The 55,938-nt window shown below is 72.3% G+C and carries 53 protein-coding genes and 1 tRNA gene (1 of these 54 only partly in view); 31 read left to right on the forward strand and 23 right to left on the reverse strand.

Translation table 11 applies throughout. From position 1 onward, the window contains the following. Positions 1-202: 202 nt before the first annotated feature. From ACZ44S_RS28785 to ACZ44S_RS28805, 5 genes are all read right to left on the reverse strand, one after another. Positions 203-1,678: a peptidoglycan D,D-transpeptidase FtsI family protein gene (locus ACZ44S_RS28785; protein ID WP_466933988.1), complete on the reverse strand. Its 1,476-nt coding sequence runs from the start codon at positions 1,676-1,678 to the stop codon at positions 203-205. Further along, on the reverse strand, positions 1,675-3,123 hold the full coding sequence (locus ACZ44S_RS28790; RefSeq protein ID WP_190164626.1) for an FtsW/RodA/SpoVE family cell cycle protein: 1,449 nt from the start codon (positions 3,121-3,123) through the stop codon (positions 1,675-1,677). Before ACZ44S_RS28790 ends, ACZ44S_RS28785 begins: the two co-directional genes overlap by 4 nt. Positions 3,124-3,150: 27 nt before the next feature. Continuing rightward, the gene (locus ACZ44S_RS28795) at positions 3,151-4,686 is read right to left on the reverse strand and encodes a Stp1/IreP family PP2C-type Ser/Thr phosphatase (RefSeq protein ID WP_466934223.1); all 1,536 of its coding nucleotides are present in this window, start codon (positions 4,684-4,686) and stop codon (positions 3,151-3,153) included. A gap of 132 nt (positions 4,687-4,818) precedes the next feature. Further along, on the reverse strand, positions 4,819-5,328 hold the full coding sequence (locus ACZ44S_RS28800; RefSeq protein ID WP_466933990.1) for an FHA domain-containing protein FhaB/FipA: 510 nt from the start codon (positions 5,326-5,328) through the stop codon (positions 4,819-4,821). Positions 5,329-5,338: 10 nt separating this feature from the next. Beyond that, on the reverse strand, positions 5,339-6,193 hold the full coding sequence (locus ACZ44S_RS28805; RefSeq protein WP_466933992.1) for an FhaA domain-containing protein: 855 nt from the start codon (positions 6,191-6,193) through the stop codon (positions 5,339-5,341). A 508-nt stretch (positions 6,194-6,701) separates the two neighbouring features. On the opposite strand from ACZ44S_RS28805, the gene ACZ44S_RS28810 reads away from it, so the two are divergent. Beyond that, positions 6,702-6,785: transfer RNA gene (locus tag ACZ44S_RS28810), tRNA-Leu, on the forward strand. A 169-nt stretch (positions 6,786-6,954) separates the two neighbouring features. Here the strand turns inward: ACZ44S_RS28810 and ACZ44S_RS28815 are convergent. After that, entirely contained in the window at positions 6,955-9,411 is a 2,457-nt protein-coding gene (locus tag ACZ44S_RS28815) for an ABC transporter permease (protein ID WP_466933994.1), read from the reverse strand. Next, the gene (locus ACZ44S_RS28820; RefSeq protein WP_466933996.1) at positions 9,405-10,151 is read right to left on the reverse strand and encodes an ABC transporter ATP-binding protein; all 747 of its coding nucleotides are present in this window, start codon (positions 10,149-10,151) and stop codon (positions 9,405-9,407) included. The genes ACZ44S_RS28815 and ACZ44S_RS28820 overlap by 7 nt, the downstream gene beginning before the upstream one ends. A gap of 207 nt (positions 10,152-10,358) precedes the next feature. Here ACZ44S_RS28820 and ACZ44S_RS28825 point away from each other — a divergent pair, with 207 nt between their 5' ends. Together ACZ44S_RS28825 and ACZ44S_RS28830 are read left to right on the forward strand one after the other, a co-directional pair. Then, positions 10,359-11,615, forward strand: coding sequence for a sensor histidine kinase (locus ACZ44S_RS28825; RefSeq protein WP_466934225.1), 1,257 nt, complete (start codon positions 10,359-10,361; stop codon positions 11,613-11,615). Between the two features lie 23 nt (positions 11,616-11,638). Beyond that, positions 11,639-12,271 carry a response regulator transcription factor gene (locus tag ACZ44S_RS28830; RefSeq protein WP_466934227.1) on the forward strand — a complete coding sequence of 211 codons (633 nt, stop codon included), beginning with the start codon at positions 11,639-11,641 and terminating at the stop codon, positions 12,269-12,271. A gap of 39 nt (positions 12,272-12,310) precedes the next feature. On the opposite strand, the gene ACZ44S_RS28835 is transcribed toward ACZ44S_RS28830, so the two are convergent. Then, positions 12,311-13,237, reverse strand: coding sequence for an NAD-dependent epimerase/dehydratase family protein (locus tag ACZ44S_RS28835; protein ID WP_466933998.1), 927 nt, complete (start codon positions 13,235-13,237; stop codon positions 12,311-12,313). After that, on the reverse strand, positions 13,234-14,193 hold the full coding sequence (locus tag ACZ44S_RS28840) for a ScbA/BarX family gamma-butyrolactone biosynthesis protein (RefSeq protein WP_466934000.1): 960 nt from the start codon (positions 14,191-14,193) through the stop codon (positions 13,234-13,236). Before ACZ44S_RS28840 ends, ACZ44S_RS28835 begins: the two co-directional genes overlap by 4 nt. A gap of 245 nt (positions 14,194-14,438) precedes the next feature. On the opposite strand from ACZ44S_RS28840, the gene ACZ44S_RS28845 reads away from it, so the two are divergent. From ACZ44S_RS28845 to ACZ44S_RS28860, 4 genes are all read left to right on the forward strand, one after another. After that, positions 14,439-15,104, forward strand: coding sequence for a ScbR family autoregulator-binding transcription factor (locus tag ACZ44S_RS28845; RefSeq protein ID WP_466934002.1), 666 nt, complete (start codon positions 14,439-14,441; stop codon positions 15,102-15,104). Positions 15,105-15,242: 138 nt separating this feature from the next. Next, positions 15,243-16,712, forward strand: coding sequence for a DUF2252 domain-containing protein (locus ACZ44S_RS28850; RefSeq protein ID WP_466934004.1), 1,470 nt, complete (start codon positions 15,243-15,245; stop codon positions 16,710-16,712). A 90-nt stretch (positions 16,713-16,802) separates the two neighbouring features. Next, complete coding sequence (locus ACZ44S_RS28855; protein WP_466934006.1) at positions 16,803-17,642, forward strand: J domain-containing protein; 840 nt, start codon at positions 16,803-16,805, stop codon at positions 17,640-17,642. Positions 17,643-17,694: 52 nt separating this feature from the next. Further along, positions 17,695-18,024: a rhodanese-like domain-containing protein gene (locus ACZ44S_RS28860; protein ID WP_190164825.1), complete on the forward strand. Its 330-nt coding sequence runs from the start codon at positions 17,695-17,697 to the stop codon at positions 18,022-18,024. 41 nt (positions 18,025-18,065) lie between these two features. Here ACZ44S_RS28860 and paaE read toward each other — a convergent pair whose 3' ends face one another. The 5 genes from paaE to paaA are packed head-to-tail and all read right to left on the reverse strand — an operon-like array spanning position 18,066 to position 21,685. Beyond that, the gene (gene paaE, locus ACZ44S_RS28865) at positions 18,066-19,124 is read right to left on the reverse strand and encodes a 1,2-phenylacetyl-CoA epoxidase subunit PaaE (RefSeq protein ID WP_466934008.1); all 1,059 of its coding nucleotides are present in this window, start codon (positions 19,122-19,124) and stop codon (positions 18,066-18,068) included. Continuing rightward, entirely contained in the window at positions 19,124-19,666 is a 543-nt protein-coding gene (paaD, locus tag ACZ44S_RS28870; RefSeq protein WP_466934010.1) for a 1,2-phenylacetyl-CoA epoxidase subunit PaaD, read from the reverse strand. Before paaD ends, paaE begins: the two co-directional genes overlap by 1 nt. Further along, entirely contained in the window at positions 19,660-20,394 is a 735-nt protein-coding gene (gene paaC / locus ACZ44S_RS28875) for a 1,2-phenylacetyl-CoA epoxidase subunit PaaC (RefSeq protein ID WP_466934012.1), read from the reverse strand. The genes paaD and paaC overlap by 7 nt, the downstream gene beginning before the upstream one ends. Next, positions 20,391-20,678, reverse strand: a complete 288-nt coding sequence (paaB, locus tag ACZ44S_RS28880; protein WP_466176794.1) for a 1,2-phenylacetyl-CoA epoxidase subunit PaaB — start codon at positions 20,676-20,678, stop codon at positions 20,391-20,393. The genes paaC and paaB overlap by 4 nt, the downstream gene beginning before the upstream one ends. Next, complete coding sequence (gene paaA, locus ACZ44S_RS28885; RefSeq protein ID WP_190164640.1) at positions 20,675-21,685, reverse strand: 1,2-phenylacetyl-CoA epoxidase subunit PaaA; 1,011 nt, start codon at positions 21,683-21,685, stop codon at positions 20,675-20,677. The genes paaB and paaA overlap by 4 nt, the downstream gene beginning before the upstream one ends. Before the next feature lie 290 nt (positions 21,686-21,975). Here paaA and ACZ44S_RS28890 point away from each other — a divergent pair, with 290 nt between their 5' ends. The 3 genes from ACZ44S_RS28890 to ACZ44S_RS28900 are packed head-to-tail and all read left to right on the forward strand — an operon-like array spanning position 21,976 to position 24,903. After that, complete coding sequence (locus ACZ44S_RS28890) at positions 21,976-22,857, forward strand: DUF5819 family protein (protein ID WP_466934014.1); 882 nt, start codon at positions 21,976-21,978, stop codon at positions 22,855-22,857. Then, complete coding sequence (locus ACZ44S_RS28895; RefSeq protein ID WP_466934016.1) at positions 22,854-24,107, forward strand: HTTM domain-containing protein; 1,254 nt, start codon at positions 22,854-22,856, stop codon at positions 24,105-24,107. Before ACZ44S_RS28890 ends, ACZ44S_RS28895 begins: the two co-directional genes overlap by 4 nt. Before the next feature lie 10 nt (positions 24,108-24,117). Continuing rightward, positions 24,118-24,903 (forward strand): TrmH family RNA methyltransferase, encoded by a 786-nt coding sequence (locus ACZ44S_RS28900; protein ID WP_466934017.1) that lies wholly within the window; start codon positions 24,118-24,120, stop codon positions 24,901-24,903. 6 nt (positions 24,904-24,909) lie between these two features. On the opposite strand, the gene paaN is transcribed toward ACZ44S_RS28900, so the two are convergent. Next, positions 24,910-26,601, reverse strand: coding sequence for a phenylacetic acid degradation protein PaaN (gene paaN, locus ACZ44S_RS28905; RefSeq protein ID WP_466934019.1), 1,692 nt, complete (start codon positions 26,599-26,601; stop codon positions 24,910-24,912). A 161-nt stretch (positions 26,602-26,762) separates the two neighbouring features. On the opposite strand from paaN, the gene ACZ44S_RS28910 reads away from it, so the two are divergent. Further along, on the forward strand, positions 26,763-28,283 hold the full coding sequence (locus ACZ44S_RS28910) for a 3-hydroxyacyl-CoA dehydrogenase (protein WP_466934021.1): 1,521 nt from the start codon (positions 26,763-26,765) through the stop codon (positions 28,281-28,283). Next, entirely contained in the window at positions 28,280-28,870 is a 591-nt protein-coding gene (locus ACZ44S_RS28915; protein WP_190164646.1) for a TetR/AcrR family transcriptional regulator, read from the forward strand. The genes ACZ44S_RS28910 and ACZ44S_RS28915 overlap by 4 nt, the downstream gene beginning before the upstream one ends. Positions 28,871-28,921: 51 nt before the next feature. On the opposite strand, the gene ACZ44S_RS28920 is transcribed toward ACZ44S_RS28915, so the two are convergent. Then, positions 28,922-29,407: an Lrp/AsnC family transcriptional regulator gene (locus ACZ44S_RS28920; RefSeq protein WP_466934229.1), complete on the reverse strand. Its 486-nt coding sequence runs from the start codon at positions 29,405-29,407 to the stop codon at positions 28,922-28,924. A gap of 185 nt (positions 29,408-29,592) precedes the next feature. Between ACZ44S_RS28920 and pdhA (ACZ44S_RS28925) the strand changes: the two genes are divergently transcribed. From pdhA (ACZ44S_RS28925) to ACZ44S_RS28950, 6 genes are all read left to right on the forward strand, one after another. Further along, positions 29,593-30,735: a pyruvate dehydrogenase (acetyl-transferring) E1 component subunit alpha gene (gene pdhA / locus ACZ44S_RS28925; protein ID WP_466934022.1), complete on the forward strand. Its 1,143-nt coding sequence runs from the start codon at positions 29,593-29,595 to the stop codon at positions 30,733-30,735. Then, on the forward strand, positions 30,732-31,736 hold the full coding sequence (locus ACZ44S_RS28930) for an alpha-ketoacid dehydrogenase subunit beta (protein WP_466934024.1): 1,005 nt from the start codon (positions 30,732-30,734) through the stop codon (positions 31,734-31,736). Before pdhA (ACZ44S_RS28925) ends, ACZ44S_RS28930 begins: the two co-directional genes overlap by 4 nt. Continuing rightward, positions 31,736-33,199, forward strand: coding sequence for a dihydrolipoamide acetyltransferase family protein (locus tag ACZ44S_RS28935; protein ID WP_466934026.1), 1,464 nt, complete (start codon positions 31,736-31,738; stop codon positions 33,197-33,199). Before ACZ44S_RS28930 ends, ACZ44S_RS28935 begins: the two co-directional genes overlap by 1 nt. Positions 33,200-33,283: 84 nt before the next feature. Beyond that, positions 33,284-34,246: an NTP transferase domain-containing protein gene (locus tag ACZ44S_RS28940; RefSeq protein WP_466934028.1), complete on the forward strand. Its 963-nt coding sequence runs from the start codon at positions 33,284-33,286 to the stop codon at positions 34,244-34,246. Continuing rightward, the gene (locus ACZ44S_RS28945) at positions 34,243-35,610 is read left to right on the forward strand and encodes a molybdopterin molybdotransferase MoeA (protein WP_466934030.1); all 1,368 of its coding nucleotides are present in this window, start codon (positions 34,243-34,245) and stop codon (positions 35,608-35,610) included. Before ACZ44S_RS28940 ends, ACZ44S_RS28945 begins: the two co-directional genes overlap by 4 nt. After that, positions 35,607-36,704 carry a potassium channel family protein gene (locus tag ACZ44S_RS28950; RefSeq protein WP_466934031.1) on the forward strand — a complete coding sequence of 366 codons (1,098 nt, stop codon included), beginning with the start codon at positions 35,607-35,609 and terminating at the stop codon, positions 36,702-36,704. The genes ACZ44S_RS28945 and ACZ44S_RS28950 overlap by 4 nt, the downstream gene beginning before the upstream one ends. Before the next feature lie 29 nt (positions 36,705-36,733). On the opposite strand, the gene ACZ44S_RS28955 is transcribed toward ACZ44S_RS28950, so the two are convergent. Continuing rightward, a complete protein-coding gene (locus tag ACZ44S_RS28955; RefSeq protein WP_466934032.1) occupies positions 36,734-37,582 on the reverse strand; it encodes an ABC transporter permease in 849 nt (282 codons plus the stop codon). Next, a complete protein-coding gene (locus ACZ44S_RS28960; RefSeq protein ID WP_466934034.1) occupies positions 37,579-38,607 on the reverse strand; it encodes an ATP-binding cassette domain-containing protein in 1,029 nt (342 codons plus the stop codon). Before ACZ44S_RS28960 ends, ACZ44S_RS28955 begins: the two co-directional genes overlap by 4 nt. Positions 38,608-38,739: 132 nt before the next feature. Between ACZ44S_RS28960 and ACZ44S_RS28965 the strand changes: the two genes are divergently transcribed. After that, positions 38,740-39,723 carry an NAD(P)H-quinone oxidoreductase gene (locus tag ACZ44S_RS28965; RefSeq protein ID WP_466934035.1) on the forward strand — a complete coding sequence of 328 codons (984 nt, stop codon included), beginning with the start codon at positions 38,740-38,742 and terminating at the stop codon, positions 39,721-39,723. Between the two features lie 33 nt (positions 39,724-39,756). Here ACZ44S_RS28965 and ACZ44S_RS28970 read toward each other — a convergent pair whose 3' ends face one another. After that, positions 39,757-40,401, reverse strand: a complete 645-nt coding sequence (locus ACZ44S_RS28970; RefSeq protein ID WP_466934036.1) for a hypothetical protein — start codon at positions 40,399-40,401, stop codon at positions 39,757-39,759. 153 nt (positions 40,402-40,554) lie between these two features. Between ACZ44S_RS28970 and ACZ44S_RS28975 the strand changes: the two genes are divergently transcribed. Beyond that, the gene (locus tag ACZ44S_RS28975) at positions 40,555-41,097 is read left to right on the forward strand and encodes a bacterial proteasome activator family protein (RefSeq protein WP_466934038.1); all 543 of its coding nucleotides are present in this window, start codon (positions 40,555-40,557) and stop codon (positions 41,095-41,097) included. 84 nt (positions 41,098-41,181) lie between these two features. Here the strand turns inward: ACZ44S_RS28975 and ACZ44S_RS28980 are convergent, their stop codons facing one another. Next, entirely contained in the window at positions 41,182-42,834 is a 1,653-nt protein-coding gene (locus ACZ44S_RS28980; protein ID WP_466934040.1) for a protein kinase domain-containing protein, read from the reverse strand. Positions 42,835-43,192: 358 nt separating this feature from the next. On the opposite strand from ACZ44S_RS28980, the gene ACZ44S_RS28985 reads away from it, so the two are divergent. The 4 genes from ACZ44S_RS28985 to ACZ44S_RS29000 all read left to right on the forward strand — a co-directional run bounded on the left by ACZ44S_RS28985 (position 43,193) and on the right by ACZ44S_RS29000 (position 48,891). Beyond that, the gene (locus tag ACZ44S_RS28985; protein WP_466934042.1) at positions 43,193-44,833 is read left to right on the forward strand and encodes a protein kinase domain-containing protein; all 1,641 of its coding nucleotides are present in this window, start codon (positions 43,193-43,195) and stop codon (positions 44,831-44,833) included. 408 nt (positions 44,834-45,241) lie between these two features. Continuing rightward, positions 45,242-46,447, forward strand: a complete 1,206-nt coding sequence (gene pdhA, locus ACZ44S_RS28990; RefSeq protein WP_466934044.1) for a pyruvate dehydrogenase (acetyl-transferring) E1 component subunit alpha — start codon at positions 45,242-45,244, stop codon at positions 46,445-46,447. A 1-nt stretch (position 46,448) separates the two neighbouring features. Continuing rightward, entirely contained in the window at positions 46,449-47,441 is a 993-nt protein-coding gene (locus tag ACZ44S_RS28995; protein WP_466934046.1) for an alpha-ketoacid dehydrogenase subunit beta, read from the forward strand. A gap of 10 nt (positions 47,442-47,451) precedes the next feature. Then, on the forward strand, positions 47,452-48,891 hold the full coding sequence (locus ACZ44S_RS29000) for a dihydrolipoamide acetyltransferase family protein (RefSeq protein ID WP_466934048.1): 1,440 nt from the start codon (positions 47,452-47,454) through the stop codon (positions 48,889-48,891). 63 nt (positions 48,892-48,954) lie between these two features. On the opposite strand, the gene ACZ44S_RS29005 is transcribed toward ACZ44S_RS29000, so the two are convergent. From ACZ44S_RS29005 to ACZ44S_RS29015, 3 genes are read right to left on the reverse strand one after another with little or no spacing between them, the layout of a single operon-like run. Continuing rightward, the gene (locus ACZ44S_RS29005) at positions 48,955-50,079 is read right to left on the reverse strand and encodes an MAB_1171c family putative transporter (protein ID WP_466934050.1); all 1,125 of its coding nucleotides are present in this window, start codon (positions 50,077-50,079) and stop codon (positions 48,955-48,957) included. After that, positions 50,076-50,597 carry a hypothetical protein gene (locus tag ACZ44S_RS29010; RefSeq protein WP_466934052.1) on the reverse strand — a complete coding sequence of 174 codons (522 nt, stop codon included), beginning with the start codon at positions 50,595-50,597 and terminating at the stop codon, positions 50,076-50,078. The genes ACZ44S_RS29005 and ACZ44S_RS29010 overlap by 4 nt, the downstream gene beginning before the upstream one ends. A gap of 35 nt (positions 50,598-50,632) precedes the next feature. Next, complete coding sequence (locus tag ACZ44S_RS29015) at positions 50,633-51,085, reverse strand: helix-turn-helix domain-containing protein (RefSeq protein WP_466934054.1); 453 nt, start codon at positions 51,083-51,085, stop codon at positions 50,633-50,635. A 293-nt stretch (positions 51,086-51,378) separates the two neighbouring features. Between ACZ44S_RS29015 and ACZ44S_RS29020 the strand changes: the two genes are divergently transcribed. The 7 genes from ACZ44S_RS29020 to ACZ44S_RS29050 form a co-directional block, all read left to right on the forward strand. Next, positions 51,379-52,002 (forward strand): hypothetical protein, encoded by a 624-nt coding sequence (locus ACZ44S_RS29020; protein ID WP_466934056.1) that lies wholly within the window; start codon positions 51,379-51,381, stop codon positions 52,000-52,002. Positions 52,003-52,052: 50 nt separating this feature from the next. Continuing rightward, a complete protein-coding gene (locus ACZ44S_RS29025) occupies positions 52,053-52,424 on the forward strand; it encodes a nuclear transport factor 2 family protein (RefSeq protein ID WP_466934058.1) in 372 nt (123 codons plus the stop codon). Further along, a complete protein-coding gene (locus ACZ44S_RS29030; RefSeq protein ID WP_466934060.1) occupies positions 52,421-53,410 on the forward strand; it encodes an LLM class flavin-dependent oxidoreductase in 990 nt (329 codons plus the stop codon). The genes ACZ44S_RS29025 and ACZ44S_RS29030 overlap by 4 nt, the downstream gene beginning before the upstream one ends. Beyond that, positions 53,407-54,033 carry a flavoprotein gene (locus tag ACZ44S_RS29035; RefSeq protein WP_466934062.1) on the forward strand — a complete coding sequence of 209 codons (627 nt, stop codon included), beginning with the start codon at positions 53,407-53,409 and terminating at the stop codon, positions 54,031-54,033. The genes ACZ44S_RS29030 and ACZ44S_RS29035 overlap by 4 nt, the downstream gene beginning before the upstream one ends. Continuing rightward, positions 54,030-54,983, forward strand: a complete 954-nt coding sequence (locus tag ACZ44S_RS29040) for a hypothetical protein (RefSeq protein WP_466934064.1) — start codon at positions 54,030-54,032, stop codon at positions 54,981-54,983. Before ACZ44S_RS29035 ends, ACZ44S_RS29040 begins: the two co-directional genes overlap by 4 nt. 214 nt (positions 54,984-55,197) lie before the next feature. Further along, positions 55,198-55,341, forward strand: a complete 144-nt coding sequence (locus ACZ44S_RS29045) for an LxmA leader domain family RiPP (RefSeq protein ID WP_190164669.1) — start codon at positions 55,198-55,200, stop codon at positions 55,339-55,341. Positions 55,342-55,502: 161 nt separating this feature from the next. Beyond that, positions 55,503-55,938, forward strand: partial view of a M16 family metallopeptidase gene (locus ACZ44S_RS29050; protein ID WP_466934066.1) — the beginning only. Its footprint extends 878 nt past the window's final position; only the first 436 of its 1,314 coding nucleotides appear in the window; its start codon is at positions 55,503-55,505; the stop codon falls past the right edge of the window.

Below are 55,938 nucleotides of genomic sequence, written 5' to 3' on the forward strand. Positions count from 1 at the left end.
GTACCGGCCGCCGAGGCGACGCGGCTCTTCCATAGCTACCTACCAGCCCTCTCCGTCGGTCCCGGGCGGCACATGCGTGCCGCCGGAGGCTGCCGTCCGGGCCTACCGTACCCGGCTCGCTTTGTGTGACCTGGCCAAGTGCGTCAGCCGATACAGGACCGGTACCGCAACGTGCACCGATGTGAAGCAGACGTGATCGGGGTCACTGCTTGCTCTTGATGACCGCCTCCATCACGCTCTTGGCGATCGGTGCCGCGAGGCCGCCACCGGAGATGTCGCCCCGCACGGCGTCCTCGTCCTCGATCACGACCGCGACCGCCACGGGCGAGCTGCCGTCGTCGCTCTTGGCGTAGGAGATGAACCACGCGTAGGGGTTCTTGCTGTTGTTCTCGCCGTGCTGGGCGGTGCCGGTCTTGCCGCCGACCGTGACGCCGGGGATCTGCGCGTTGCGGCCGGTGCCGTCGTTGACGACGGTCTCCATCATCGACTGGAGGATCTGGGCGTTCTTCGCCGACATCGGTTCGCTGAGCTCCTCCGGGTCTGTCTTCTCGATGGTGTCGAGGCCCGGGGACTGGAGTTCGTCGACCATGTAGGGCTTCATCAGCGTGCCGTTGTTGGCGACGGCGGCGGAGACCATGGCCATCTGCAGGGGGGTGGCGGCGGTGTTGAACTGGCCGATGGAGGAGAGCGCGACCTGCGAGGGCTCCATGTTGTCGGAGAACACGGAGGCGCTGGAGCGGACCGGGGTGAACTGCTCCTCGGTGAAGCCGAACTTCTTGGCCGTCTCCAGCATCTTGTCGTTGCCGAGGTCGGCGCCGGCCTTGCCGAAGACGGTGTTGCAGGACACCCGCAGCGCCTCGCGCAGGGTGGCGTCCTCGCAGGGCAGGTTGCCGTCGTTCTTCAGTTCGGTCCTGGTGCCGGTCATGATCCACGGCAGCGGGGTCTCGGTCTTCTGGTCCGCGTCGTCGACCAGCCCGTGCTCCAGCGCGGCGGCCGCGGTGACGACCTTGAAGGTCGAGCCGGGCGGGTAGACCTCGCGCAGCGCCCGGTTGAGCATCGGGTCGTCCGGGTTGTTCTTCTTCTGGAGCTTCTGCCAGTTCTTGGTGTCCGTGTCGAGGCTGTTGCCGGCGATCGTGGACGGGTCGTACGACGGGAAGGAGGCCAGCGCGAGGATCTTGCCGGTGGACGGTTCCAGAGCGACGACGGAGCCCTTGCCGCCCTGCTTCTTCAGGCCCTCGTAGGCGGCCTTCTGGGCGGCGCCGTTGAGGGTGGTGACGACGTTGCCGCCCTCCTTGTTCTTGCCCGTCAGCATGTCGAGCGTGTTGCGGAAGAACAGGCGGTCGTCGTTGCCGGTGAGGATGCCGTCCTCGATGGACTCCAGCTGGTTGGCGCCGAAGGCCTGGGAGACGTAGCCGGTGACCGGCGCCCACATGGCGCCGTCCTTGTAGGTGCGCTTGTACGCGAAGTCGCCCTTGGTGGCCTTGTGCCCGGTGATGGGCTCGCCGTCGACGATGATGTCGCCGCGCGGCGAGGAGTACCGCTCGATGGCGACACGGCGGTTCTTCTCGTCGGTCCGCAGCTTGTCGGCCTGGGCGTACTGGATCCAGTTGTTGCGGACGAGCAGAGCGAGCATGAGCAGGCCGCAGAAGATCGCGACCCGGCGCAGGGGCTTGTTCACGGGCGGACCACCTGGGTCATCTCGGCGTCGGGGTTGGCGGCGGGGGCGGGCGCCGGGCGGCGGGCGGTGTCGCTGATTCTGAGCAGGATGCCGATCAGCGCCCAGTTGGCGATGACGGAGGACCCTCCGTACGCCAGGAAGGGCATCGTCATACCGGTCAGCGGGATGAGGCCCATGACGCCGCCGGCGACGACGAAGACCTGGAGCGCGAAGGCGCCGGACAGGCCGATGGCGAGCAGCTTGCCGAACGGGTCACGGGCGGCGAGGGCGGTGCGCACACCGCGCTCCACGATCAGCGCGTAGAGCAGGATCAGCGCCATCACGCCGGCCAGACCGATCTCCTCGCCGAAGGTGGCGAGGATGAAGTCGGAGTTGGCGGCGAAGCCGATGAGGTCGGAGTTGCCCTGGCCCCAGCCGGTGCCGAGGGTGCCGCCGGAGCCGAAGGCCCACAGCGCCTGCATGGCCTGCTCGGAGTGGACGATGCCGTCCTGGACCCCGGCGCGGCTGAGCTCGAACTCGCGCATCGGGTCGAGCCAGGCCTGCACACGTGTCTGGATGTGCGGCTCGAAGCTCGCCACGCCGACGGCGCCGGCCGCGGACATCAGCAGACCGAACACGATCCAGCTGGTCCGCTCGGTGGCGACGTACAGCATGATCACGAACATGCCGAAGAACAGCAGCGAGGTACCGAGGTCGGTCTCGAAGACCAGGATCAGGATGGAGATGATCCAGACGACGATGATCGGACCGAGGTCACGGCCGCGGGGGAGGTAGAGCCCCATGAAGCGGCGGCTGGCGAGCGCCAGCGCGTCGCGTTTGACCATCAGGTAGCCCGCGAAGAAGACCGCGAGGACGATCTTGGCGAACTCGCCGGGCTGCAGGGTGCCGAGACCGGGGATCTTGATCCAGATCCTGGCGCCGAAGACGTTGTGGCCGAGGCCAGGGACCAGCGGCAGGAGCAGCAGCACCAGGGCGCCGGCCATGGAGATGTAGGTGTAGCGCTGCAGGACGCGGTGGTCCTTGAGGAAGAACAGCACGGCCACGAACAGGGCGACGCCGAGCGCCGAGTACATCAGCTGGCGCGGTGCCGCCTCGACGAACGTCCGGCTCGCCTGGAGGCGCTCCGACTGGTCCAGGCGCCAGATGGCGACCAGTCCGATGCCGTTCAGCAGCGTCGCGATGGGCAGCAGCAGGGGATCCGCGTACGGGGCGAACTTCCGTACGGCGAGATGGCCCACGCCCGCCATCAGGCCGAGACCGATTCCGTAGCTCAGCAGCCCGGCGGGCACCTGGTCGTCGAGGGCCAGGCCCACGTTGGCGTAGGCGAAGACCGGGATGACGACGGCGAACACCAGGAGTGCCAGCTCGGTGTTGCGGCGGCTGGGTGCGCCGATCGCGCCGATCGTGGACGTGTGCTGCGTCGACGGGTTCGTAGTACTGCTCATCGTGTGACAGGGCCTCTCACGGCTTGCCTACTGCTTACCGCACAGCGAGACGACCTTCTGCTCTTCCTCCGAGAGGCTGGGGCCGGGGCTGGGAGTGGGTGCGGTCGTGGACGGGGGCGTGGACTCCGGGGCCTTCGACGAGCCCGAGGGGTTCGGCGTCGGCGAAGCCTTGGACGTGAAGGAGACGGGCGTGGTTCCCGTGGTGCCTCCGGCCTCGCCCTCACCGGTCTTCGCGTTCTTCTCGCTCTCGGCGGCGCGCCGCTCGGCCTGCTTCCTGCACGCCGAGGCCTGCACCGACAGTTCCTCGATCTTCTCCCGAGCGCCGTACAGGTCGCCTTCGACGATGGTCGCCTCGACCAGCTTCTGCTGGTAGGGCGGCAGGTACTTGAGTTCGATCTCGGGGTGGTCCTTCTCGACCTTCGAGAGCGAGACCCAGGCGAGGTCCTGGTTGATGCCCCGGTACAGCGCGACGTGTTCGCCCTTGGTGCCGACGTAGTACTGCGTCTGCGTCCAGCGCCAGCCGCCGTACAGGCCGCCGCCGAGGACGGCGAGTGCGAGCAGGCTGTACACGGACCGCTTGAGCCACCTGCGGTTCTTGGCGGGTTTGACGAAGTCGTCGTCGCCGTAGGAGAAGCCGTCCGTGGGGATGAAGCCGGTGACGTCGCCGCTGCCGGGCGGGCCGAACTCGCCGCCGCCCTGGGAGCGCCGGCGGCCGAGGCCGGAGGCGCGGCCGGCCGGGGTCTGCATGATGCCGTTGTCGTGCAGCTGGTTCTGGTTCTCGGCGACGGCGCCCACCACGACCGGGGTGTCGGACAGCTGCCCGGCGAGGGTGTCACCGGTGTCGAGGTCCAGGACGTCGGCGACGATCACGGTGATGTTGTCGGGGCCGCCGCCGCGCAGCGCCAGTTCGATCAGGTTCTGGACGGTCTCCTCGGGGCCCTGGTAGCTGGCCAGGGCGTCCTCGAGGGTCTGGTGGGAGACGACGCCGGACAGACCGTCGGAGCAGATCAGGTACCGGTCGCCGGCCCGCACCTCGCGGATCGACAGATCGGGTTCGACGTGCTCACCGCTGCCGAGGGCCCGCATGAGCAGGGACCGCTGCGGGTGGGTGGTGGCCTCCTCCTCGGTGATCCGGCCCTCGTCGACCAGACGCTGCACCCAGGTGTGGTCCTGGGTGATCTGGGTGAGGACGCCGTCGCGCAGGAGGTAGGCGCGGGAGTCGCCGACGTGCACCATGCCGAGGCGCTGGCCGGTCCACAGCAGGGCGGTCAGGGTGGTGCCCATGCCCTCGAGCTGGGGGTCCTCCTCGACCATCATGCGCAGCTGGTCGTTGGCCCGTTGGACGGCGGTGCCGAGCGAGGTGAGCAGGTCGGAACCGGGGACGTCGTCGTCGAGCGCGACGATGGTGGAGATCGCCTCGGAGGAGGCGACCTCGCCGGCCGCGGCGCCGCCCATGCCGTCGGCGATCGCGAGCAGGCGGGGACCGGCGTAACCGGAGTCCTCGTTGCCCTCCCGGATCATGCCCTTGTGCGATCCGGCGGCGAAGCGCAGGGACAGACTCATGCGCACCTCGCCCGTCGGCTCCGGGTACAGCCGGTCGTGTCGAGCCACACTGCCCACCCTCCGGTCGGGAGCGCGCCGGGATCCTGGGTGGGGACCCCCACTGCGTGCTCGCTCCGCTCGCTCATTGTCGTACTACTTCCGCAGCTCGATGACGGTCTTGCCGATGCGGATCGGGGCGCCCAGCGAAATCGGTGTGGGGGTCGTCAGCCGGGTCCGGTCCAGGTAGGTGCCGTTGGTGGAGCCCAGGTCCTCGACGATCCACTGACCGTCGCGGTCCGGGTAGATCCTGGCATGACGGCTGGAGGCGTAGTCGTCGTCCAGCACGATCGTGCTGTCGTGTGCCCGGCCCAGGGTGATGGTCTGGCCCTGGAGGGCGACGGTGGTGCCGGTGAGGGTGCCCTCGGTCACGACCAGCTTGGTGGGGGTGTTGCGGCCGCGGCGGCCGCCGCTGGTCTGCTGGCGCTGGGGGGGCGGTGCCTGGCGGGCGGCCTGCTGCGCCCGGCCGGACTCCCGCCGGGATCCGCGCTGGGTGACGCGGGTTCCGAACAGGTCACTCCGGATGACCTGCACGGCCACGATCACGAACAGCCACAGTACGGCCAGGAACCCCAGCCGCATGACCGTGAGGGTCAGCTCTGACATTGCCCCCGCTTCACCCTTCGGCTTGCCTATAGATAACGGTGGTGCTGCCCACGACGATCCGCGAGCCGTCGCGGAGCGTAGCGTGAGTGGTGTGCTGTCCGTCCACCACGATGCCGTTGGTGGATCCGAGATCCTGGATCGTCGAGGGCGTTCCGGTCCGGATCTCGCAGTGCCGGCGGGAGACGCCGGGGTCGTCGATCCGCACGTCGGCGTCGGTGCTGCGGCCCATCACCAGGGTGGCGCGGGAGATCTGGTGGCGGGTGCCGTTGATCTCGATCCAGTAGCGGGTGCGCCCGCCGGGCGCGGGTGCGGCGGGAGGTCGGCCGCCCGCGGGCTGCGGGTAGCCGTAACCGCCGGGCCTGCCGCCGGGGGGCGGCGCGGCGGGCATGGGCGGGGCGCCCGCGGGGGCGGCCGGCGGGTAGCCGTAGCCGCCGGGACGGCCGGCCGGCGGGGCGCCGCCGGGGCCCGCCCCGGGCGCCGCCTGGCCGACGGAGGAGGCGAGGGTGCGGCTGCGTACCCGGTACAGGCCGGTGTCGAGGTCGTCCGCCTTCTCCAGGTGCACCTTGATGGGACCCATGAAGGTGTAGCGCTGCTGCTTGGCGTAGTCGCGCACCATGCCGGCGAGCTCGTCGCCGAGCTGGCCGGAGTACGGGCTGAGGCGCTCGAAGTCGGGGGTGCTCAGTTCGACGATGAAGTCGTTGGGCACGACGGTGCGGTCGCGGTTCCAGATGGTGGCGTTGTTGTCACACTCCCGCTGGAGCGCTCCCGCGATCTCCACGGGCTGCACCTCGGACTTGAACACCTTGGCGAAGGTGCCGTTGACCAGACCTTCGAGACGCTGCTCGAACTTCTTCAGGACTCCCATGGGGCACCTCCTCCGTCGCTGCTGTCCTGTGTACTGCCCCGTGCACGGTTTTGTGCACCGCTTACCTGGTACTGCTTACTGATCGTATCCACGCGCCGCTCGATCGGCTGGTTCCCCCTGTCCGCCCGGTCGACGGTGTCGACGCCCTGACGAGGTTCCCTCCGGTGCTTTCCTTCGAACTCCTCGGGCCGTGCTCGTGCGCGTCGTTCCGCCATGGATCGTAGAGGGGGCCGCAGACCAGTGTCCCGCACCCGGCTGTGGTCTCCGTCCGGCTCCTGGGGAGACGGGGACGACCGGTACGAGGTTGATACGTGGAGCGGTCGCGGTCGTTGCACGGCGCGCTCCGGGGGCGTCGGGAGTGTGTTCCGTGGCCGGTCGCGGGACGTCATGGCCGGTCGGACCGGTGGCGGGGAAAGGGATGTGAATCCATCCCGACCAGCGTGCTAATGTTCTGGGTGTCGGAAGGCGCAAGGCCCCAGCGGGGCAAGGGCACGAAGACACACCCAATGCGCGGGTGGCGGAATAGGCAGACGCGCTGGATTCAGGTTCCAGTGCCCGCAAGGGCGTGGGGGTTCAACTCCCCCCTCGCGCACACCGTCGAACGGGCGGCATCCATCGGATGCCGCCCGTTTCGCATGCTCGGGGCAGATGCGGGGCGGGTCTCGTGTGAGGAACATCTCATGATCCTTTACGCCGCGGGGCGGTGTGCGGGAGGGCCCGAAACGGGGCGGAAGGCGCGGGGGACAGCGGCCGGGGTCCGGCTACTCCCGCGTGGTGGCCGACCGCAGGGCCGGGCGGCGCAGGGCGACCGCCGCCTGGACGACCGCGGAGACCGTGGCGAGGGCGGCGCAGGCGGCCGTGACCGCGGCGACGGCCCGCCAGGGGAGGGCGAACGGTGCGGGCGCCGACTGCAGGGTCAGGGCCGCCCACATCCCGGCCAGCTCGACCGCGGCGACGGTCACGCCCAGGACCGCGCCGACCGCGACCACCGTCAGCGCCTCGGCGGCCACCAGCCGCAGCACCTGCCCCCGCGTGGCACCGGTCAGCCGCAGCACGGCGAGATCACGCACCCGGTCGGATGTCGCCATGACCATGGTGTTGACCAAGGCGATGCCCGTGTACAGCAGGGCGATGCCGAGGACGAGCAGGAGGCCGTAGCGGGTGGTCCGTGACGTCCCGGGCTCCCCGGCGGCGAGCCACTGCTCCGCCGTGAGGACCCGGCCGGCGCCGGGCGGCACCGCCCGCTCCAGGCCGGCGGCCACCACGCGCGCGTCGGCACCGTCCGCGAGAGCGACGTCGACCCGGTCCACTCGCGCGCCGGGCGCGTTGGCGCGGGTCACGTAGACGCCGTTGCCGCCGGTGCCGGTGGCCGTCACCGCGGCGATCCGCAGCGTCCGCTCCGTGCCGTCCCCGAGCCACACCCGTACGCGCTGCCCCACGGTGTGCCGCTCCCACTCCTCGTTGACGACGAGCGAGCCGTCGTCGAGGTCGGTGGCCTTCCCCGCGGTGAGCGGCAGCCGCGCGGTGGCCGCCGGTGCCCCGGGTTCGACGGCACGGGCCTCGGACCTGATCAGTGCCGTGCCTTCCTCGAGGACGTACACCGCGCTGGGCGCGCTCGCCGACACCCGCGCGCCGGGCACCGCGCGGAGCCGGTCCAGCGTCCGTGAGCCGATCGCCCCGTCGCGGGCGGCCGTGACGACGAACGCCGCGGTGGTCCGCTCCCGCCTCTCGGCGGCCCCGGCGCGGTCCAGCGTCCCGGTGGCGCCGAGCAGCGAGCCCGCCAGCGCGACCGTGACCAGAACGGGCGCGGCGACCGCGGCCGTGCGCCGTACGCCCGCGGACGCGTGCTCGCGCACCAGCATGCCGCCCGCCCCCGGGAGCCGGGCGGGCAGCCAGGCCAGCAGCCGTACGGCCGGGCGCACCACCAGGGGCGCGAGCATCGCGGCGGCGGTGATCAGCAGCATGGGCCGGCTGACGTAGGTCTTGCGGTGCAGCAGATCCCCGGGATCGCTCAGCAGGGCGACGACGAGCGTCACCACGGCCGTCAGCAGCAGACCCGCACCGCAGAGCCACCGCCCCCCGGTCATCGCGCCGGAGGCGGCGGACGCCTCGCGCAGCGCCTGGAGGGGCCCCGTGCGCCCCGCCCGCCAGGAGGCGGTGACGACGCCGCACAGGGCGACGAGGAGGCCCGTCCAGAACGCCGCGTGGTACGGCCAGGACGCGTCACCGATCGCGAACCAGACCGGCGCCAGCTCCACGTCGACCACCCACGCGGCCAGCCGGGGCGCCGCCCGCGCGCCGAGCGCACAGCCGACGGCCGAGGCGACCACCCCGACCAGCAGGGCCTCGAGGACCACCATGCGCCGTAGCTGTCCCGGAGTGGCCCCGGCGGTGCGCAGCAACCCGAACTCCCGGCTCCGCTGTTCGACGGCGAACGCGAAGGTGGACGCCACCACGAACACCGAGACGAACGCGGAAACGCCGCCGGCCGTGCCGAACAGGGCGTGCAACGCGGTCAGCGCCTCGCCGTCGCGCCCGGGATCCGCGTCGGCCGACCGACGGTCGTCCCCCGTGAGGACCCGGACGCCTTCGGCGCCGCGCACCGCTTCCCGTACGGCCGCCGGGCGGGCGTCGACGATCAACCGGTGCAGGGGCGGGGACAGCTCGGCGGCGCGCGCGTCGGTGTGGAAGACGGCGTGCTCGAAGCCCCGAGCGGCCACGGTGCCCACCACCCGCACGCTGCCGCGGTCCGTGCGCAGCCGGATGCCGGGCCGCGCCCAGTCACCGCTGACGACGACCTCGTCGTCCGCGCGGGGCGCGCGGCCCGACTCGATCGCGTACGAGGCGTACCGGGCGGTGGACCAGGGGTGGCCGGTCAGCTCGCCGGGGCCGCCCTCCGCGCGGACGGGGTAGGAGCGGTCGGCGACGACGGTGCCGAGCCGGCGCAGCTTCGCCACGGTCGCGTCGGGCACCGTGCGGGGGTGCGCCAGCTTCTCGGTCCGGTCGCCGTTCGGCGTCGGTACGCGCAGGGTGTCCGCCCCCTGGACCACGACCGGGGCGGAGGCGAACCGTTCCGGCTTCCGGGCGGGAGCGTCCAGGGAGGAGGCGAGGGCGAGCCCCATGACGGTCAGCAGGGCCACGCCCAGCGACAGGGCGGTGAAGGTGCCGGCGAAGGTGATCCACCGGGCGCGCAGGGTGCGCAGGGCGAGGCTCAGCACGGCACGGTCTCCAGCCCGGTCATCCGCGCGGCGACGGCGTCGGCGCCCGCCCCGGCCAGCTCGCCGTGGACGCGGCCGTCGACCAGGAACACCACACGGTCCGCGCGGGCGGCGGCCACCGGGTCGTGGGTCACCATGACGACCGTCCCTCCCTCGCGGTCGGCGATCCCGCGCAGCAGGGTGAGCACCTCGTGTCCGGTCCGGGAGTCGAGCGCGCCGGTCGGCTCGTCGGCGAACAGCACCTCGGGGCGGGTGATCAGGGCACGGGCCAGCGCGATCCGCTGCTGCTGGCCGCCGGACAGCTGGGCGGGCCGGTGCCGGGCGCGGTCACCGAGGCCGACCTGGGCCAGCGCCTCACGGACCCGGGCGCGCGGTACGCGCCGGCCGGCCAGTCGCAGCGGCAGGGCGACGTTCTGCTCGGCGGTCAGCGCCGGCAGCAGGTTGAACGCCTGGAAGACGAACCCGATCCGCTCGCGGCGCAGCAACGTCAGCCGCCGCTCACTCAGCTCGGTCAGTTCCGTGCCGCCGACGGTGACCGAACCCGAGGTGGGCCGGTCGAGCCCCGCGGCACACTGCAGCAGCGTGGACTTGCCGGAGCCGGAGGGCCCCGTCACGGCGGTGAAGCTCCCGCGCGGGAACGCGAGAGAGACCTCGTCCAGCGCGTTCACCGCGCTGTCGCACGATCCGTACCGCCTGCTCACCCGACGCAGGGCGACCGCGTCGCCGTTCCTCTGGCCCATGTGTCCACTCCCCCTGTCCGTCCCGGCCGTTCCGGGATGACCGCGTGGGGAAACGAAACCGTCCGGGCGCCTGCCGGCGCAGTGCGGCAGGGGCGAGAAAGGGGGTAGGGCCAGGCATACCCCGAGACCTCGGCCAGGGCCCATGGCCACGGAACCACGCCGGCTCCTACGGTGATCCGCGTGCAGCCTCGAAACCCCTGGCAGGCCATGTCCCGCCCCCGCTACGCACTGTCGGTGTGGCCGTGGCGCTCGGCCGGGTATCTGCTCACCGGCGCGGTGGCCGGCGCGGCCGTGCTCGTGGCCCTCGTGGTGGCGGTGGTGGCCGGCGGTGTACTGGCGCTCGCCCTTGTGGGGCTGCCGCTGCTGCTCGGCACCGCCCTCGCGGGCCTGCCGGTGGCCGGGCTGGAACGGCGGCGGCTGCGGCTGGTCGACGGCGATCCCGCGCACGACCCGCATCGGCCGCCCCCGGCCCCCGGGCTGCGTGCGTGGCTGACCACCCGGCTGCGGGAGCGGGCCACCTGGCGGGAGCTCGGTCACACCCTGCTGTTCGCGGGTCTGCTGTGGCCGGTCGACGCCCTGGTGCTCACGGCTGGCCTGCTTCTCCCGGCGGCCGTGACCGCCACCCCGCTGCTGATGGCGACGACGGGGGACGGCAGGGAGGCGAAGGTCGTCAAGCTGTGGACGGTCACCAGCTGGCCGGCGGCGTTCGGTGCCGCCCTGCTCGGGATCGTCCTGCTCGCCCTGGGCGCCTATGTGCTGGGCGTCGCGGCGGGCGCCCGCGCGGGGCTGACCCGGCTGCTGATCGCCCCGCGCGAGGACGAACTCGACGCCCGGGTCACCGAACTGACGCGGTCACGGGTGCGTCTGCTGGACGCGTTCGAGGCGGAGCGGCGCCGCATCGAACGGGATCTGCACGACGGTGCCCAGCAGCGCCTGGTCGCCTTGACGATGACGCTGGGCCTGGCCCGCCTGGACGCGCCGCCCGGCCCGCTCGCCGATCAGCTTGCCCAGGCACACGAGGAGTCGGGGCGGGCGCTTCAGGAGTTGCGGGAGCTCATCCACGGCATCCACCCCCAGGTGCTCGCCGACTACGGCCTGGAGGCCGCCGTCGCCGACGCCGCCGACCGGTCCGCCGTACCCGTGGACGTGGACCTGTGCCTGCCCGCGCGGCTGCCCGCCTCCGTGGAGGCCGCCGGATACTTCGTGGTGTGCGAGGCGCTCGCCAACGTCGCCCGGCACAGCGGGGCGAACCGCGCGCGCGTGGACGGCGGGCACCGCGACGGACGGCTGCTGCTGGAGATCCGCGACGACGGGCGGGGCGGGGCGCGGGCCGGCGCGGGCAGTGGGCTGACGGGCCTGGCCGACCGGGTGTCGGTGCTCGATGGCAGACTCACCCTGTCCAGCCCGGTGGGCGGACCGACCCTGCTGCGTGTGGAGATCCCTTGCGCCCCCTGCTCCCCCTGACGGACGGCCGGGCGCTGCGCGTGGTGCTGGCCGAGGACGGCGTGCTGCTGAGGGAGGGCCTGATCGGTCTGCTCCAGCGGTGCGGGCACGAGGTCGTGGCGGCGGTCGGTGACGCGGAGGCGCTGGTGTCCGCGGTCGGGGAGCACGACCCGGACATCGTGGTGACCGACGTCCGGATGCCCCCGGACTTCCGGGACGAGGGCCTGCACGCGGCCGTGCGGCTGCGCGCCGAGCGGCCAACTCTGCCCGTGCTGGTCCTCAGCCAGTACGTCCAGCGCCGGTACGCCGCCGATCTGCTGGACTCGGGCGACGGATCGGGCGTCGGTTATCTGCTGAAGGACCGGGTCGGCCAGGTCGAGGAGTTCGTGGCCGCGCTGTGCGACGTCGCGGCCGGCGGCACGGTGGTGGATCCCGAGGTCGTACGGCAGTTGCTGCGCCGGCGGCGTGATCCGCTGGAGCGGCTGTCCCCGCGGGAGCGGGAGGTGCTGGCGCTGATCGCCGAGGGCAGGTCCAACGGCGCGATCGCGCGTGCGCTGGTGGTGTCGGAGGCGGCCGTCGGCAAGCACATCGGCAGCATCTTCGCCAAGCTGGACCTGCCCCCTACGGACGAGACGCACCGGCGGGCGCTGGCGGTGCTGGCATATCTGCGGGCGTGAGCCGCCCGCCGCATGGGCCGACAAACCGACCAGTTGGTTCTACCTGTGGGAGGTCAGGTGCGTCCGGTACCACGGCGCCGACCGCGCGAAGGCGGCCGCGAAGCCCTCACCCGGTGAGCAGTCCAGGTCCTTCCAGAAGGCGTCGTCCACGAACCAGTGGTCCACGGTGAGCATGTCGAGGTGATGCAGCGCGCGCGGGGATCCGGCGGCCCGCGCGCGGGCGGTGGCCACGTCGACCGAGGTGCCGTCGCCGGGCCGCTCCACCTGCTCGTACACGGCCGTGAGCAGCTCCGCAGCGGGTACGGGGGCCGGATGGCCCACGTAGTGCGCGCCGGGTCCGTGGTGCGGGGACAGGGCGGCGGCCAGGACCGCCCGGCCCAGGGTCTCCACGTCGATCATCGAGTGGAGCGCCGTGCAGTCGGCCAGGGTCGCGGACAGCTCCCGCAGCAGCCCCACCAGCCCGGGAACCACCCAGCGGTCGCCCTCACCGTGGACCAGATGCGGGCGCAGCACCAGTCCGCCCGCGTCGAGCACATGCCGTTCCGCCGCCGCGCGGGAGCGGCTGGTGGCGGAGACGGGAGCGATCGGCGCCTCGCCCGGCCGTACGCCGCGGAAGGGCCCCCGGCCGTGGACGGCGGCGGTGCTCACGTACACGATCCGGCGCACCCTGCTCCGTGCGGCCTCCTCCACCAGGGCCTTGGTGCCGAGGTCGTTGACCGCCGCGACGGCCTCCGGGTCGCCGCCGACGCGGGAGGCGCAGTGGACGAGGACGTCGACGCCGTCGCAACTGCCGTGCAGCGTGCGGGGGTCGGCGAGATCACCGGGCACCGTCGCGGCGCCCGGCTGTCCCCCCGGCGGGCGGCGCGACAGGGCGCGGACGCGGACACCGGGGCGCCCGTGGGCCGCTGCGGCGACCCGGCTGCCGACGAAGCCCGTCGCGCCGGTGAGCAGCAGGTCGACGGTCACGGGAGCGACCGTACCGGGGCGGTGGGGGCGCAGGTGAGGGTGGCGGCGAAGACGGGTTCGTCGTCCTGTCGTCCCGCCACCCGGACTGTCACCTCGTCCTCGTCCTTCTCCAGGACCTCCGTGTCGATCCAGCAGGGGCTGTCCAGTTCGGCGTAGCGGCTGAAGGAGACGGACAGCTCGGACGGCAGGAAGGGCAGCCGGTCCGATGCCGCGGTCGCGGCCTGGCGGGCGGCCTCGAACAGGACCATGCCGGGGACGTGGTCGTTGGGGCGGGGGAAGAGCACCGGGTGACCGGTGTCGACGCGCAGGAGCCAGGTGCCGGGCCGGTCGGCGGGGGCCAGGACGACGTCCTCCGCGCGGTGGCGGCCCACCCGTTCGGGCGGAACCGGTGCGGGCGGCGGTATTCGCACGCCCAGGGTGGCCAATTGGCGTGCCCTCAGGCGGCGGTAGGCGGCCGGTGAGGTGCAGCCCGTGCTGCCGGTGCCGCGGGCGACGAGTCTGCCCGCGCGGTGGAACTCCATGGTCGTGCGCATACTGTTCAGGCCGCGACCCCGGCGCCGCACCTCGGAACACACGACGTCGACGGTGACCGGCTCGGCCGCTTCGGCGAGGAGCAACGCGGCGGGGTCGGTGGAGACCTCCAGGTCACGCATGACGAAATGCGTGTCGGAGGGGGCGCCGAACTCGGCGTGGGCGAGGGCCATCGAGATCTGGCGCAACGTTTCACCGACGATCATCGGATCGTGGTGGCGCGCGTCGACGGGGCCGAAGAAACTGTGGTCGGCGGGCCAGCGTGCGGTGACGCGGAACCGGTCGTCCGAGAACCGGACCCATTCCACCGGGAAGACGTCCGCCGCGCGGGGGCGGTGGGCGAGTTCGGGTGTGACGCGGGTGCGGAAGGGGGCGGCGCCCGCGGCGTTTGCGGGCAGGCCCTGCTCTCCGGTCTGATCCTCCATGGGTGCGCTCAACGAATCCGATTGCGGCATGAGAACCCCCGGGATCGGCAATCTGGTTCCGGTCGGTTCGCACTAAGATACGGACGAGACGGTTTTTTTCCAAGGGTGATCCACATCGCCGGATTCGAGACCGAGCGCACCGCACGGCGCGACGGACCGCACGGCGCTGCACGCCGACGGCACGGTGACCGCACGGTGCGACCCACGAGACCCACGAGGATCCACGCAGATCAGGGAGGCACCCGATGGCGCGACAGGAGCGCGCGATCCGCACCCGGCGGACCATTCTGGAGGCGGCGGCGGCCGTCTTCGACGAACGCGGCTACACCTCGGCGACCATTGGGGAAATCCTCGACCGGGCCGGAGTCACCAAGGGCGCGCTCTACTTCCACTTCGGCTCCAAGGAGGAGCTGGCCCTCGGCGTGTTCGAGGAGCAGCTGGCGATCTCCCTCCCGTCCCAGGCAGGCAAGCTGCAGGAACTGGTCGACTCCGGCCTGGTGCTGGCGCTGCGGCTGCGGACCGAGCCGCTGGTGCGGGCGAGTGTCGGACTGGCCCTTGACCAGGGGGCGCTGGGCCTGGACCGGACACCGGCGTTCGGCATGTGGATCGACCAGACCACCCGGACGCTGGCCGAGGCCAAGGCCGGGGGCGAACTGCTGCCCCACGTCGACGCGGCGGAGACGGCGGAACTGCTGGTCGCGAGCTTCTCGGGGGTGCAGCTCCTGTCCCAGCTGCGCTGTCAGCGGCAGGATCTGGAGCACCGGGTCGTCGTGCTGTTCCACCACATGCTCCCGGGCATCGCCGTTCCCGCGGTGCTGGCCCGCCTGGACATCTCGCCCGGCCGCGCGGGACGCCTGCTCGCCGAGGGGCGGGCGCTGCCGGTGGCGGGGGACGTCGCGGAGGCGGGATAGGGGCCGTCCGCACGACCCCGTTGTCCACAGGCCGGGAGTTGTCCACAGGGACCTGACGAGTTTCGGCCACCGGCGGTACGGTCGGCACGATCGATGTCACTTGTACAGCACACATGTGGACGGGGGAGGCGGTCGGACATGACCGAGTTCCATGCCGGGACGGCGGGGACCCGAGGCGTCGCCGAGACGCCGGAGGCCACAGGCACGGGCGCCACGGGCTGGGTACGACGGCTGCCGCGGGTTCCCGGGTTCGCCGAGTGGCCGGCCGCGGGCACGCCCAAGGCCGAGGGCAAGGCCCTGCGCGGACAGGTGCCGCGCGACGCGCACGCCGCCCTCCACCTGGACGCCTCCCGCCCCGACGCCGTGAGCGCCGTCGAGGAGTCCAGCCGCGGCCGGCTGCCCGAGCTCACCCCGATCCGGATCGGCAGGATGGCGGCCACACCGTTCGCCTTCCTGCGCGGCTCGGCCGGCCTGATGGCGTACGACCTGGCCCGCACCCCCGTGACGGGGATCGGTGCCCAGATCTGCGGCGACGCCCACGCGGCGAACTTCGGCCTGTACGGGGACGCGCGCGGCGGCCTCGTCATCGACCTGAACGACTTCGACGAGACCGTCCACGGCCCCTGGGAGTGGGACCTCAAGCGGCTCGCCGCCTCGCTGGTGCTCGCCGGGCGGGAGGCCGGCGCGGACGAGGACACCTGCCGCGCGGCGGCCCACGACGCCGTCGGCGCCTACCGGCGCACCATGCGGCTGCTGTCCAAGCTGCCTGCCCTGGACGCCTGGAACGCCATCGCGGACGAGGAACTGGTCTCCCACACCGACGCGCACGATCTGCTGGGCACACTGCAGCGGGTCTCCGAGAAGGCCCGCGCGAACACCAGCGGCCGCTTCGCGGCCAAGTCGACCGAGGCGACCGACGACGGCGGGCGCCGCTTCGTCGACGCGCCGCCGGTGCTGCGCCGCATACCGGACGCCGAAGCCGCGCAGGTGGCGGCCTCCCTGGAGGAGTACCTCGGCACGCTCCCGCCGGACCGCCATCCGCTGCTCGCCCGGCACGCGGTGCACGACGTGGCGTTCCGCGTCGTCGGCACCGGCAGTGTGGGCACCCGCTCGTACGTGGTGCTGCTTCTCGACCACCGGGGCGAGCCCCTGGTGCTCCAGGTGAAGGAGGCCCGCCCCTCGGCGCTGGTGCCGCATCTGCCGGCGGCCGGCTTCGAGACCCCCGAGGCCGGGCACGAGGGCAGGCGCGTGGTGCAGGGACAGAAGCGCATGCAGGTCATAAGCGACAGCCTGCTCGGCTGGACGACGGTCGACGGCCGCCCCTTCCAGGTGCGCCAGTTCCGCAACCGCAAGGGCAGTGTGGACCCGGCGGCGCTGGCCGCCGACCAGGTCGACGACTACGCCCGGATGACCGGTGCCCTGCTGGCCCGCGCCCACTCCCACAGCGCCGACCCCCGCCTGATCGCCGGCTACTGCGGCAAGAACGACGAGCTGGACGAGGCGGTGGCCGCGTTCGCCGTCGCCTATGCCGACCGCACCGAGGCCGACCACACGGACCTGGTCACCGCCGTGCGCTCGGGGCGGATAGCGGCGGAGACGGGAGTCTGAGCGGCTCTCCGGGGAAGGCACGGCTCCCGGGGCGGGCCCCGCTCCACGGGGGCGGGGCGCGGGCCCCGGCGGGTGGCCTACGCTGTCCGGGTGACGACCTCGGAAGGTGAGCAGGGTGGCGGCGGCACCGGCGCGGAGCGGACGCCCGGCGGTGGTGCGGCGCGGCCCGAAGACCGGCTGGAACAGGCCGTACGGGCGGCCGAGCAGGCGCTGATCGAGTTCGAGATCGCCGTGGAGACCTTCCGCGTCGAGGTCGAGAACTTCTCCCGGCTGCACGAACAGAAGCTCGGCCCGATGTACGCCCGTCTCGAGGAGCTCGACGCCCGGATCCTGGAGGCCAAGGCCGCTCGCAGTGACGATCCCGAGGACCGGCGGCGGGCCGACGAGGCGCGGGCCCGGCTCATGCCGATTCCCGGTGTCGAGGAGCTGATGAACGGCTGGATGGACGGGGACGGCCTGTTCCCCGAGGCCACCGCCATGCTCACGGACCAACCGGTCCGGCCCCCGCAGCGGGTGCGGCCCAGCGAGGAGGCCCGCAAGCTCTACCGCGAGCTCGCCCGCAAGGCTCACCCGGATCTGGCACAGGAGGACAAGGAGCGCGCCCGCCGCGAGGAGTTCATCACCCGGGTCAACGCCGCCTACGCCCGGGGCAGCGAGGCCGAGCTGCGGGAACTCGCCGAGGAGTGGGCCGCGGGACCGGAGCTGAAGCGTCTGCCCAGCGCCGGCGAGGAGCTCTACGCCCGCCTCGAATGGCTCTCGCGGCGCAAGGAACTGCTCACACTCGTCGCCAAGGATCTCGAGGAGAGCGCCATCGGCTCGATGCTCCGCCTCGCGCCCGACGACCCCGACGGGTTGCTCGAGGAGATCGCCGGACAGCTGAAGGACCAGGTGGCCGAACGCGAGGCCGAGCTGGGGGCCCTGCTGAGCTGAGGCGGCGCCCGCCCGGTCGGGTAGCGTCGGGGGCATGAGTTTTGGAGCTGGTGTGCCCACGGTCCAGGTCGCGGACCTCAAGGACGGCGACTTCCTGCTGGACGTCCGTGAGGACGACGAGTGGAAGGCCGGCCACGCCGAAGGGGCGCTGCACATCCCCATCAGCGAGTTCGTGGCCCGCTACGGCGAGCTGACCGAGGCCGCCCCGCAGGACGGCCGGATCCATGTGATCTGCCGGTCCGGCGGACGGTCGGCCCAGGTCACGATGTACCTGGCCCAGCAGGGCATCGACGCCGTCAATGTGCACGGCGGCATGCAGCTGTGGGAATCCGCCGGCCGTCCCGTCGTCACCGACGACGGACAGCCGGGGCACGTCCTGTAGCGTCCGCGCGCGCCCGCCCGGCGTCCGCCCGGCCTCCGCTGCTACCGGTCGAAGTCCAGCTCCACCGTCTCCGTCACCGGGTGCGACTGGCAGGCCAGGACATAGCCCGCCTCGGTCTCCTCCGACTCCAGCGCGAAGTTGCGGTCCATCCGCACCTCGCCCGAGACGAGGAAGGCGCGGCAGGTACCGCACACCCCGCCCTTGCAGGCGTAGGGCGCGTCGGCCCGGTTGCGCAGCACCGTGTCCAGCAGGGACTCCCCTGAGCGGACGGGCCAGGTGCCGCCGCGTCCGTCGAGCCGGGCGGTGACCGTGCTGTGCGCCGGCGCGGGCGCCGTGACGACGGGTGCCGTACCGGCGTCCACGTGAAAGATCTCCTCGTGGATGCGGGCGCGGGCGACGCCCAGGCCGCGCAGTGCTCGCTCGGCACCCTCGACCAGGCCGTAGGGACCGCACAGGAACCAGCCGTCCACCTGTTCCACGGGCAGAAGCACCGGAAGCAGCGCTGCCAGCCGCTCCTGGTCCAGCCGCCCGGACGGCAGCCCGGCCTGCTGCTCCTCGCGGGAGAGCACCGTCACCAGCTGGAACCGCTCGGGGTAGCGGTCCTTCAGGTCGGCGACCTCCTCCAGGAACATCGTCGAGGCCGTCGTGCGGTCGCTGCGGATCAGGCAGAACCGGGCTCCGGGCTCACGGGCCAGGAGCGTCGAGACGATCGACAGCACCGGGGTGATGCCGCTGCCGCCGACGATCGCCGCGTACCGGCCGGGGGCGGGAGGGAGCGTGAAGCGGCCGGCCGGGGTCATCACCTCCAGCTCGTCGCCGAGATCGATCTCCTTGAGCGCGTAGGTGGAGAAGGCGCCGCCCTCGACCAGCCGCACTCCGACCCGCAGGGTGCTCGGCGCCTCGCCGCCGGGCGCGGGGGAGCAGATGGAGTAGGTGCGCCGTATCTCCTGGCCGTCGGCGGTGCGCCGCAGGGCCAGATGCTGACCGGGCAGGTGGCGGTACTCCTCGCGAAGGTGCGGGGGGACGTCGAGGGTGAGGGCGACGGAGTCGTCGGTGAGCCGGTCGACCGCGGCCACCCGGAGCCGGTGGAAGCGGGCCATCACAACTCCTTGAAGTGGTCGAACGGTTCACGGCAGGCCAGGCAGCGTCGCAGCGCCTTGCACGCGGTGGACGAGAAGCGGCTGAGCAGCTCGGTCTCGGCGGACCCGCAGTGCGGGCAGCGGACGGGCGCCGGACCGTCCTCGGGCAGCCGGGGCTCGCGGGTGCGGGTCGTTCCGAGCTCCACAACGACCGGCCCGGAGTCCGCCCGGGCGCGCGGTGGGGCGATGCCGAACTCCTGGAGCTTGCGGCGCCCTTCGTCCGTGATGTCGTCGGTCGACCAGGCGGGTGCGAGCACCGTGCGCACGGTGACCTCGCGCACTCCGTGCTCGCGCAGCACCCGCTCTATGTCGAGGCTCATCGCCTCGATGGCCGGGCAGCCGGTGTACGTCGGGGTCAGTTCGACCTCGACGGTGTCCTCCCCGCGGGCGTGCACCGCGCGCACGACGCCCAGCTCGCGCAGGGTCAGCACCGGCAGTTCGGGGTCGGGCACCGAACCGGCGAGTTCCAGGAGTTCCGCCTCCAAGGGGGTGGTGGTCACCATGACGCCCCCGGGTGGCTGCGGTGCAGGTGCTGCATCTCGGCGAGCATCCGGCCGAAGGGCTCGGTGTGCAGGCCCTGCCGGCCCGCGCCCGCCGCCCACGCTCCCGTGCGCGGGCCCTCGGGGACCGTGAGCGTGGCCCGGCGCAGCACTTCTGCGGTCCACTCCAGCCAGGCCGTCTCCAGGCCGGTCCAGTCGACGTCGATGCCCTCGACCGGCTGGAACATCTCGCCGGTGTAGCGCCACAGGGCGTCCACGGCCCGCTGCATCCGCGTGTGGCTCTCCTCGGTGCCGTCCCCGAGGCGCAGGGTCCACTGCCGGGCGTGGTCGCGGTGGTAGTCGACCTCCTTGACGGCCTTGGCGGCCAGCGGCGCGAACGGTCCGTCACCGCCGGCCAGTTCCGCGTACAGCCGGTACTGGTGGGCGGAGAAGAACAGCTGGCGGGCGATGGTGTGGGCGAAGTCGCCGCCCGGCTGCTCCACCAGCTGGAGGTTGCGGAACGCGCGCTCCTCGCGGAGAAAGGCCAGTTCGTCCTCGTCGCCGGCCATCGACAGCAGCACCCTGGCCTGGCCCAGCAGGTCCAGCGCGATGTTGGCGAGGGCGACCTCCTCCTCCAGCACGGGGGCGTTGCCGGCCCACTCGCCCAGCCGGTGGGAGAGCACCAGCGCGTCGTCACCGAGGGCGAGCGCGGCCGCCGTGACGGCGGTGTCCTTGGCGGGTGTCGTCGTCACAGGTGCTGCACCCCCTCGGGGATCTCGTAGAACGTCGGGTGCCGGTAGGGCTTGTCGGCGGCGGGTTCGAAGAACGGGTCCTTCTCGTCGGGGGAGGAGGCGGTGATCGCGGACGACGGCACGACCCAGATCGAGACGCCCTCGCCGCGCCGGGTGTACAGATCGCGGGCGTTGCGCAGGGCGAACTCCGCGTCCGGCGCGTGCAGGCTGCCGGCGTGGGTGTGGGACAGTCCCCGGCGCGAGCGCACGAAGACCTCCCACAGGGGCCAGTCGGTGTGGGTCATGCTCGCGTCGCTCCTGTCTCGCCGTTCATGTGCTTGGCCGCGTGGGCCGCTGCCGCCTCCCTGACCCAGGCGCCCTCTTCGTGGGCCTTCCTGCGCCGGGTCAGCCGCTGTTCGTTGCACGGGCCGTTGCCCTTGAGGACGTCCCAGAACTCCGACCAGTCGATCGCGCCGAAGTCGTGGTGCCCGCGCTCCTCGTTCCACTTCAGGTCGGGGTCGGGGAGGCTGAGGCCGAGGGATTCGGCCTGGGGGACGCAGATGTCGACGAAGCGCTGGCGCAGTTCGTCGTTGGAATGCCGCTTGATCTTCCAGGCCATCGACTGCGCGGAGTGCTGCGACTCGTCGTCGGGCGGGCCGAACATCATCAGCGACGGCCACCACCAGCGGTCCACCGCGTCCTGCGCCATCGCGTGCTGCTCCGGGGTGCCCTTGCTGAGGGCGAGCAGCAGCTCGTAGCCCTGGCGCTGGTGGAAGGACTCCTCCTTGCAGATGCGGACCATGGCGCGCGCGTACGGACCGTAGGAGCAGCGGCACAGGGGGACCTGGTTGGTGATGGCGGCGCCGTCCACGAGCCAGCCGATGGCGCCGACGTCCGCCCAGGTCAGGGTGGGGTAGTTGAAGATCGAGGAGTACTTCTGGCGGCCGGAGTGCAGCTTGTCGAGCAGCTCCTCGCGGCTGGTGCCGAGTGTCTCGGCGGCGCTGTAGAGATACAGGCCGTGCCCGGCCTCGTCCTGCACCTTGGCCATGAGGATCGCCTTGCGGCGCAGTGAGGGCGCGCGCGTGATCCAGTTGGCCTCCGGCTGCATGCCGATGATCTCGGAGTGCGCGTGCTGCGCGATCTGCCGGACCAGCGTGGCCCGGTAGGCGTCCGGCATCCAGTCGCGCGGCTCGATCCGCTCGTCGGCCGCGACGGCCGCGTCGAAGGCGTGCTGGTGGGCGGCGGTGTCGTCCGCGGCCATGACGTCGTACGCCCGGCTGCCGGCCGTATCGCGGGCGGCTGCTGTCGCCATGAGGTCCCCCTCGACCTGGATGCTTCCCGGAGCACGCTCCCGACCGATCGTTCGGTTCGTGCGATTCCATGGTGAGACGGGCGCCGCGAGGTGTCAACCGCTTGTGGATAACCTGCGGGGGCTGTCCGTGGACGTCGGTGCTCGGACCGGGGATGTGGTGACGGCCACGGAAACGGGTTCCGGGAGGACTGTGCCCGGGCGGCCGGTGCTGAGTACCGTTCGTGCGACGCGGCGGAGCGGACGCGCGGGGCGGAAGCAGGGACGGACCGGGATCGGTGGATCGGGGCGGGATGAACGCGTACGACAAGGGCTCGGACGCCCGGCGGGAGCCTGCCGGGCGGGGCCTGCCGGACCCGCGCCCCGCCACCCCCGCACCCGGATCACCGGCCGCCAACCCCTCCCCCGGAAGCTCGGCCTCCGGCCACCCGGCGGACCGCCCGCCCCCGCCGTACTCCCCCCGTGAGAACCCCGGCACCGGCCCCTCCGCCGACCCCGCCTCCCTGACCGCCCCGCCCACCGAGCCCCGTAGCGGTGTGGCAGCCCTCTCCCTGCGCTACCAGATCGGCGCCGCGGTGGCCCTCGCGCTCGTCGCCGTCGCCGTCTGTGTGCACCTCGGCATGACGTTCCTGCACGTCGCACCCTTGAACACGGTCAGCAAGCAGCACCGCGAGACCATCGAGAACTGGATCTACCCGGAGTTCGAGCAGAACTGGAAGCTGTTCGCGCCGAACCCCCTGCAGCAGAACATCGCCGTCCAGGTGCGCGCCGAGGTCCTCACCGCGGACGGCGCGTCCCGGACCACCGGCTGGTACGACCTGTCCGCCGAGGACGGCCGGGCCATCGACGGCAACCCGGCGCCCAGCCACACCCAGCAGAACGAACTGCGCCGCGCCTGGGACTTCTTCGTCTCGACACACGACAACGACAACCGTCCGGTGGGCCACCGCGGAGCGCTGTCCGAGGCGTATCTGCGCCGGATCATGGTGATGCGCCTCGACCGGGCGGACGCCGCCGGCGCGGGCGGCACCCTCGCGCGGGTCCAGGTCCGCTCCCGCACCACCAACGTGCCACCGCCGGACTGGAGCGACGAGAAGATCTCCACCACACCCGTGTACCGCACCCTGCCCTGGTGGTCCCTGCCCGACGACGAGACCCGGGGAGGCATCGGGTGAACCGCCTCTCGCTGGCGCTCTCCCGGGTGATCGCCCGCGTCACCGACTCCGCGCTCGGCCCCCACCAGACCGCCGTGATCCGCATCGGCTTCGGCCTGACCTGGCTGCTGTTCCTGCTGCGCGAGTTCCCCCACCGTCAGGAGCTCTACGGTCCGGACGGGCCCTGGGCATGGGACCTCGCCGATCAGCTGGTCACGACGAACGACGCCTTCACCGTGCTGCTCTGGTCGGACAGCCAGATCTGGTTCGAGGCCGTCTACGCGCTGGCCGTGCTGTGGAGCCTGCTGCTCCTGCTGGGCTGGCGCACCCGCACCATGTCGGTGCTCTTCATGGTGGGCGTGCTCGCACTGCAGAACCGCAGCGTCTTCATGGGGGACGGCGGCGACAACGTCCTGCACCTGATGTCGATCTACCTGGTGTTCACCCGCTGCGGCCAGGTCTGGTCACTGGACGCGCGGCGGGCGCGCCGCTTGAAGGAGGCACGCGCGCGCGGGGAGCGCCAGCGCGACCGGGCCGGCCCGGTCCTGTGGGGCGTCCTGGGCCTCCTGCTGATCCTGGCCACGCTGGCGGGCCGGACGGACAGCGACTGGTTCATACCGGCGCTGCTGTGGACCGTGTGGCTCGGGCAGGCGCTGTGGTGGCTGGTCGGGCGCCGCGCGAGGACCGGGGAGCCGCGGATCCTGCTCGACGTCGTGGCGAACATCGTGCACAACGGCGCCCTGCTCGTGATCATGGCCGAGGCCTGTCTGATCTACGCCACGGCCGGCTGGTACAAGGTGCAGGGCTCCCGCTGGCAGGACGGCACGGCGGTCCACTACCCGCTCCAGCTGGAGTACTTCTCCCCCTGGCCGGCTCTGGGGGACCTGTTGTCGGCCGGCGGCACCATGGTGATGCTGGTGACCTACGCGACCGTCGCCGTGCAGGTCGCCTTCCCGTTCACGCTGTTCAACCGGCGGGTCAAGAACGTCCTGCTGTCCTTCATGATCCTCGAGCACGCGGTGATCGCCGTCGTGCTCGGGCTGCCCTTCTTCTCCCTGGCGATGATCGCCGCCGACGCGGTCTTCCTGCCGACGTCCTTCCTGCGCCGCCTGGGTGATCTGGCGGCACGCGTGTGCGGGCGACCGGGCCCGCGCGGAGGCCGGGCACGGGTCCCGGGGCCGCGCTCCCCGGCGGACGCCCCTGCGGACGGGGCCCCGGTGGAGGCGGCGGCCGCCCCGGCGCCCGGCGGAGCCCCGGGCCCGCGCACGTAGGCTGCACGCCATGAACGACCCCGCCCGCACCACGGGACCCGAGAACCCGGCCGACCCGGTGTCCGCCTGGCGTCGGCTGGCCGGCGGCGCCGTCCTGCTCGACGGCTTCCATGCCCTCAAGCACGCGGTGCGCTTCGGGGCCGAGGTGCGCCTGGCGCTCGCCGCGGACCGGGGTGCCGCGCTGGCGCTCGCCGACGAGCTGGCCCCGGACGTGCGGGAGGCGCTGGCGGCGCTGCTGACCGAGGTGCCGCACGCGACGTACGCCTCGCTGGTGCCGCGCCCGCACCCCACCGCCGTGGCCGCCCTGGCCGTACGCCCCTCCCGTGCGGGCCACCTCGCGAAGCTGGCGCACACGCCGCGCACCGCGCCCGTGGTGGTCCTGGACAATCCGCGCAACCTCGGCAACGCGGGGGCCGTGATCCGGCTGGCCGCCGGCTTCGGGGCGACCGGGGTGGTCACCACCGGCACCCTCGACCCGTGGCACCCCACGGTGGTCCGCGGCGGGGCGGGGCTGCACTTCGCCACCGCCGTGGAGCGGCTCACCGTCGGGGAGCTGCCGCCGGGGCCGGTCTTCGCGCTCGACCCGGAGGGCGAGGACATCCGCTCGCTGAAACTGCCGGACGACGCGCTGCTCGCGTTCGGCTCCGAGCGCAGCGGGCTGTCGCCCGAGCTGCGCGCGCGGGCCGACCACCTGGTGGCGCTGCCGATGCGCCCCCAGGTGTCCAGCTACAACCTCGCGACCAGTGTGGCCATGACGCTGTACCACTGGAGCGCCACCGGGGGCGCACCCTCCTGAGGCGGCTCAGGCCTCCCGGCGCACCTCGACCACCCGGAAGCGGTTGGCCACGAACGCGCCGTCGCACAGGGCCGCGTTGGCCGCCGGGTTGCCGCCGGAGCCGTGGAAGTCGGAGAAGGCGGCCGTCTGGTTGACGTACACCCCGCCGGTGAGGTTCAGGGAGAGCTGGGCGGCCTCCTCCAGGCAGACCTCCTGGACGGTCTTCTCGACCTCCGGGGAGGTCGTGTAGGCGCCGACCGTCATCGCGCCCTTCTCACGGATCGTGCGCCGCAGCAGCTCGGCCGCGTCGTCGGCCGAGTCGACGGCGACGGCGAAGGAGACCGGGCCGAAGCACTCGCTCATGTAGGCGGCCTCGGCGTCCGGCTTCGATCCGTCCAGCTTCACGATCACCGGTGTGCGCACCACCGCACCCGGGAACTCCGGGTTGGCGATCTCCCGGGAGGCGAGGGCGACCTCGCCCAGCCCGGAGGCGGCCTCCAGGCGGGCCTTGACGTCCGGGTTGACGATGGCGCCCAGCAGCGCGTTCGCGCGCGCGTCGTCACCGAGCAGGCCGTCCACCGCCTTCGCGAGGTCGGCGGTGACCTCGTCGAAGGACCTGGGGCCCTGGTCGGTGGCGATGCCGTCGCGGGGGATCAGCAGGTTCTGCGGGGTGGTGCACATCTGGCCGCTGTACAGCGAGAGGGAGAAGGCCAGGTTGGCCAGCATCCCCTGGTAGTCGCCGGTCGACTCCACGAGCACCGAGTTGACGCCGGCCTTCTCCGTGTAGACCTGCGCCTGGCGTGCGTTGTTCTCGAGCCAGTCGCCGAACTCGGTGGAACCGGTGTAGTCGATGATCCGGATCTCCGGGCGGGTGGCCAGCGTCTTGGCGATGCCCTCGCCGGGCCGCTCGGCGGCCAGCGCCACCAGGTTCGGGTCGAACCCGGCCTCGGTGAGCACCTGGCGGGCGACCTGGACGGTGAGGGCGAGCGGCAGCACCGCGCGGGGGTGCGGCTTGACCAGGACCGCGTTGCCGGTGGCGAGCGAGGCGAACAGGCCCGGGTAGCCGTTCCACGTCGGGAAGGTGTTGCAGCCGATGACCAGTCCGATGCCGCGCGGCACCGGGACGAACTGCTTGGTGAGCGCGAGCGGGTCGCGCTTGCCCTGCGGCTTGGTCCACTCCGCGGTGTCAGGGGTGCGGATCTGCTCCACGTACGCGTACGCCACCGCCTCCACGCCGCGGTCCTGCGCGTGCGGGCCGCCGGCCTGGAACGCCATCATGAAGGCCTGGCCGGAGGTGTGCATGACCGCCTGGGCGAACTCCATCGTCCGGTCGCTGATCCGCTTGAGGATCTCCAGACAGACCACCGCGCGGGTCTCCGCGCCCGCGTCACGCCAGGCCCGCATGCCGGCCTTCATGGCGGGCAGCAGCGCGTCCAGGTCCGCGTGCGGGTAGCTGACGCCCAGCTCGATGCCGTACGGGGAGGTCTCGCCGTCCACCCAGCCGTCCGTGCCCGGCTGGCCGAGGTCGAGGCGGGTGCCGAGCAGGGCGTCGAAGGCGGCCTTGCCCGCCGCCATGTCCAGGCTGCCGTTCTCCCCGTAGGCCTTGGGGTGCTCGGGGTGCGGGGACCAGTACGCGCGCGTGCGGATCGCTTCCAGCGCCTGGTCCAGGGTGGGACGGTGCCGGGCGATCAGCTCGTGCGCGGTGAGTTCGGCGGCCATGCGGGACCAACTCCTCGTCTCAGGAACTCTTCGTCGAGCTCATGGACCTGTGCGGAAACGTAGTCAGGAACGGGCGGTCAGAGTTAGAGTAACCGAACGATCGGTCGGGACAAGGGGGTCCGCCGCATCTGTGGAAAACCCCGTGCGGGAGGATCGCGCACATGACAGCACTCGACCTCAGCAGTCCTGTGGCCGTGGTCGGCACCGGCACCATGGGGCAGGGAATCGCCCAGGTCGCGCTGGTCGCGGGCCATCCCGTGCGGCTGTACGACGCCGCTCCCGGACGGGCCCGGCAGGCGGCCGACGCGATCGGTGCCCGGCTCGACCGTCTGGTGGAGAAGGAGCGCCTGACCGCCGCCGAGCGGGACGCGGCGCGCGCCCGTCTGCAACCCGTCGAGGAGCTCACCGGACTCGCCGGCTGCTCCCTGGTCGTCGAGGCGGTCCTGGAGCGTCTCGACGTCAAGCAGGAGCTGTTCCGCGCGCTGGAGGACATCGTCTCCGACGACTGTCTGCTGGCCACCAACACCTCCTCCCTGTCGGTCACCGCGATCGGCGGAGCGCTGCGGCTGCCCGGCCGTTTCGTGGGCCTGCACTTCTTCAACCCCGCGCCGCTGCTGCCGCTCGTCGAGGTCGTCTCCGGGTTCGCCACCGACGTCACGAGCGCCACGCGCGCGTACGAGACGGCCCGCGCCTGGGGCAAGACGCCCGTGGCCTGCGCCGACACCCCCGGCTTCATCGTCAACCGCGTCGCAAGGCCCTTCTACGCCGAGGCCTTCGCGGTGTACGAGTCCCAGGGCGCAGACCCGGCCACCATCGACGCGGTGCTGCGCGAGTGCGGCGGTTTCCGGATGGGCGCCTTCGAGCTGACCGACCTCATAGGCCAGGACGTCAACGAGTCCGTCACCCATTCCGTGTGGCAGTCCTTCTTCCAGGACGTGCGTTTCACCCCGTCGCTCGCCCAGCGCCGTCTGGTCGAGTCCGGGCGCCTCGGCCGCAAGACCGGACACGGCTGGTACGACCACGGTGACGGCGCCGAGCGCCCCGAACCGCACACCGCGGAGCCCGCACGGCCGCCCGCGTACGTCGTCGCCGAGGGCGATCTGGGACCCGCCTCGGAGCTGCCGGCCCTGATCCGCGAGGCGGGCATCGAGGTGCGCGAGGAGGACGAGGACGAGGACGAGGGCACGTGTCTGGTGCTGCCGGGCGGGGGCCGGCTGGTGCTCGCCGACGGGCAGACCTCCGTGGAGTTCCCCGACGTCGTCCACTTCGACCTCGCCCTGGACTACCGCGCGGCCACCCGCATCGCCCTGTCCCACTGCCAGGACACCTCCGCGCGGACCGTCGCCGAGGCCACCGGGCTGTTCCAGGCGCTGGGCAAGAACGTCAGCGTCATCGGGGACGTCCCAGGGATGATCGTCGCGCGGACGGTGGCCCGGATCATCGACCTCGCGGTCGAGGCCGTCGCCAAGGGTGTCGCCACCGAGGAGGACGTCGACACCGCGATGCGGCTGGGTGTGAACTACCCCCTCGGGCCCTTCGAGTGGAGCCGCCGCCTCGGCCGCGGCTGGGCCGGCGCCCTGCTGGACGAGATGCACGAGATCGACCGGTCCGGCCGCTACGCGCCCTCCCTCGCGCTCCACCAGTACGCGTGCGCCGCGCGCGAGAGGGAGGACACCCCGTGACCACCGCCAAGCGCGACACGTACACCCCGGAGACGCTGCTGAGCGTCGCCGTCCAGGTGTTCAACGAACGCGGCTACGACGGCACCTCCATGGAGCACCTCTCCAAGGCCGCCGGCATCTCCAAGTCGTCGATCTACCACCATGTGGCCGGCAAGGAGGAGTTGCTGCGCCGCGCGGTGAGCCGGGCGCTGGACGGGCTCTTCGGCATCCTCGACGAGGAGCGGGCGGACGCGGGGCGCGCGGCCGAACGGCTGGAGTACGTCGTACGGCGCATGGTCGAGGTCCTCATCGCCGAGCTGCCCTATGTGACGCTGCTGCTGCGGGTGCGCGGCAACACGGACACCGAGCGCTGGGCGCTGGAGCGGCGGCGCGAGTTCGACCACCGGGTGGCCGCGCTGCTGAAGGCCGCGGCGGCCGACGGCGACGTGCGCGAGGACATAGAGGTGCGCCTGGTGACCCGGCTGGTCTTCGGCATGATCAACTCGATCGTGGAGTGGTACCGGCCGGACGGGCGCGGCATGAACGAGCGCGAGGTGGCCGACGCGGTGACGCAGCTGGCCTTCGGCGGGCTGCGCAAAGCGGGCTGAAAACGTTCCGTACGGAGGGGCTGCCGGCCCCCCTCCGGCGGGCGGCCGTCTTCAGCTCTGCGGCTCCAGGTCCTCCTCCTCGAACACCAGCAGCGTGCGCGTGCTGAGCACCTCGGGGATCGCCTGGAGCCGGGTCAGCACCAGCTCGCGCAGTGTCCGGTTGTCGGGCGTGTGCACCAGCAGCAGTACGTCGAAGTCACCGCCCACCAGTGCGATGTGCGAGGCGCCGGGAAGCTGCCTGAGCTGCTCGCGGACCGTGCGCCAGGTGTTCTGGACGATCTTCAGGGTGATGTACGCGGACGTCCCGTGACCGGCCCGTTCGTGGTCGACGCGCGCCCCGAAGCCCCGTATGACCCCGTCCTCGACGAGCCGGTTGATCCGCGCGTACGCGTTCGCGCGGGAGACGTGGACCCGTTCGGCGACCGAGCGTACGGACGCGCGGCCGTCCGCCTGGAGCATCCGCAGGATGTCCTGGTCGATGGCGTCCAGGGGCCGCGCGGGAGGCAGCGGCCCGATCCCCTCCTGGCCCTCGGCCATTTGTTCAGATGCCACCCGCCCCCACCTCTCCGCCGTGGACGTACTGCATCCATCTCAGGCTGTGGAGAACCGTTTGTCCACAGCCTGGTGCCACCCGTAGCCAAAATGTGCCGGCGACCGAACAATCGGTTGGTGAGGCGTGTCACAGACGCCGCGCCTCCGACATCCCACGAGGAGGTGCCGTCATGACGGTCATGGAGCAGCGGGGGGCCTACCGGCCGACCCCGCCGCCCGCCTGGCAGCCCCGCACCGATCCCGCGCCGCTGCTGCCGGACACGGAGCCGTACCGCGTCCTCGGCACGGAGGCGGCCGCCAAGGCCGACCCGGAGCTGCTGCGCCGGCTGTACGCGGAGCTGGTGAAGGGCCGCCGCTACAACGCGCAGGCCACCGCCCTCACCAAGCAGGGCCGTCTCGCGGTCTACCCCTCCAGCACCGGCCAGGAGGCCTGCGAGGTCGCCGCCGCCCTCGTCCTCGAGGAGCGCGACTGGCTCTTCCCGAGCTACCGCGACACCCTCGCGGTCGTCGCGCGCGGTGTGGACCCCGTCGAGGCCCTCACCCTGCTGCGCGGCGACTGGCACACCGGCTACGACCCCTACGAGCACCGCGTGGCACCGCTGAGCACCCCGCTCGCCACCCAGCTGCCGCACGCCGTCGGTCTCGCCCACGCCGCCCGCCTCAAGGGCGACGACGTGGTCGCCCTCGCCATGGTCGGCGACGGCGGCACCAGCGAGGGCGACTTCCACGAGGCGCTGAACTTCGCCGCCGTGTGGCAGGCACCCGTGGTCTTCCTCGTCCAGAACAACGGCTTCGCGATCTCGGTACCGCTCGCCAAGCAGACCGCGGCCCCGTCGCTGGCCCACAAGGCCGTCGGCTACGGGATGCCCGGCCGCCTGGTCGACGGCAACGACGCCGCCGCCGTGCACGAGGTGCTGTCCGACGCCGTGCGGCACGCCCGCGCGGGCGGCGGACCGACCCTGGTCGAGGCGATCACCTACCGCGTGGAGGCACACACCAACGCCGACGACGCCACCCGCTACCGCGGCGACTCCGAGGTCGAGACCTGGAAGCAGCACGACCCGATCGCGCTGCTGGAGCGGGAGCTGACCGGGCGCGGACTGCTCGACGACGCGGGCGTCGAGACCGCCCGCCAGGACGCCGAGACCATGGCCGCCGACCTGCGCGCCCGTATGAACCAGGACCCGGCGCTCGATCCCATGGACCTCTTCGCCCACGTCTACGCCGAGCCCACTCCCCAGCTGCTGGAGCAGCGGGAGCAGCTGCGGGCCGAGCTCGCGGCCGAGGCCGGCCAGGAAGGGGCGCAGCGATGACCACGGTCGCCGCCAAGCCGGCCACCATGGCGCAGGCCCTCACGCGCGCCATGCGCGACGCCATGGCCGCCGACCCGTCCGTGCACGTCATGGGCGAGGACGTCGGCACGCTCGGCGGTGTCTTCCGGGTCACCGACGGACTCGCCAAGGAGTTCGGCGAGGACCGCTGCACGGACACGCCGCTGGCCGAGGCGGGCATCCTGGGCACGGCCGTGGGCATGGCCATGTACGGGCTGCGCCCGGTGGTGGAGATGCAGTTCGACGCGTTCGCCTACCCGGCGTTCGAGCAGCTCGTCTCGCACGTCGCGAAGATGCGCAACCGCACACGCGGGAAGATGCCGCTGCCCCTCACCATCCGCGTTCCCTACGGCGGCGGCATCGGCGGGGTCGAGCACCACAGCGACTCCTCCGAGGCGTACTACATGGCGACTCCGGGGCTCCATGTCGTCACGCCCGCGACCGTCGCGGACGCCTACGGGCTGCTGCGCGCCGCCATCGCCTCCGACGACCCGGTCGTCTTCCTGGAGCCCAAGCGGCTCTACTGGTCGAAGGACGCCTGGAACCCGGAGGAGCCGACGGCCGTTGAACCGATAGGCCGTGCGGTGGTGCGGCGCTCCGGCCGGAGCGCCACTCTCATCACCTACGGGCCGTCCGTACCCGTCTGCATGGAGACGGCCGAGGCGGCCCGGGCCGAGGGCTGGGACCTCGAGGTCGTCGATCTGCGCTCCCTGGTGCCGTTCGACGACGAGACGGTGTGCGCCTCGGTACGGCGGACGGGACGCGCGGTCGTCGTCCACGAGTCGGGTGGCTTCGGCGGCCCGGGCGGGGAGATCGCGGCCCGGGTCACGGAGCGCTGCTTCCACCATCTGGAGGCGCCGGTGCTGCGTGTGGCCGGGTTCGACCTGCCGTATCCGCCGCCGATGCTGGAGCGCCACCACCTGCCCGGTGTGGACCGGATCCTGGACGCCGTGGGGCGCCTGCAGTGGGAGGCCGAGAGCTGATGGCACAGGTGCTGGAGTTCAAGCTGCCCGACCTCGGTGAGGGACTCACCGAGGCGGAGATCGTGCGCTGGCTGGTCGAGGTCGGCGACGTCGTCGCCGTGGACCAGCCGGTCGTCGAGGTCGAGACGGCCAAGGCGATGGTGGAGGTGCCCTGCCCCTACGGTGGTGTGGTCACCGCCCGGTTCGGTGCCGAGGGCACGGAACTGCCCGTCGGCGCTCCGCTGCTGACGGTCGCGGTGGGCGAGACGGCCGAGGGCCGCCCGGCCGGCGGTGCGGACACCGCCGACGCCGCACCCGCCGCGGACGCCAGGGAGACACGCGACGGCGCACCGGCCGCGGAGGGCTCCGGCAACGTCCTGGTCGGCTACGGCACCTCCGAGGCACCGGCCCGTCGCCGCCGGATCCGTCCGGCGGGGCCCGCGTCCGCCGCGTCGTCCGCCCCACCCGCCGTATCCGCGGCGAACGGGCGGCCCCGGCCCACCGGGGCGACGAGGCCCGTGGAGCCGGCCGGCACCCGGGCCCGCACGTCCGGGGCCGCGGACGGCCCCGTCCCCGTGATCTCCCCGCTGGTGCGCCGGCTGGCCCGGCAGAACGGTCTGGATCTACGGGAGATGACCGGTTCCGGGCCCGACGGGCTGATCCTGCGGGCCGACGTCGAGTACGCGCTGCGGGCCGCCGCCGCGCAGGGCCGCACGGGCCCCGAGGCCGGTGGACCGCGGACGCACGCCGCCCCGGCGGCTGCCACGCCGGCCGCCGCCCCCGAGGGTGCCCCGGCCGTCACCCGCATCCCGCTCAAGGGCATTCGCGGTGCCGTCGCCGACAAGCTCTCCCGCAGCCGCACCGAGATTCCGGATGCGACCTGCTGGGTGGACGCCGACGCGACCGAACTGATGCGGACCCGCGCCGCGATGAACGCGGCCGGCGGACCGAAGATCTCCGTCCTCGCCCTGCTGGCCCGGATCTGCACCGCCGCGCTCGCCCGTTTCCCCGAGCTCAACGCCTCGGTGGACACCGAGGCCAGGGAGATCGTCCGGTACGACGCCGTGCACCTCGGTTTCGCCGCGCAGACCGACCGGGGGCTCGTCGTCCCCGTCGTCCGGGACGCGCACACGCGGGACGCGGAGTCGCTCACGGCGGAGTTCGCCCGGCTGACCGAGGCCGCCCGGGCCGGGACACTGACACCGGCGGAACTCACCGGCGGCACCTTCACGTTGAACAACTACGGCGTGTTCGGCGTCGACGGTTCCACACCGATCATCAACCACCCGGAGGCCGCCATGCTCGGCGTCGGCCGCATCGTCCCCAAGCCGTGGGTGCACGAGGGCGAGCTGGCGGTGCGCCAGGTCGTGCAGCTCTCGTTCACCTTCGACCACCGCGTCTGCGACGGCGGTACGGCGGGCGGCTTCCTGCGCCACGTGGCGGACTGCGTGGAGCAACCGGCGGTGCTGCTGCGGACTCTGTGAGTCCACCGTCCGTCCGCGGCCTCCCCGGCCGTGTCCGCGTGCCCCCGCGTTCCCTGTGATCGCGGGGGCACGCATACTCGGGGGGTGACCGAGTTCCAACCACCCGGTGATCCCTCAGGCGATCCCTCCGGCGACCCTCCCGGGGGGCCCGATACCGCGTACGACGCCGTCGTGCTCGCCGGCGGTGCCGCCCGGCGGCTCGGCGGCGCGGACAAGCCCGGTGTGCGCATCGGCGGACGGGCGCTGCTGGACCGGGTGCTCGCGGCCTGCGCCGACGCCCGGACCACGGTGGTCGTCGCCGGTCCCCGCCCCACCGCCCGGCCGGTGGTCTGGGCCCGCGAGGAGCCCACGGGCGGCGGCCCCCTGGCCGCGCTCGACGCCGGGCTGCGGCACATCACCGCCGACCATGTCGTCCTGCTCTCCGCCGACCTGCCCTTCCTCGAACGGCGCACCGTCGAGGCGCTGTTGGCGTCCCTGCGCCGCGGCACGGCCGACGGTGTGCTGCTGACCGACTCCGACGGCCGGGACCAGCCGCTCGTGGCCGCGTACCGGACCTCGTCCCTGCGCCGCGAACTGGCCGTGCTCACCGGACGGCACGGCGATCTGACCGGACTTCCCCTGCGCCGGCTGACCCGCGCTCTCGGTCTCACCCGTATCCCCGACCCGGTGGCGTCCTTCGACTGCGACACCTGGGACGACATCGCCACTGCCAGGGCACGCATCAGGGAGCATGGACACGTGTTGGACGAATGGATCTCCGCAGTCAAGGACGAGCTGGGCATCGACCTGGACGTCGACACCGGCGTGCTGCTCGACCTGGCCCGCGACGCCGCCCACGGCGTGGCCAGGCCCGCCGCTCCGCTGACCACCTTCCTCGTCGGCTACGCGGCCGCCCGGGCGGGCGGCGGCCCGGACGTCGTGGCCGAGGCCGCCCGCAAGGCAGCGGCGCTCGCCGGACGCTGGGCGGACGAGGACACCCCGGACACGGCATCCTCCGCGGGCGTGGCGCCCGACGCCACCCCCGACACCCGCCCGGAAGCAGAATGACCGCGCATGTCACCCGGGCCGATGAGGACGCCGATGACCTCGACGTCGAGGAGGCGCTCGCCCTCGTGAAGGAACCACGCGACCGCGCCGGCGGCGACCGCACCCCCGGCGGCACCGGCCGCCCTCCGCGTCACCACGCCACCGACTGGACCGAGGCACGGGCCCTCGCCGAACGCGCCCCGCGCCAGGGCGCCAGGCGCACCGGCCACCTGACCCCCGAGGCCGTCCCCCTCACCTCCGCCCTCGGCCTCACCCTGGCCGTCCCCCTCACCGCCCTCACCGACCTGCCCTCGTTCGACACCTCCGCGATGGACGGCTGGGCGGTATCCGGCCCGGGCCCCTGGGGCGTGCGGGAGGAAGGCGTCCTGGCCGGGCACGCCGAGCACGCACCGCTCACCGACGGCGAGGCCGTCCGTATCGCCACCGGCGCCCGTATCCCCCCGGACACCACCGCCGTGCTCCGCAGCGAGCACGGACGCACCGACGACAAGGGCCGGCTGCACGTCATCGCCGCCGACCGGGCACCGCACACCGTCAGCCACGGTCAGGACATCCGCCCCCGCGGCCAGGAGTGCCGCAGCGGCGACCAGCTGCTCCCCGTGGGCACGCTGGTGACCCCGCCCGTCCTGGGCATGGCCGCAGCCGCCGGGTACGACACGCTCATGGCCGTCCCGCGCCCCCGCGCCGCCGTGTTCGTCCTCGGGGACGAACTGCTCGGCGGGGGCCTGCCGCATGACGGGCTGATCCGGGACGCGCTGGGCCCGCTGCTGCCGCCCTGGCTCCGCGCGCTCGGCGCGGAGGTCGCCGACGTACGCCGGGTCGGGGACGACGAAGAGGCACTGCACGAGGCGATCACCGGCTGCGACGCCGATGTCGTCGTCACCACCGGAGGCACGGCCGCCGGTCCGGTCGACCATGTGCACCCCACGCTGCGCCGCATCGGCGCCGAACTTCTCGTGGACGGTGTCGCGGTGCGCCCGGGCCACCCCATGCTCCTGGCCCGCACCCGGGAGGACCAGTACCTCGTCGGCCTGCCGGGCAACCCCCTGGCCGCCGTCTCCGGCCTGCTCACCCTCGCCGAGCCCCTGCTGCGGACCCTCGCCGCCCGCCCCGCGCCGGAGCCGTACACGCTGCCGCTGCGGGACGGGGTGCAGGGACACCCCCGCGACACCCGGCTGATCCCCGTCGCCCTGCGCGGCGACCGGGCGCTGCCGCTGCTCTACAACGGTCCGGCCATGCTGCGCGGCATCGCGGCGGCCGACGCACTCGCCGTCGTACCCCCCGGCGGATCGGGGCCGGGCGAGGAGGCGGAACTGATCGATCTGCCCTGGGCGTCCGGGGGAATCGGGGTGTGTTTCACGTGAAACTTCCGGGCCAGGACGTCATCGCTCGCCAGGCGGACGAACATCTGGTGACCCATCGGGTGAAACTCCCGAGGAAAATGGTGGAACATCCGATCCGCCAGGTCACCAAGCGGCTGTCGATGGCCCTGGTGGTGCTCGTCGTGACGGCGCTCATCGTGTACGCCGACCACGAGGGCTACAACGACAACTCCGACGGGTCCCTCGATCTCCTCGACGCCTTCTACTATGCGACCGTCACCCTCTCCACCACCGGGTACGGCGACATCACGCCGGTCAGTGACGCGGCCCGGCTCACCAATATCTTCGTCATCACGCCGCTGCGCGTGCTGTTCCTGATCATCCTGGTCGGCACCACCCTTGAGGCCCTCACCGAACGCACCCGGGAGGAGTGGCGACTGAACCGCTGGAGGTCCACGTTGCGCGATCACACCGTTGTCGTCGGGTTCGGCACCAAGGGCAGGTCGGCGATCAAGACGGTCTGCGCGACGGGGCTGCGCAAGGAGCAGGTCGTCGTGGTCGATCCCAGCGCCAAGGCGATCGAGGCCGCCACGGCGGACGGCTTCGCGGGCGTCATAGGGGATGCCACCCGGAGCGAGGTGCTGAAGCGGGCCGAACTGCAGCGGGCCCGGCAGATCATCATCGCGACGCAGCGCGACGACACGGCCGTCCTGGTGACGCTGACGGCGCGGCAGCTCAACCGGGGCGCGAAAATCGTCGCCGCGGTGCGCGAGGAGGAGAACGCCCCGCTGCTGAAGCAGTCGGGTGCCGACGCGGTCATCACCAGCGCCAGCGCGGCCGGGCGGCTGCTCGGGCTGTCGGTGCTGAGCCCCTCGGCCGGCATGGTCATGGAGGACCTCATCCAGCAGGGGACCGGTCTCGACATCGTGGAGCGGCCGGTCATAAAGGCCGAGGTGGGAAAGACCCCGCGCGAGACGAACGACCTGGTGGTGAGCGTCGTACGCGGGCACCGGGTGCTCGGCTACGACGATCCGGACGTCGGGACGCTGGAGCTGACGGACCGGCTGATCACCATCGTGCGGGCGACGCCGGGCACACAGGTCGCCCCCGACATCCGCCCGCTTCCCCGGGGCTGAGCCGCTCCCTCGCGGCCCGGCCCGGCCTCCTACTTCCGGTTGTACAGCCGCATCGTGATCGGTCCGAAGACCACCACGAACAGTCCGGACCAGCCCAGCGTCCAGGCGATCTCGTCGGCCGGCCAGTCGCCCGCCATCAGCCCCCGCACCGCGGACGCGAGGTGGGTGACGGGGCTGTTGTTGACGAAGGCCTGGAGCCAGCCCGGCATGGTGCGCGGGTCGACGAAGACGTTGGACAGGAAGGTGAGCGGGAAGATCACCATCATGCTGACGCCCATCACCGACTTCTCGGTGCGCAGCAGCAGCCCGAACATCGTCCAGATCCACGAGAAGGCGAACGAGAACAGCACCAGCAGCGCGATCCCGACGAGCACGCCGACCACTCCGCCGTCGGCGCGATAGCCGAGGATCATGCCGACGGTCAGCATCACGAGCGACGCCAGGGTGTAGCGCAGGGCGTCGCCGAGCAGATAGCCGACCATGGTCGACGGCCGCCAGATCGGCAGGCTGCGGAACCGGTCGAAGACACCCTTCTCGATGTCCGTGTTGACCGAGACACCGGTGTACATCGTGATCATCACGACCGACATCACCAGGATGCCCGGCAGCAGGAACTGGATGTACTCCTTCGGCGATCCGGCCAGCGCCCCGCCGAACAGGTACGTGTACATCAGCACCATCATGATCGGGAACGCCGTGACGTCGAAGAGCTGCTCCGGCACGTGCTTGATCTTGAGGATGGCGCGCCAGCCGAAGGTCAGCGAGGCCGACCAGGCGCTCGGCCGCGGCGGTCGCTCCTTGGCGACGAGCAGATCGGCCAGGGAATCGGTGCGTACCGGGGCGAGCTCGCTGCTCTCGGCGGTGGTCGTGGTGCTCATGCCGCCACCTCGTCCTTCGGGTCGTGGGCGTCGGCGGATCCGGACTGGGGCTGCTGGGTGTCGTGGCCGGTGAGGGCCAGGAACACCTCGTCCAGACTGGGCTGGCCGAGTGAGAAGTTGTCGACGGTGATGCCGGCGCGGGCCAGTTCGTTCAGCGCGCGGGCGGCCTGCTCGGCGGCGGTGTCGTCGCTCGCCGCCGTGGTGAGCCGGGCGGTGAGCGCCACCGGGTCGGGCTCGGTCTGCACCTGGGCGTCGAGCGCCCGGCGCAGCAGGTCCGCGGCGAGCGGCCGCCGGTCGGCGTCCCGCAGCCGCAGATGGACCGACCCGGCACCGACGGACGCCTTCAGCTCGCCCTTGGTGCCCTCGGCGATCACCTTGCCGCGGTCGATGACGGCGATCCGGGACGCCAGCTGGTCGGCCTCGTCCAGGTACTGCGTGGTCAGCAGCACCGTCGTGCCCTGGGCGACGACCGCGCGCACGATGTCCCACACCTGGTTGCGGCTGCGCGGGTCCAGACCGGTGGTCGGCTCGTCGAGGAACAGCAGGTCGGGGGTGCTGAGGATGGACGCGGCGATGTCGATACGGCGCCGCATGCCGCCCGAGTAGTGCTTGACCTGCTTCCCGGCCGCCTCGGTGAGGCCGAACGCCTCCAGCAGCTGGGCGGCCCGGGTGCGGGCGGCGGGCTTGCGGTGGCCGAGGAGCCGGGCCAGCAGCACCAGGTTCTCGGTACCGGTGAGGTCCTCGTCCACGGAGGCGTACTGACCGGTGAGGCTCACCCGGCCGCGCACCTCGTCGGCCTCGCGGACGACGTCGTGACCGAAGACGTGGGCTTCGCCGCCGTCCGGCCGCAGGAGGGTGGCGAGCATCTTCACGGTGGTGGTCTTTCCGGCGCCGTTCGGTCCGAGGACGCCGTACACCGTGCCGGCCGGCACGGTCAGGTCGACCCCGTCGACGGCCCGTGTCTCACCGAAGGTTTTGACCAGGCCCACGGTCTCGATCGCCGGGCCGGACGATTGGGTGCTCATGCTTCGGGTCCTTCCGCGTGCTGGGGCTACGCAGGGAGAGACCCTCACGGTCGCGCAAACTCATCGGTCGCGCACATGGATTTCCGTCGGTCGCACGCCTGGGCCCGTGGCTCCGGGAGTACCGTCCCCCTCATGTATGCGATCACGATTCCCGAACCCGGTGGGCCCGAGGCGCTGGTGTGGGACGAGGTCCCCGATCCCGTGGCAGGCGAGGGCGAGGTCCTGGTCGAGGTGGTGGCGGGGGCGGTCAACCGGGCCGACATCCTCCAGCGGCAGGGTTTCTACGAGCCCCCGCCGGGCTCCTCCCCCTATCCCGGCCTGGAGTGTTCCGGGCGGATCGCCGCGCTCGGTCCCGGGGTGAGCGGATGGGCCGTCGGCGACGAGGTCTGCGCGCTGCTCGCGGGCGGCGGCTACGCCGAGAAGGTCGCGGTGCCCGTCGGGCAGTTGCTGCCGGTCCCGCAGGGACTGACCGTCGACCAGGCGGCGGCGCTCCCGGAGGTCGTCTGCACGGTCTGGTCGAACGTCTTCATGGTCGCCCACCTGCGCCCGGGCGAGACCTTCCTCGTGCACGGCGGCTCCAGCGGCATCGGCACCATGGCGATCCAGCTCGCCAAGGCCGTCGGCGCGAAGGTGGCCGTCACCGCGGGCAGCAAGGAGAAGCTGGAGCGGTGCGCCGAGCTCGGCGCCGACATTCTGATCAACTACCGCGAGCAGGACTTCGTCGCCGAGGTGAAGCAGGCCACCGACGGCGCGGGCGCGGGCGTCATCCTGGACAACATGGGCGCCAAGTACCTGGACCGCAATGTCCAGGCCCTCGCCGTGAACGGCCGGCTGGCGATCATCGGCATGCAGGGCGGTGTCAAGGGCGAGCTGAACATCGGCGCCCTCCTCGGCAAGCGTGCCGCCATCAGCGCGACCTCGCTGCGGGCGCGGCCCCTGGAGGAGAAGGCGGCGATCGTGGCCGCCGTACGGGAACACGTCTGGCCGCTCGTCACCAGTGGCCATGTGCGTCCCGTGATCGACCGCGAGATCCCGATGCCGGACGCGGCCGCCGCGCACCGTGTGGTGGAGGACAGCGGCCACATCGGCAAGGTCCTGCTGGTCACGCCGGGCTGAACCGGCCGGGGGACCCAAGAGTCCCGCCGGTCCTCAGCCCGACGCCTGGCGCATGCGCAGGGCGACGAAGGCGAGGCCGAAGCCGAGGCCGATGAGCACCAGCCCGCTGCCGAGCGGAAGGATGCGCAGGACGGGCTCGGTGCTCGCGACCGTGTTGGGCGCCGCCGTGGGGGAGGTCGCCGAGGGCACCGGGACCGCCTCCTGGGACGCCGGCGTGTCGTTCCCGGGCGCCCGGGACACGGCCTCCTCGCGGCCCGGACGCGGCCCGTCCGGCCGATCGGCCCGGCCGTCGGCGCCCGCGTCCTCGTCCTGTGCCTCGCCCCGCTGCTCCCGCCCGCGCGGCCCGGTGTCCCGCGACTCCTCGGCCCGCTCGGGCCGACCGGGCCGCTCCCTGCCCTCGCCCGGCCGGTTCCCGGCCCTGGACGGCTGCCCGGAGGGCGCCGAGGGCCGGGCCGAGGACGACGAGGAGGGCGCGGACGGGGCCGAGGGAGAACGGGACGCGGGCTCGGCCCCGACCTTCGACGCTCCGTACGCGGCCGCCACCGCCGCACCGGAGACCCCCGCGGCGGGGCCGCAGGGCAGCACCGCCGCCCCCGCCCCCAGAACAACCGCCGCCCCCATTACACGCAGCCATGGAGTCACGACCGTGACCTCCCGCGCCGGCCGGTGCTCGGTCACACCGTCGGCAAGATGGGCCGGATGGACGCCCAACAGCCTCGCACTCCGGAACGATCCCGGCATTCCGGATACCGCCGTCGGGTGGATCCGCGGCAGTCGCCGTTTCCGGGGGCGCCGCCGAGGCGGACTTCGGGTGTGCGCGACAATGAGGGCATGGAGATGCCGAGGAACGAACGGTCGCCGGAGAATCCGCAGATCCTGGTCGTCGGCCAGGACGGCATGGCGCTCAGCGGCGGCAGCGGAGACGAGGACTCCCGCGAGACCCCGGTGACGGAACAGGTCGAACAGCCGGCGAAGGTCATGCGGATCGGCAGCATGATCAAGCAGCTGCTGGAGGAGGTGCGAGCGGCCCCTCTGGACGAGGCGAGCCGGGCCCGGCTCAAGGAGATCCACGCCAGCTCGGTGAAGGAGCTGGAGGACGGTCTGGCCCCGGAGCTGGTCGAGGAGCTGGAGCGGCTCTCCCTGCCCTTCACGGACGAAACCACCCCGAGCGACGCCGAACTGCGGATCGCGCAGGCCCAGTTGGTGGGCTGGCTGGAGGGTCTCTTCCACGGCATCCAGACCACGCTCTTCGCCCAGCAGATGGCGGCGCGTGCCCAGCTGGAGCAGATGCGCCGCGCCCTCCCTCCCGGGGTCGGCGACGGCGGTCAGGAGGAGCCCCACCTGGGCGGCCGCTCCGGCGGCCCGTACCTGTAACCGTCCCACCGTCCCTGCCCGAACGGCACGAAGGGGCCCGGCAGCCGATGCCGGGCCCCTTCGCCGTGTCGCGTACCGCGGCGGTCAGGACGCAGGGTTGCCCGTGGAGACCTTGAGGGTGATCTCCGGCATGTCCTCGGGGTCGACGTCCGTGCCCGCCGGCGGGAACTGCTCCCGGACCGAACCCTCGCCGTAGGTGTTCTCATTCACTTTGACGATCTTGAAGTCGCCCCAGCCGGCGGCCTGGAAGCACTCCTTCACCGACCCGATGTACTTGAACTTGAAGTTGGGCAGCCGGATCTTCTCGGGGTCGTTGTACGACTCCTGCGGCTCCTCGCACTCTTCCTTGTCGATCGTCTTCGAGGTGTCCGGTCCGCGGTAACCCGCCGCCTTGCTCGCGGACGCGGACGCCGACGCGGAGCCGCTGTTGCCTCCGCTGGCCTGCGGGTCCTCCTCGCCGCCGCCGTTCATCAGCAGCGCGGCGACCAGGCCGCCGACGGCCAGCACCGAGACGGCGATGGAACCGATGATCACCGGCTTGTTCCGGCTGCCGCCCCCCGAGCCGCCCGTCCCGGACGTCTGGGGCGTGATGTTGTACGGCGGCGGGGTCGACGCGCCCTGCTGCGCCGAGTACGCCGACGGGGCGGGCGTCCCGTAGCCACCCTGCTGCGGGTATCCGTACGACGGGGCCGGGGCCGGCGTGCCGTACGGATTCGGCGGCGGGGTCGGCTGGTACGGCGTCCGGACGTTGCCCGTGGGCGCCGGGGTCGCCTGGTCGACCGGCGGGAACACCGCCGAGCCGACGCCCGCGCCGCTCTGCCCCTGGGCGCCCGGCACGATGCTCGGCGGGGCCGGCTGGAAGGACTGCGCCACCCGCAGGCACTCCCCGCGCATGGCCTCCGCGCTGGGGAAGCGCTCGTTCGGGTTCTTCCGCAGCGCACGGGCGATCAGCGCGTCCACGGCCGGCGGCAGCGAACGGTTGATCGAGGACGCGGTCGGCGGCGTCTCCTGGACGTGCGCGTAGGCGATGGCCAGCGGCGAGTCGGCCTCGAACGGCAACCGCCCGGTGACCAGCTGGAACAGCATGATGCCGACCGAGTACAGGTCGGAGCGCGCGTCGACGCCCCGGCCGAGCGCCTGCTCCGGCGAGAGGTACTGCGGGGTGCCGACGACCATGCCGGTCTGCGTCATGGACGTCACACCGGACTGCATGGCGCGGGCGATGCCGAAGTCCATCACCTTGACCACGCCGCGCTTGGTCATCATCACGTTGCCCGGCTTGATGTCCCGGTGGACCAGCCCCATCTCGTGGCTGATCTCGAGCGCAGCCAGCACGTCCGCGGTGATCTTGAGCGCCTTGTCGGCGGGCATCGCGCCCTGCTGCCGGATGTCCTCGTCGAGCACGGAGCCCAGCGGGCGGCCCTCGACGTACTCCATGACGATGTACGGCGTCGTCATGCCGTCCAGATCGTCCTCGCCGGTGTCGAAGACCGACACGATGTTGGTGTGCGTGAGTTTCGCCACGGACTGGGCCTCGCGGCGGAACCGCTCACGGAACGCCTGCTCCCGGCCGAGTTCCGTGTGCAACGTCTTGATGGCGACCTGACGGTCGAGCACGCTGTCGTAGGCGAGGTGCACCGACGCCATTCCGCCCTGGCCGAGCAGGTCCCGCAGTTGGTACCGTCCACCGGCGAGCGCCCGCCCCGCGTACTGGCCCTGTGCGCCGTCCTGGCTCATGTTCCGCGTCCCCCGTAGCCTCTCCGGCGCCGCCGTCGGTGGCTGCTTCGTCGACTGTTTCGTCGTAGATCCAATGTGCTATTCCCGGCCAAGTCTGCCCCAGGCCACTGACACGTCAAGCGCGGTGCCCGTTCCGTGACCGTACGCGAAAGAAGCGTCGCGGAAGCGTTACAGCGGTCGTACGACCGGTACACCGAATTTGCACGACAGTACGGACTGCCGGTTTCATGACCGGTCCGTCTCGTGCCGGTCCCGGCAGCCCGTCCCGGACCAGAGCCTTGTGCAAAGGCTGTAGCGTGGCCGACGGAGACCGTAACAACACCGCGCGCACCGCGGGCAGAAACGACGGCGAGGACTGATGGCACAGCAGCAGCGCGCTCAGGGCCCGTCCGACCCCGAGGCGACTGGCGGCGGCATGTCGGACGCGCCGGACAACTGGGGCAACGGCGGGCTCGTCGGCGATGGCCGGTACCGGCTGACCCACAGACTCGGCCGGGGCGGCATGGCCGAGGTGTTCGCCGCCGAGGACGTACGCCTCGGCCGCACCGTCGCCGTGAAGCTGCTGCGCTCCGACCTCGCCGAGGACCCGGTGGCCAAGGCCCGCTTCACGCGCGAGGCGCAGTCGGTGGCCGGCCTCAACCACCACGCCATCGTCGCCGTGTACGACTCCGGCGAGGACGTCATCGGCGGCCAGTCGGTGCCGTACATCGTGATGGAGATCGTCGAGGGGCGCACCATCCGCGACCTCCTGATGAACGCCGAGGCGCCAGGACCCGAACAGGCGCTGATCATCGTCTCCGGTGTCCTGGAGGCCCTCGCCTACTCGCACCAGCACGGCATCGTGCACCGCGACATCAAGCCCGCCAACGTCATCATCACCAACAACGGCGCCGTCAAGGTGATGGACTTCGGCATCGCCCGCGCGCTGCACGGCGCGTCCACGACGATGACGCAGACCGGCATGGTCATGGGCACCCCGCAGTACCTCTCCCCGGAGCAGGCGCTCGGCAAGGCCGTCGACCACCGCTCCGACCTGTACGCCACCGGCTGCCTGATGTACGAACTGCTGGCGCTGCGGCCCCCGTTCACCGGTGAGACGCCGCTGTCGGTGGTCTACCAGCACGTCCAGGACATCCCCACGCCCCCGTCGGAGGCCTCCGACGCCTGCCCGCCGGAGCTGGACGGGCTGGTCATGCGCTCCCTCGCCAAGGAGCCCGACGACCGCTTCCAGACGGCCGAGGAGATGCGCGGGCTGGTCCAGTACGCGCTGCAGATGCTCTACGACCAGGGCGGCCACACCGGCACCTGGAACACCGGCCCGGTGGACATGCACGAGGGCCCGCCCACCCCGGCGGCCGGCTTCGCGGGGACGGCCGTGCTGCCGCACCCGGACGCCGCCGGCACGACGGCGATTCCGCAGCCGATCCTGCCCGGCGGGTACGGCGGCGGGGACGACGGCGGCTTCGAAGGCAACGGCAACCGGGGCAGCGGGCGCGGCAAGCTGTGGATCCTCGCGGTGCTCGCGGTGATCGCCGTCGCGGCGGGGGTCGCGCTGGCGCTCAACAACGGCGGCGGGGGCGGAGGCGGCGGCACGACCGACAAGTCGCCGTCCGTCACGCAGACCACCGAGGACGAGAAGGCCAGCGAGTCGCCGAGCGACGAGACGACCGAGGAGACGACCGACCCCGGTACGGACCCCGGTACCGGCTCGGGCGGCAACGGCGACTGGACGCCGTCGTACGAGCCGACGGAGACGCCGACCGAGACGGAGACGGAGGAGCCCTCGGGTGAGCCGTCGGCCACCCAGCCGACCGAGACGGGCGGCACCGAGGACGGTGGCACGGAGAACGGCGGCACCGGCCCCGGCGGCACCGAGACCGGCGGCACCGAGACGGGCGGCACCGAGGACGGTGGCGCGGACAACGGCGGCACCGGCCCCGGCGGCGCCGACGTGGGCGGAGCGGACGCGGGCGGCGTGCCCGGCGGAGCGGGCGCCTGACCGGCCCCGCTCCGGGCTGCTCCACGCTTGCGCCCTCACCCAACACACCACTCCGTACACCCCGTGCCACCCCGCGCGGCACGCCGTGCCGTCACTGAAGTCGACCCTTCCCGTGCCCGGGGTGGCCGGGATAACGTGCCGTTGCTCCGGCCTCCTGCAAGGCTGTGACCAGCACGCCGTCAGGGCCTACCCCGATTTACTTGGAAATCCAAGCAAAATCGCAGGTCAGAGGGGTTTCACAGAAATGTGGAGCACTGGGTACCGTGCCTCTTGCAGGGCGCTCGCCGGGGCACCTGTCACGCCTGTTCCCGGCCGAGTGGCACCCACCCCGTGCCCGGTGGTCGAGAAGCAGGTGAGCCGCACTGGCCTGCCGGCAACCCCGGGGGCCGGACCGACGGAGGAGCACACGTGACCGTGGAGAGCACTGCCGCGCGCACACCGCGACGCAGCGCCGGAAACAAGGCCGGCACCACCGGCACCAAGCGCACCACCAGCACCACCAAGAAGGCCACCGGCGCCAGGAAGAGCGCCGAGCCCGCCCTCGTCCAGCTGCTGACGCCCGAGGGCAAGCGCGTCAAGAACGCCGAGTTCGACAAGTACGTCGCCGACATCACCGCCGAGGACCTGCGCGGTCTGTACCGCGACATGGTGCTCACCCGTCGCTTCGACGCCGAGGCCACCTCCCTGCAGCGCCAGGGCGAGCTGGGCCTGTGGGCCTCGCTGCTCGGGCAGGAGGCGGCGCAGATCGGCTCCGGCCGGGCGCTCCGCGACGACGACTACGTCTTCCCCACCTACCGTGAGCACGGCGTCGCGTGGTGCCGCGGGGTGGACCCGACCAACCTGCTCGGCATGTTCCGCGGTGTGAACAACGGCGGCTGGGACCCGGGCGGGAACAACTTCCACCTGTACACGATCGTCATCGGCTCCCAGACGCTGCACGCCACGGGTTACGCGATGGGCATCACCAAGGACGGCGCGGACAGCGCCGTCATCGCCTACTTCGGCGACGGCGCCTCCAGCCAGGGCGACGTGGCCGAGGCCTTCACCTTCTCCGCGGTCTACAACGCCCCGGTGGTGTTCTTCTGCCAGAACAACCAGTGGGCGATCTCCGAGCCGACCGAGAAGCAGTCCCGTGTGCCGCTGTACCAGCGCGCGCAGGGCTTCGGCTTCCCCGGCGTCCGCGTGGACGGCAACGACGTGCTGGCGAACCTGGCCGTCACCAAGTGGGCCCTGGAGCGGGCCCGCGCCGGTGAGGGCCCGACGCTGGTCGAGGCGTTCACGTACCGCATGGGCGCGCACACCACCTCCGACGACCCCACCCGCTACCGCCACGACGACGAGCGGGCCGCCTGGGAGGCCAAGGACCCGATCCTGCGCCTTCGCCGCCACCTGGAGTCCGCACACCACGCGGACGAGGGATTCTTCGCGGAGCTGGAGGCCGAGAGCGAGGCGTTGGGCAAGCGGGTGCGCGAAGCGGTCCGTGCCATGCCCGACCCGGACCACTTCGCCATCTTCGAGAACGTGTACGCGGACGGCCACGCGCTCGTGGACGAGGAGCGGGCGCAGTTCGCCGCCTACCAGGCGTCGTTCGCGGACGAGGACGGGGGTAAGTGACATGGCGGGAACCGTGACATCCAAGAACATGGCCCTGGCCAAGGCGGTCAACGAGTCGCTGCGGCGTGCGCTGGAGACGGACCCGAAGGTCCTCGTCATGGGCGAGGACGTCGGCAAGCTCGGTGGCGTGTTCCGGGTGACGGACGGGCTGCAGAAGGACTTCGGCGAGAGCCGCGTCATCGACACCCCGCTCGCCGAGTCGGGCATCGTCGGCACGGCGATCGGTCTGGCCCTGCGCGGCTACCGCCCGGTGGTGGAGATCCAGTTCGACGGCTTCGTCTTCCCGGCGTACGACCAGATCGTCACGCAACTGGCGAAGATGCACGCCCGCTCGCTGGGCAAGGTCAAGCTCCCGGTCGTCGTGCGTATTCCGTACGGCGGCGGCATCGGCGCGGTGGAGCACCACTCCGAGTCCCCGGAGTCGCTGTTCGCGCATGTGGCCGGTCTGAAGATCGTGTCGCCGTCGAACGCGTCGGACGCGTACTGGATGATGCAGCAGGCCATCCAGAGCGACGACCCGGTGATCTTCTTCGAGCCCAAGCGGCGCTACTGGGACAAGGCCGAGGTCGACACCGAGGCGATCCCGGGTCCGCTGCACACCGCGCGCGTGCTGCGCGACGGCACGGACCTCACCCTCGCCGCCTACGGCCCGATGGTGAAGCTGTGCCAGGAGGTCGCCGACGCGGCGGCCGAGGAGGGCCGCTCCCTGGAGGTCCTCGACCTGCGTTCGGTCTCTCCGATCGACTTCGACTCGATCCAGGCGTCGGTGGAGCGCACGCGCCGGCTGGTCGTGGTCCACGAGGCCCCGGTGTTCTTCGGTTCCGGCGCGGAGATCGCCGCGCGGATCACCGAGCGCTGCTTCTACCACCTGGAGGCCCCGGTGCTGCGGGTGGGCGGCTACCACGCCCCGTACCCGCCGGCCCGTCTGGAGGAGTCCTACCTCCCCGACCTGGACCGGGTGCTCGATGCCGTCGACCGCTCGCTGGCGTACTGAGGAGAGGGTCGTGACGACGATGACGAACGCGTCCGTACGCGAGTTCAAGATGCCGGACGTGGGCGAGGGCCTCACCGAGGCCGAGATCCTCAAGTGGTACGTCCAGCCGGGGGACACGGTCACCGACGGCCAGGTGGTCTGCGAGGTCGAGACGGCGAAGGCGGCCGTCGAACTGCCCATCCCCTACGACGGTGTGGTCCGCGAGCTGCACTTCCCCGAGGGCACCACGGTGGACGTGGGCACGTCCATCATCGCGGTGGACGTCTCGGGTGGCGCGGCCCCGGCGGAGGAGGCGCCCGCCGCGCCCGCCGCTTCCCCCGCGCCCGCCGCTTCCCCCGCGCCCGCCGCTCCGGCCGAGGAAGCCGGGGAGAAGCCCGCCGCCCGCCAGCCCGTGCTGGTCGGCTACGGCGTGGCCACGTCCTCGACCCGCCGCCGCCCGCGCAAGCAGGCCCCGGACGACGCCGCCGCCCGCCAGGCGGCGGTGGCGGTCCAGGCGGAGCTGAACGGCCACGGCGCCGGAGCGGCCGTCCCTCAGGAGCGGCCGCTGGCCAAGCCGCCGGTGCGCAAGCTGGCGAAGGACCTGGGCGTCGACCTGGCCACGGTCACCCCGACCGGCCCGGACGGCATCATCACCCGTGAGGACGTGCACGCGGCGGTGGCCACGGTGCAGGCTCCGGCGCCGGAGCAGGAGGCCGTGCAGGCCCCCGCCCCGGCCGCGGCCCCGGCCGCCCCCGTGTCGTACGACACCGGCCGCGAGACCCGTGTCCCGATCAAGGGGGTCCGCAAGGCCACGGCGGCGGCGATGGTGGGCTCGAAGTTCACCGCGCCGCACGTCACGGAGTTCGTGACGGTCGACGTGACGCGCACGATGAAGCTGGTCGAGGAGCTGAAGCAGGACAAGGAGTTCGCGGGTCTGCGCGTGAACCCCCTCCTGCTGATCGCCAAGGCCCTGCTGGTCGCGATCAAGCGCAACCCCGAGGTCAACGCGTCGTGGGACGAGGCGGCCCAGGAGATCGTGGTCAAGCACTACGTCAACCTGGGCATCGCGGCGGCCACGCCGCGCGGTCTGATCGTGCCGAACATCAAGGACGCCCACGCCAAGACGCTGCCGCAGCTGGCCGAGTCCCTGGGTGAACTGGTGTCCACGGCCCGCGAGGGCAAGACCTCCCCGTCCGCCATGCAGGCGGGCACGGTCACGATCACGAACGTCGGCGTCTTCGGCGTCGACACGGGCACGCCGATCATCAACCCCGGCGAGTCGGCGATCCTCGCGGTCGGCGCGATCAAGCCCCAGCCGTGGGTCCACAAGGGCAAGGTCAAGCCGCGTCAGGTCACCACGCTGGCCCTCTCCTTCGACCACCGTCTGGTCGACGGCGAACTGGGCTCGAAGGTCCTGGCCGACGTGGCCGCGATCCTGGAACAGCCCAAGCGGCTCATCACCTGGGCGTGAGGCCCCGACGGCGACGGCTCCCCGCCCACCGGGCGGGGAGCCGTTCTCCGTCGGCCGGCGTGCTCACCGGCTCGCAGCCAGGGCCCGGGAGACGGCGGCGAGCTGGTGGGCGTCCGCGCCGAAGCTCTCGTCGCTGGGCAGGGCCAGGCCCACCGCACGCGACTCGGTGGGGCACCGGGCGGCCTGGTGCTCCAGCGCCCGCGGGAGGTACGCGGCGACGTCCTCCGGGGATGCCCCCTCGCGCACGCCCAGGTCGGCCAGGTAGGGGCTGACCCGGACCAGCCCGTCACGGCATTCGACGACCCGGCGGTAGTACCGCCGGTTCGTCGACCGCAGGGACAGGGACTCCCGCCACAGCGGACCGGGGCCCCGGCCGAGCGAGCTGTCGGGGAACGCCGAGTGCAGCAGGGACCACAGCGGGAACAGCTCCCGGTGCCTTCTGCGCCGGTGCCGCCAGGCCCGCAGGGCCAGCACCCGGGCCGCGAGGCCCGGGACGCTCACGCCGAGCGCGAGCAGCGGGGTGCCGGCGGCGAGCAGGAGGGAGGCCCCCTCCTCCACGGGCCGGGGGAACGGCAGGCCGCTCCACCGGGCCAGCGTGCTCAGTCCGCGCAGGGACGCGGTGGCGGTCATGAAGGCCAGGGACAGCGCGGTCAGCCGCAGCCCGGCCGACAGCAGCCTCTCCCGGGAGCTGCGGACGTGGTTCCACAGCAGGTACAGGGTCGTGCCGAAGACGTACGCGAGGTACAGCCGCGAGACGCCGAAGAACACCGCGACGCTGGTGACGCGTACGTCCGCGTCCTCATAGGCGTCGGGCCTCAGGTGCGCGGGTGTGGCGGCCACGGAGCACAGCAGGACCAGCACCACGGCGGCCAGCAGCGCGGACTCGAGGCGGACCCGCCGCCGCGGCGGGTTCTCCGGCCGGTCGGCGTACAGGACGAAGATCATCAGCCAGTAGGCGGTGTCCAGCAGCAGCACCGTGGTGAGCAGCAGGGAGCCGCCCTGGCCCAGCAGCGCGTCCACTTCACGTGTCACCTCGTGCAGGCCCACGGAGAAGCTGCCGGCCGTGCACAGCAGGCAGAGCACCACGGCCAGCAGGGAGCGGTCCGAGGGCGCGCGGGCCAGCTGGCGCAGTTTCCAGGTCGACGCGCCCCCGAGCAGGGCGAGGGTGGCGAGCGAGCCGCCGCTCACAGCCAGCCCCGCCGGTCGCCGAGGGCGCTGCGGATGCCGGCGGCCACGCCGTCCGGGCCGGGGAGGGCCGTGAAGCCGTCGGACACGATCTGCTCCATGACGATCGTGGCGATGGTCTCCGCCTCGAGTTCACGGCGGCAGTCGTACGAGGTGCGCCGAAGGATCAGGTTGACCGTCTCGCGCGAGAGGTCGGGCGTCTCGTCGGCCCACCGGAGGTCCTCGTCGGACTCGCTGTGGTGTCCGGCGATGATGTGGCCGATCTCGTGCAGGACGATGTGGTCCTGGTGGAGCTTGGTGGTCTCGCGCTGATAGAGGATGTAGTCGGCCGAGTCGGTGGCGATCCAGGCACCGTACGGTCCCGGGACGGGCAGTGGGTGGGGCACCAGACGCAGCGGGCGGCCGCGCTGCTCCCCGAGCCGCGCGCACAGTTCCTCGACACGGAAGGGCGCCCGTAGCCCCAGGGACCGCAGGCTGCGTCTGCAGAGTTTCCTGAGCCGGTGTTCCGTCAGCCAGCGCACGTGTCCCCCTGAGTGTGTCGGTACCGGAGCAGTGGTCAGTTCTGCTCTGCGGCTCGTTCCGCCTGCTCCAACTTGTAGACCACATCCAGTAGTTCCATCACCTGCTTTCTGCGGGCGGGGGAGAGCTCGCCGGCCCGCATGGCCATGAGCTTCACGTCCCCGCTCTCGGCGAGCCGTGCCAGCTTGTTCTGTTCCTCGATGAGCCGGCTGAGCTGGCTCTCCACCCGCTGGGCCACGTCGTCGTCGAAGAAGTAGGCGGCGGGCACGCCGAAGAAGTCCGCGAGCGCCTGGAGGTGGCGGAGTGTGGGGTTGAGCTTGCTCCCCTTGCGCAACTGCCAGATGTAGCTCTGCGAGATGGCCACGCCCGTGCGCCGGATGGCGGCGGCCACGTGTTCGTTGCTGAACTCGGGGCCGTCCTTGGAGCGAACCGTGGCGAACAGCCGGTTCAGCTTCTGGGCCAGCGTCTTTCGGGCCAGGTCCTCACTCATCGGTTCCGCTCCTGCCTCTCACCCGTCGGCAGGGACACGCCCCGGTCACGGCTGCGCCCCTGATTGCCTCCCCCCACCCGATAGCCCCGTATCAACTCAGGTGAAGACCAGATCCTACCTGTCTTGGACAACGGTTGCAGTCCGATCTTGTGCCGTCTACTCTTCCGACGAGAGGTCTCCACTGATGTGAAGGAGGCGGTCGGAAACCCTCTTCACCACAGTGGATTCCGCGGGCCCGCTCCACCGCCGTGGAGCCCTGAAGGGCCGCCCGGCCATGAACGTCTGGAGAAGCCGTGCAGAACCCCCCACCGCCGCACGTGGCCCCCAAACCGCCGCTGCGCAGCAGAGCCGCGATCCTCTCCCGGGCCCTCCTCGACACGGTCATGCGGCGGCGCCCGGCCTCCGCCGTCCCGGGGCAGGCGGCGATATCCCACTCCAGTGAACTGCGTTCCACCGTCATGGCCCTGACCCTCACGGAGATCCCGCTCGCCTTCCTCGTCTCCGAGATCATCCCGCCGCCCGCACGGCCCCCGCACGCCCTGCTGGAAGTCGTGCTGATCCTCACCGGTTTCGGCGTGCTGGCCGCGATGTCCCGCCACCCGCACACGGTCTCCGGGTCCCGGGTGGTCCTGCACACCGGGTTCATGGGCCGTCTCGACCTGCCGCGCGGGAGGGTGCGGTCGGCGGCGCGCAGCATGCGGACCATCACCGGCCGGGGGCTGCGCCGGGTGCCCGGCGAGCCGGCCGCCGTGGCCTGCTCGCTCGGCAGCACCGTGACCGTGTGCCTCCGGCTCGACCCGCCCGTCCCCATGGACCTGGGCGACGGCAGGGACGAGGCCGTCGACACCGTCTACATCTCCGCCGACTCACCCGACGCGATCACCCGGGCGCTGCGCCACACCGCTGAGACCCAGTGACCGCCGGCGCGGGCCACGGCCCGGCCGGCACCACCCCACGAGGAGAGAACATGTCCCCGGACACGGCGACACGCCCCACCCGCTCCCCGGCGGAGCGGGTCGTGGACCGCCAGACGGACGCCTTCAACCGGCAGGACTTGGAGGCGTTCCTGGACTGCTACGCGGACGGTGCCGAAGTGCTGGCCGAGGGAGCCCCGGTGGTCTCCGGCAAGGAGGCGCTGCGCGAGCTCTACGCCCACCAGTTCGCGCAGGTGCCCGCGACGGCCGTCTCCACCGGCCGGGTCGCGCACGGCGACTGGATCGCCGACCGGGAGCACGTGTCGGGCCCCGGACTGCCCGGCCTGGACGTGCTGGCGCTCTACCGGGTGCACGACGGCCTCATCGACCGCGTCGAGTTCCTCGGCCGCGAGGAGCGCGGATGACCGCGTCGCGCCGGGGGACGGTCTCGGTCTTCTTCCCGATCATGCCGGTGCGCCCGGACACCATCGAGGGCTTCGCCGGACTGGTCCGCGACACGAGCCTGTCCCGCCTGTGGATGGGCCAGAGCCTGTCGTACGACACCTACCACCTGTACGCCTACCTCGCCGGGCGCGGTCTGCGCGTCCCCACCGGCACGGCCGTCACCGTGATGGGCCTGCGCCACCCCTACGAGGCCGCCGTCCAGGCACGTTCGGTCGCCCTGCTGACCGGACAGCCGATGACGGTCGGATTCGGCCCCGGAAGCCCCGAGATGGTGGCCTCGCTGCGCGGCTCCGGCTACGAGAGCCCGCTCACCGCGAGCCGCGAGTACCTCTCGATGGTCCGCTCCCTGGTGCGGGGCGAGGCGGTGCGGGAGTCGGGCACGTACCACTTCCTGGAGGGCATGCTGCCCCCGCTGCCGTCCGGGCACCCCGAGGTCACCGTCGCGGCCGGCGTGCTGCGGGCGGGCATGGCCCGGGTCGTGGGCGAGGTCGCCGACGCCGCCATCACCTGGCTGACGCCCCTGACCCACATCCAGGACGTACTCCTCCCCGCGCTGCGCGAGGGGGCCGAGCACGGCGGGCAGGACGTGCCGCGCGTGGTGTCCATGGTCCACTTCGCGGTGGCGCGGCCGGGCCGTGATCCGCGCCGGACGATCCTCGCGGCCAACCGCGACCACCTGAGCACCCGCCACTACACGGCCATGCTGCGGTCCGCGGGGCTGGCGGCCGATCCCGAGGACCCGGAGGCCGGCGCCGGGGAGCTGCTCTCCTCCGGCACCTTCCTCACCGGTTCGCCCGCCGAGATCGCGGACGGGATCGCCGCGTACCACCGCGCGGGCGTGGACGAGGTCGTGCTCTCGCCCGGCGGGGTGCTGCTGCGGGAGGGGCCCGAGGAGGCGCTGAGGGACCTGCGTGACGTCGTCGCGGAACTGGAGGGCACCGGGTGAGCGAGCGTCAGGAGACGGCCCCGGCACCGTCGTTCGCCTTCACGCCGCGGCGGCTGCTGCTGGTGGGCACCGGGGCGGTCGGGGTGGCCCTGCTGCCGTACTGGGTGCGGTGGCTCGAACTGGTGCTTCCCCAGGTCGACACCCGCGTGGTGGTGACGCGGAGCGCGGAGCGCTTCGTGACCCGCGCGGCGCTGTCCGCCTACGGGGAGCACGAGGCCGTGCGGGACGTGTGGCCGGACGAGCCGCTCACCAAGGCCCCGCACGTCGAGTGGGCCATGTGGGCGGAGGCCGTCGCCGTCTACCCGGCCACGGTCGACTTCGTCAGCCGCTTCGTCGCGGGCCGCGGGGACAGTCCCGCGATGCTGGCGCTGCAGTGCACCCGGGCTCCCGTCGGCATCGCGCCGTCGTTGCCGCCGGGCGCCATCGACAACCCGGTGATCACCGGTCTGCTCGCCGAGGCGGCCGCCCGTCCCAATGTGTGCGTCCTGCCGCCCGAGCCCGGTTCGAGCAGCACCACCGGACGCGACGACGCCTACGTCCCCCCGGAACTGCCCAAGCTGCTCACCCTGATCGAGGGCCTGAGCACCTCCCCCGCCCGCCCCGGCAACGAGGTGCCGGTGTGAGGGACCCGGACGGGTGGCCGCTCGTCGAGCGGTACGGAACGGGCTTCACCGAGACCGCGATCCTGCGGGCACCGGACGGATCCGGCCATCGCTGGCTGCGCTCGGCGGGGCCACAGCGGGCGGACGCCGTACGGCCCCCCTCGCCGGCCCTCGCGGGGCGCCTGCGGGAGCTCGCCGGTACGGGGCTCGCGTTGTCGCTGCCGGAGGCGGAGGGGACCCGGCTGGTCTTCGCGGCGGACGGCGGGGAGTCCCTGGCCAACCTGCTCATGACCCGGCCGCGCGGCGACTCCTACGGCCCGGCCGCGACGCTGTTGGAGGAACTCGGGAGGGCATTGCGCACGGTGAATTCGCTGCCGGCCGCTGAACTGGTCCGTGAGCGTCACCGAGGAATGTCCCGGCTGGCGGAATGGATGGCCGGCGACGGAAAAGGAACGGATCATTCCGTGAAATTGCACGGAATGGCGAGACGAGTTCTGGGGGAGGGGCGGTGGAGCCTTCTGGAGCATTGGTGCCACGGTTTTCTCGGCACCGGGCCGGAGGACGCGCGCGTGCTGCACGGGAAACCGGGGACCGGTCTCGTCGTGCCGGACCGCGCGGACGGGACGGGGGTCCTGCTGATCGGCGAGGACATGGCGGCGGGCCCGCCCTGTCTGGACGCGGGCTGGGTCCTCGGCGAACTGGCCGAGCTGCGCGGTGTCGTCCTGGCCGCGGCCGGACGCCGTGACGCGGAGGAATGGTCCCTGCTCGGACGGGCTTTCGTGCGGGGATACGGGGAGCCGCTGCCCGGGGGTACGGGGCCGGCCGCCACGCTGGGCATCCTGACCCATCTGCGGGACTACTGCGAGTTCGTCGGCTGGGACGACTGGTGGGTCCCGACCGTCCTCGGCATCGTCAAGGACGAGTGCGACAGGAACGGATCCGGAACGCTGGAATGGAATTCCGTGCCCTGACGAACCGGGTGCGCCAGTGAATCGTTGAACACTTGAAAACGAGCCGAGTGGTGTGCCACTCGGCCTTTCGGCGTGCCCGGAAAAGGCTTCTGAAAAGCGTCGAAAAAACCCTCGAAAATCCTTTCCCTTGGCGATCCGAGGGTGTTAGAAATGTTCTCGCAAGGCGCTCGGCGGAAACGTCGGGCCGCATACGCCACAAGAGAAGGAGTGTCCCATGGACGCCGAGAAGCTCATCGAGGGTTACACCGTCTACACCGACGCCGAGGAGCTGGCCGCCACCCCGGAGAACGACGAGGCGCCGGCCACCATCGCCCTCACGGTCGCCACGGGTCTGCTGACCTACAAGAAGGGCTGCTGACCTGGGCAGGACGGTGTTGAACTGCGGTTCTGGAGTCAACTGAGCCGCCAAGCATCGAGTTGACCCCAGTCCCGCAGAACAACCTTACGGCGGGGGCGTGGCATACGCCGCGCCCCCGTCGGCCATTGTCGCGGAGCAAGCGCATCAGAAGGAGCAAGTCGGTGACCGGAACGCAGCGGCTGACGCTCGGCAACGGTCTGCGCGTGCTGCTCGCCCCCTCGGCCGGCGCGGCCGTGGCCGTCGCCGTCCACTACGACGTCGGCTTCCGTTCGGAGCCGGAGGGCCGGGGCGGGTTCGCCCACCTCTTCGAGCACCTGATGTTCCAGGGCAGTGCCCACCACCCCAAGCTGGAGCACTGGGACTACGTGCAGGGCCTCGGCGGCACGGTCAACGGCTCGACCCACCAGGACTACACCGACTACTACCAACTGCTCCCCGCCGCTGGGCTGGAGCGGGTGCTGGAGCTGGAGGCGGACCGGATGGCCCGCCTGCGCATCACCGAGGAGACCTTCGACAACCAGCGTGCGGTGGTCAAGGAGGAGATCCGGCTCAACATCGACAACCGCCCCTACGGCGGCTTCCCCTGGATCCCGCTGC

The organism is Streptomyces malachitofuscus (assembly GCF_055571035.1).

Bases quoted from the DNA above. Each gene is read 5' to 3' on its own strand.
- pdhA (WP_466934022.1), top strand. From the start codon at position 29,593: ATGACGGTCATGGAGCAGCGGGGGGCCTACCGGCCGACCCCGCCGCCC.
- ACZ44S_RS29045 (WP_190164669.1), top strand. From the start codon at position 55,198: ATGGACGCCGAGAAGCTCATCGAGGGTTACACCGTCTACACCGACGCC.
- ACZ44S_RS28945 (WP_466934030.1), top strand. From the start codon at position 34,243: ATGACCGCGCATGTCACCCGGGCCGATGAGGACGCCGATGACCTCGAC.
- ACZ44S_RS28845 (WP_466934002.1), top strand. From the start codon at position 14,439: ATGGCGCGACAGGAGCGCGCGATCCGCACCCGGCGGACCATTCTGGAG.
- ACZ44S_RS28805 (WP_466933992.1), bottom strand. From the start codon at position 6,193: ATGGGAGTCCTGAAGAAGTTCGAGCAGCGTCTCGAAGGTCTGGTCAAC.
- paaA (WP_190164640.1), bottom strand. From the start codon at position 21,685: ATGGCGACAGCAGCCGCCCGCGATACGGCCGGCAGCCGGGCGTACGAC.
- paaD (WP_466934010.1), bottom strand. From the start codon at position 19,666: ATGGTGACCACCACCCCCTTGGAGGCGGAACTCCTGGAACTCGCCGGT.
- paaN (WP_466934019.1), bottom strand. From the start codon at position 26,601: ATGGCCGCCGAACTCACCGCGCACGAGCTGATCGCCCGGCACCGTCCC.
- ACZ44S_RS28850 (WP_466934004.1), top strand. From the start codon at position 15,243: ATGACCGAGTTCCATGCCGGGACGGCGGGGACCCGAGGCGTCGCCGAG.
- ACZ44S_RS28935 (WP_466934026.1), top strand. From the start codon at position 31,736: ATGGCACAGGTGCTGGAGTTCAAGCTGCCCGACCTCGGTGAGGGACTC.
- ACZ44S_RS28790 (WP_190164626.1), bottom strand. From the start codon at position 3,123: ATGAGCAGTACTACGAACCCGTCGACGCAGCACACGTCCACGATCGGC.
- ACZ44S_RS28920 (WP_466934229.1), bottom strand. From the start codon at position 29,407: ATGGCCGAGGGCCAGGAGGGGATCGGGCCGCTGCCTCCCGCGCGGCCC.
- ACZ44S_RS28825 (WP_466934225.1), top strand. From the start codon at position 10,359: ATGTCCCGCCCCCGCTACGCACTGTCGGTGTGGCCGTGGCGCTCGGCC.
- ACZ44S_RS28795 (WP_466934223.1), bottom strand. From the start codon at position 4,686: ATGAGTCTGTCCCTGCGCTTCGCCGCCGGATCGCACAAGGGCATGATC.
- ACZ44S_RS28900 (WP_466934017.1), top strand. From the start codon at position 24,118: ATGAACGACCCCGCCCGCACCACGGGACCCGAGAACCCGGCCGACCCG.
- ACZ44S_RS28965 (WP_466934035.1), top strand. From the start codon at position 38,740: ATGTATGCGATCACGATTCCCGAACCCGGTGGGCCCGAGGCGCTGGTG.
- ACZ44S_RS28955 (WP_466934032.1), bottom strand. From the start codon at position 37,582: ATGAGCACCACGACCACCGCCGAGAGCAGCGAGCTCGCCCCGGTACGC.
- ACZ44S_RS28890 (WP_466934014.1), top strand. From the start codon at position 21,976: ATGAACGCGTACGACAAGGGCTCGGACGCCCGGCGGGAGCCTGCCGGG.
- ACZ44S_RS28980 (WP_466934040.1), bottom strand. From the start codon at position 42,834: ATGAGCCAGGACGGCGCACAGGGCCAGTACGCGGGGCGGGCGCTCGCC.
- ACZ44S_RS28985 (WP_466934042.1), top strand. From the start codon at position 43,193: ATGGCACAGCAGCAGCGCGCTCAGGGCCCGTCCGACCCCGAGGCGACT.
- ACZ44S_RS29015 (WP_466934054.1), bottom strand. From the start codon at position 51,085: ATGAGTGAGGACCTGGCCCGAAAGACGCTGGCCCAGAAGCTGAACCGG.
- ACZ44S_RS28840 (WP_466934000.1), bottom strand. From the start codon at position 14,193: ATGGAGGATCAGACCGGAGAGCAGGGCCTGCCCGCAAACGCCGCGGGC.
- ACZ44S_RS29025 (WP_466934058.1), top strand. From the start codon at position 52,053: ATGTCCCCGGACACGGCGACACGCCCCACCCGCTCCCCGGCGGAGCGG.
- ACZ44S_RS28960 (WP_466934034.1), bottom strand. From the start codon at position 38,607: ATGAGCACCCAATCGTCCGGCCCGGCGATCGAGACCGTGGGCCTGGTC.
- ACZ44S_RS28995 (WP_466934046.1), top strand. From the start codon at position 46,449: ATGGCGGGAACCGTGACATCCAAGAACATGGCCCTGGCCAAGGCGGTC.
- ACZ44S_RS28800 (WP_466933990.1), bottom strand. From the start codon at position 5,328: ATGTCAGAGCTGACCCTCACGGTCATGCGGCTGGGGTTCCTGGCCGTA.
- paaE (WP_466934008.1), bottom strand. From the start codon at position 19,124: ATGGCCCGCTTCCACCGGCTCCGGGTGGCCGCGGTCGACCGGCTCACC.
- ACZ44S_RS29030 (WP_466934060.1), top strand. From the start codon at position 52,421: ATGACCGCGTCGCGCCGGGGGACGGTCTCGGTCTTCTTCCCGATCATG.
- ACZ44S_RS28930 (WP_466934024.1), top strand. From the start codon at position 30,732: ATGACCACGGTCGCCGCCAAGCCGGCCACCATGGCGCAGGCCCTCACG.
- ACZ44S_RS28910 (WP_466934021.1), top strand. From the start codon at position 26,763: ATGACAGCACTCGACCTCAGCAGTCCTGTGGCCGTGGTCGGCACCGGC.
- ACZ44S_RS28975 (WP_466934038.1), top strand. From the start codon at position 40,555: ATGGAGATGCCGAGGAACGAACGGTCGCCGGAGAATCCGCAGATCCTG.
- ACZ44S_RS28820 (WP_466933996.1), bottom strand. From the start codon at position 10,151: ATGGGCCAGAGGAACGGCGACGCGGTCGCCCTGCGTCGGGTGAGCAGG.
- paaB (WP_466176794.1), bottom strand. From the start codon at position 20,678: ATGACCCACACCGACTGGCCCCTGTGGGAGGTCTTCGTGCGCTCGCGC.